Here is a 57,671-nt window from a genome sequence, read left to right on the forward strand (position 1 = left end):
AATAGAGGTTGGACCTTATACTTGACAGCGACAGCTCTCATTTCATACATACTTGAGCGGAAAATTTGCGTATAATTTGTGATGATATAATTCGCTTGTCTTCTAAGACCAAGCACGACAGAAATTAACCGCGAAATAACTAATCCCAAATAATCCATTTTTAAAACGCCAAAAAACAACATTAATGCATTGGAAATTGCAGATCGCTGCAAAGAAACAATACTCATCAATCGATACTGTCCAAAGCGATTGTTATAAGACTCAACGACATTTCCTAATCCATTTAGCAGCAATAAAGGTAATGATATGTATATCCAATAGCCAACTTCTTTAGTAGCGGATGGGTTCATTTGAATATAAATAATGAAACCGGCCATGGTAATTAAGCCCATAATCACTATAATGTAAAAGGTCAAAGCACATATTATATTCGCTTCATTATCTGTCTTTGCCGTAACAATTCCCAAATGATATTGTAGGGTTATAATAGGAGCAAGTATTGAAGCTATCGATACAATTGTTGAGACAACGCCAAAGGCTTCCGGGGAATATAATCTGGTAGCTATCGGTTGGCATACAAATGAAATAATTTGAGCTAAGAATATACCAGACGATAGAACAACTATATCCTTTAACCCGCTAAGTTTTAATGTTCTTTTTATTAAGTAAATGATATTTGTAACCCCTCATTCCAGTTGATTTAATGGGCATGGATCGAGCAATAATCCTCATATATAACCCGCAGGGTCAAATAAATGATAGAGCACACAGCATCCACTTTTACTTGGTGAAAGGTGTATGCTGTGTGCTCTCTTGACGATGATATTATTTAATATTTGGATCGTAATACCTGCACATTGTCGCTGTTGTTGTTTTCTATATTTTTATCAAAATGACCGTCACTTGCCATAGCAAGCATCCCAAAAGCAAGCCATGCATTATGAAATACGTATGATCTGAATGCAATAATAGCGATTAAGACATAGACTCCATATAAAATTATAAAATCTGAAAGAGGGGTATTCACTTTACGCCACTTTTTTAAAATTTTGAATAATGCAACGATATAAATAATTGAAAATCCCAGAAATGGGAAAAATCCATAGGCAATCCAAAAAGATAACCAGTTATGAATATAAGCTCCTTGACCCGTTACATTCATGCCACTTCCGAATTGTCCAAATAACCAAATGTTCTTCAAGTTATCAAGGTTCTCGTTTAGGATAACTTTTCTCGCTTCATAAGAACTGTCAAAAGCTGCTTCTCCACTGATGAGTTCAACAAAAATACCAGTAGCACGATTGTGTTCAAGTATTGATAATATATTAGCATCTAGTTTGATGAGTAAAATAATTGTCATAACCAGGATAAGACTCGTTAAGAACAATATAAGTTTTTTTCTGCTTAACTTTATTATAAAAAAAACAAATAACGCCCCGACAAATTCTACAAATGTTGCTCTTGAAAGAGAACTTGAAAGCAACAAAACCATAGGTATAGCAAATAAAATACGATTTCTTACTTTCCGAATTAGAGCTAAAATAAGCAGCATTGCTACTGCTACTGACTCAGTCAGCGTTATGTAGTTTATGTTTAAGGTGCCAGAGAACGTATCGTAGAATTGATAAAGTTGAAACTTACCTGTTCTTTGAAAACCATAATACGAAAACCTTATTACAATACAAATTAATAATAGAAACGCGATTGTTCCGACAGATCTAAAAAATTTTTTTTTTAAGAGTTCAAAAAAGTCGTTGATATAAAGTCCTAACATGAAAAAAAATGAAATAAAAGTTATATACCCTGTTAATGTAGATTGGTACAAAGAATCGGCTGAATAAACGAACCCCCAAGCTATTATGTCCATTATTACTATAAAAAATGTTCCCATCGCTAAAATGGTCAACTTCTTTTTGCTATTTCTAACAACTCCAAACACGCCCAAAAGAGCAAACAGTCCAAAAAAAATAAGCCAATAAACTGTAATACCTTTATAGAGGGAAAGTGTTATTCCATAAAGACGATTATTATTGCCATAATATGATGCTAAGTATCCAATTTGAGTTAGCACAAAACAAAATAATGCTATCACACCTAAAAACCATATATTCAGGCTCTTGAAAAGAAAATGTTTCATACTGCTTCTCCTATTAGATCTATTACTACTTCATTAAGTTCACCAAGCACCCTACTAAACTGTTTTTCCCATGTGAAATGTTCTGCAGCAAAGTTCCGCATTACTATAGCTACATTTTTATCAGTTCTAAGCGATTCATGAAACTTCAACAGCTTTTCCATATCAATGGGTTCCGCTGTATTTGGTAGTTTATTTGCAAAAAAGTAATTATTATCAACTAATAAGGTTTCTTCGTAGGCATAAATAAAAGGTAAGCCACGTGCACAATATTCTCTAATTTTTAATGAGGATCCAGAATTGCGGCCAAGCACGTAATAGCCCAGAGCCCCTAATCCTATGTCACAATAATTAAATACCTTGTCCAATTCTTCACCATGAAGTGTTCCATGAAACGTTACATACTCATTCAGTCTGTATTCTTCAACCAATGACTCCCATTTGCTGAGTGCATTACCTTCCCCAACTAGATGAAAGTATATACGGACCTTTGCATCTTTCTTACTATAATATTTCAGCATTCCTTCTATTACTCGATCAAATCCTTGCCAATCATACATTGTGGCAAGTCCTAATAGGTGTAACTCATTTTCTCTCTGAACGGGAGTCCTAATGTTTACAGAATCTAAATCAATTCCATTTTCTATTTGGATTGTGTTAACCCCAAATATCTTATCAAATGGCATAAATGTAGTTAAAAGTTCAACATAGCGCTTCAAAAAATGACTAAAAATTACATCAATAGCAACCTTGATTTTATTAATATCAAATAATTTCTTCTTAGATATCTTTTCTTGACGATATGGATATGTGGGAACTTCAACTACCAACCTTGCGCCACTTTTTTTAAGTTTTGCTAACATATAAATGTATAACGGATCACTATATGCGTATCTTATATAACAAAAACTTACTTTATTTTTTTCTATCCATTTTAGAATACTTCTTACTATTGTTTGTCGCGTTGAAAACATCTTAATTGTGATGTCTTCTTTTTGCTCATTATTGTATATGAATACCTTTTCACCTTCGAGGGCACAATGAAAAACGTTATATCCAAGATTTTTTAATGCTTTCGTTTGAAATTTAATTTTTTTTATTACCCCTGGATTTCCTTGTACATTCCTCATATCTACAAAGGCAATATATAAAATACTTTTCATAGTAGATCCCTCCGCTAACCACAAATTCAATTCTGCGGTTACGAGTTATGCAGATACTGGTTTCCATTTTTCGTTAGGTTTTTATACTCCCTTAGTCCACAATACATATGAGTTAATATCATTAGGAAAGAAATATTCTTAAACAGTTTATATTTTCGTATGGCAAATTGAAGAATAATTGGAATTGCCAGTTTGTTAAATAATGCTCCGAATATCGCTCCCCTGTTATGTAGGTACTTCTCATCATAACCTTTAAACCATGTCGATTCGCTATCTTCAATTTTGAGAATAGGAATTGGTATATATAGTACTTTTAATCCTTTTTTTATACATTGTTTGAGAAATATATTTTCTTCTCCAGCCTGATATCTAGCACCTGCCCCAAAAAGCGAATCAAACTTTATGCCGGTACCTTTAACCCTTTCTAATTTAAAGGATACTTCTGGAGACGTTATCTTCATTGACCTGAGCAATCCAATTTTACACTTTTTTTTCATATACTTTTTAGTTCTAACGTGACCTAAAGTTACCATTTTAAATGTAATAATATCAAAATCTGGGTGTTGTTTATGAGCATTTAAAATTGTGTTTTCATAATCTTCAAAGTATTGCACATCATCATCAGCAAATATGCATATATCTCCAGTAGCATGCTCAATTAACCTATTACGACTATTGCTCAATCCTCGTTCTTTTGATGTAATAAATAGAGTTCGTATCCCATTGTGAACTACACTTTCTATTGACTCACGTTCGGCTTGGTTCATTACTAGCGCGTCAGTAGTAAGATTCATATTATCAAGAAAATCAAGGTCACTTCTATTCATTGTTGATACCAAAACTTCAAGTTTCATATTTACCCCCATGCTACATTGATACCTCTTCAACTACTTCTCATCGTAAACTGCGATATGTCGGCGATTTCGGTAGCCCATTTTAGCGTTTGCCTTCCAATGCAGCAATATTCAACACCAGCAGCTTTCATCAGACTAATCTCGTAACAATTCCTGCCGTCAATCACGATGGCTGTCTTCATAAACTTTCGAAAATTAACTGCATCATAATTCTTCACATCATCCCACTCAGTTAAGATAAAACAAACATCAGTCCCTCTAATTGTCTCATCAATGCTTTCATAGTACTCAATGCGATTGATGCCGCTCACATCGCTTCGCTCCATCAGCCTTTTAAAATTTTCGATACCGACAGGATCAAAGGCCTTAACCCTTGCTCCTTCCTCCAATAAGATTGGAATGTTTACCAATGAAGGTGCTTCACGCAAATCATCAGTGCCGGGCTTAAATGTCAAACCAAGTATTGATACAGTCAATCCCTGGAAGGTGTCGTAGTATTTTCTTGCTTTTTTGATGAGTTTTAATTTTTGCTGTTCATTTACTTCGATAGCTGCTTTAACAGTTTTCAATTCATAATCGTTCATATTAGCAAGCCAATGAAGGGCTTTTGTATCTTTAGGGAAGCAACTTCCACCGTAGCCAATGCCGGCACTCAAAAACTTATTTCCAATTCGTGGATCAAAACCCATTCCCTTCGCTACATCCTGTACATCGGCACCGATAATCTCACAAAGGTTTGCTATCTCATTTATATAGGAAATCTTAAGAGCCAAAAAGTCATTCGAAGCATATTTCACCATCTCCGCACTTCTTCTATCTGTTACTAAAATTGGTGCATCGAACTCCTCAAAAATTGTGCGTATAACTTTTTCTGCAATTTCGTTTTGTACGCCGATGATAATTCGGCTGGGATTTAGTGTATCGGTCACCGCTGTACCCTGTGCCAAAAATTCAGGGTTTGAAGCTACATCGATTCTCACATCATGTCTCTTATTTTCATCAATAATCTTCTCTACCTTGTCTGAAGTGCCGATAGGAACAGTAGATTTTACTAAAACAACACATTCATTTTCCGCTGACTCCGCTATTTCCTTAGCCACGTTGTATACATATGTGAGGTTTGCTGATCCATCCTTTTTTTCGGGTGTTCCAACAGCGATTATAATAAGATTCGCGCTCTTATACGCATTCCGATAGTCTGTGGTATACGTTAGTCTCTCATCATTGCATACCATCATTTCTTGTAAATATCGTTCGTAAATTGGCGAAGCGCCTGCTTTAAGCATATTTATTTTATTCTCATCAACATCTACACATGTTACCTCATGGCCTTTTTCCGCCATACATACGGCCGTTACCAGTCCGACATAGCCTGTTCCCGCTACAGCTATTTTCATAGCGTTGCACCCCCACATACTAATTTATTCGCTAGTCTATCTCGTACTCTGTGCCTTCTCCCAGAACGGCGTTGTCTTTCCTAAGAAAATCTTATATATACCGACCCACTGTGCTGCTACTGTCACACAATAATAAAAAAATAAAACAAACGCTTTAATTTTTGTTTTAGCTATTACTTGAATGATAGCTAAAACGTAAAATGCTAATTGTCCAATAAATGCCATCGTATAAAACCACGATTGCTGTACTATGCATGCATTTGCGATAAAAACTGAAAGGTGTGAAATCCACAAAAGATACCTGCAGGTCCTATGTCCAAAATAAAAATATGAAAACCAGTTAAATTTAAAGAAATTGAAAATCCTAATATTAGGAAAAATATGTTTGAGAATAACACGATTCATACGCACTTTACGTCCAAATTCATCTTCGATGTTTTCTCCAGCTTTTTCATAAGCAATAGCATCATGATTGCATATCGCTCTCTTGCCCTGTAATGCGAAAAATAGCGGCATTGCACTGTCATGACATTGAATGGGATCAAAATCATAATAATCGTTTGTTCTACAAGCGTAGATAGCTCCGTTGCCCGCTGTTATCGTCTGTATTCTTCCTTCGAGTTCGCGGATTGCTAGGTCACTTTGCCAGTATCTCCCTTCGGAGCTACTGACATCGCTAGCATCCTGATTTACAATTGACAGCTTCCCAGTGACATATGCAATTTCTATAGAAGTGAATGCTGCCAGCAATTCTTTTACTGCTTTTTTATCCATCAGTGAATTGGCATCCGTCATAACCAAATACTCAGTTGTAACCGTCTTTTGTGCTTCATTCTGAGCGTTCGTTTTGCCTTTGCGTTCTTTCACTTCAAAAAGTCTTATTTTTTTGTTCTTATGTTCTTCAATAAACTGTCTTACAACCTCATTTGTTCTGTCAGTACTATTGTCGGACGAAACCAAGATTTCCATTTTCTCTTGCGGATAATCAAGCTGCAATAAATTGTTTAACTTTTCAAGAATCACTTTTTCTTCATTATGAGCAACAACCATTATCGTGACAGTTGGTTGGTGTGAATAATCTTTTATCAGTTGTCTTGTCTTATAAAATTTACCAATCAGTTTAAGGGAAATTGGATATCCTATCATAGCCCAAAAGATAATAAAGCAACTTATATAGAAAACAGTTATTATTAATGGTTCCATGTTCGCCTTCTCAGCTCTCTTATATCAAGTTATGATCCAAGGGTTTTCGTAAATCGGTGCAAGATTTTATCGTGTTTGTAACTTTTTCTTGTTGTGCTGTAGTCATTGCAACACCTGAAGGCAAACAGATTCCTTTAAGAAATAATTCTACGGATACATCTTGTTTATGGGAAAAATACTTACATCCTCGAAATACCGGCTGTATATGCATGGGTTTCCAAATCGGTCTGGATTCTATATCCTGTTGTTCCAGTGCCCTAATGAGTGTCTCAGGTATGAGATCAATATCTTCTCGGATTTTTATTACGGTCAACCAATAATTAGGCTCTCCATTCCTGGATATAGGCATCATGGTGATAGGTAGATCTCGTAGATATTGCGAATAGCTTTCATATATTGATTTCTTGGCGTGTATACGATCTTCTAACGAAACCAATTGACCTCTGCCTATACCAGCGCAAATGTTTGACAATCGATAATTGTAACCAATTTCCGTATGCTCATAATGTCTTACTTTTTCTCTGGATTGTGTGGACCAGAATTTCATTTTCTGAATTGCATTCTCATCGTTTGAAACAGCCATCCCACCACCTGATGTAGTAATAATTTTGTTTCCATTGAAAGAAAGGATGCCAATATCACCAAATGTTCCACATTTTTTGCCTTTATAGGTTGCCCCCAAAGCTTCAGCGGCATCTTCAATGACTGGAACGTCATATTTTCTACATATAGGAAGTAATTCATCATAATCAGCACTTTGACCATATAAATCTACGATAATAACAGCTTTAGGCATTTTATTTTCTTTCTTTGCCCATACGAATGCCTTTTCCAATGCAATCGGAGACATATTCCATGTGTCAGGTTCTGAATCAATAAATACAGGTATCGCATTTTGATAGATTATCGGATAACAACTCCCGGCAAACGTGAGAGAGGAACAAAATACATAGTCCCCTGTACCAACTCCCAAATACTTCAAGGCCAAATGTATTGCCGCGGTTCCAGACGTCAGAGCTAGTCCATAATTTACACCAACATAGTTAGAGATCTCTTGTTCAAATGCGTCTACATTTTGGCCTAGCGGGGCAACCCAATTGGTATCAAACGCTTCTTGAACAAATTTCATTTCATATCCGCTCATATAGGGCGGAGAGAGATATATTCTCGTGCTCAATATGATCACCTCCAAACCTTTTTTTTATTATGGCTGGTATTCCTGCTACCATTACGTCGTCAGGTACATCCTTGATTACGATTGATCCCGCCGCGACGATTACATTCTTTCCAACTTTCCGATTATTCCCTATACATGAGTTCATGCATAACCATGAACACCGTCCAATGCTAGCAGTACCGCCTACGTGAGAGCCAGGAGAGATATGTACTCCCTCCTGGACATAACAGTCATGATCTACACTTGAGCAGGTATTTATTATGCAACCTCTCTCGATTGTGGCATCTGTATTTACAACTGCCCCTGCCATGACAATACTCCCTGCAGCAATTTTACTTCGTTTACTTACTGAACTATGAGGATGAATAATAGACGGAACATTGAATCCAGCATGCTGCAAAACAATTATAAGTTTAAGCCTCAAATCATTATTTCCGATCGCTACAAAAGCTCCATCAAAATCATTAAGGAAACGTGGAAATAAATTAAATTGACCCAGAACAGGAAAGCCTGATACTTCTTCCAAATCCTCTTTATCATCGAGAAATGCGATTCTGTCCCAAATGCCAGTCATTAAAGCAGCATCGGCTACTGTTCTACCATGTCCTCCTGCGCCTAAAATAAGTAAACCAGACATTTTCCGAACCACCATTTTCAGTTGTAATTTATCGTTTCGGACTTCCCAGTAAAAACAGGCATAGTGTTTGCTTCGGAATTGTTAATTCCCTTTCTGGTAATAACATTCCACAAAGTAAGGAATAATATTTTTAAATCCAAGCCTAAACTGACATGATCCACGTACCAAACATCGAGTTTAAACTTTTCATCCCAACTTATATTGTTGCGACCATTTACCTGTGCCCACCCTGAAATGCCAGGGGTTACCTCATGGCGACGCATCTGTTCCGGCGTGTAAAGATGAATATACCGAGTCAATAATGGTCTTGGTCCGATAAAGCTCATTTCTCCACGAAGTATGTTATACAGCTGGGGAACTTCATCAATGCTAGTTTTTCGAAGAAAAGAACCTACTTTCGTCATTCTTTCCATGTCGGAAAGTGTGTGTCCATCCCTACTGGTTTCTACTTGCAAAGTACGAAATTTATAAATTGTAAATGTTTTGCACAACTTCCCCGTTCTCTGCTGTCTGAATAATATTGGACCTTTTGAACTACACTTGATTGCCACTCCAGCTATGAGCATGATAGGAAAAGAGATAATTAGCAGCATGGTAGAAAAAATAAAATCAAAAGTTCTTTTTATGTTTTGATATTTAATCACAACATTCCACCCGTGTATTGAAATATTTGTATCACCTTATACCTTCTAAATTTTGCTCCATGACTTCTGAAAAATACCTTAAAAGCTCCTGTCTTAATTCTGCCCGTTGTAAGGCAAATTCGATTGTAGTTTTAATGAAACCCAGTTTTTCGCCAACGTCATATCTAATGCCGTCAAAATTATAAGCATAAATAGCCTCACTTTGATTCAATTCAGCAATTGCATCAGTTAATTGTATTTCTCCACCGGCACCTGGTTTTTGATTTTCTAGTATTTCAAAAATTTTAGGACTCAATATATAGCGTCCCATAATTGCAATATTTGTCGGGGCTTCATTTTTGTTAGGCTTTTCCACTAAACTATGCACACTAAAGAGGCGGTTGTTGAATTCCATTCCATCCACAATTCCATATCTAGAAATTTGATCCTCAGCGACTCTCTGCACACCTATAATTGAAGACTTGTACCGATCATATTGATCAATTAGCTGCTTTAAGCAAGGCACGTCAGCTCTTACAATGTCATCTCCAAGCAATACTGCAAAAGGCTCATTACCAATAAAGTTTCGAGCGCACCAAACTGCATGACCGAGTCCTCTGGCTTCCTTTTGACGAATGTAATGAATATCAACGAGTCGAGAAGACTTCTGAACTTCATTCAGCAAATCGATTTTCCCTTTTTCAATTAGGTTTTGTTCAAGTTCAAAAGAATGGTCAAAATGATCTTCAATTGCCCTTTTACCTTTGCCAGTCACGATGATTATATCCTCAATCCCCGATTCCACTGCTTCTTCCACAATGTATTGAATCGTAGGTTTATCGACAATGGGCAGCATCTCTTTCGGCATCGCTTTTGTAGCGGGAAGAAATCTCGTACCGAGACCCGCTGCTGGAATAATTGCCTTTCGCACTTTCATTTATCTTATTCCTCCACTCGCAAGCATTAAGGAACCCCGACCAACCCATAACCGACTCTCCGATGCTCCGAAGGCACCATCTCGTCCAATATTCCCAGCACCGACTGATGCTCCTTAAACAGCAGCGTCTCCAACCGGCGAAACTCCAGCTCCAGCTCGAAACGATTGATCTCGTTCAGCTTTCCGATAAATATGCGGTCATGCTGAGTCGCCGCGACTTCTTCCTCAATGAACAGCAGCTCCTCGAACAGCTTTTCCCCTTGGCGAATGCCGGTGAATTCGATTGGAATATCGACGTGCGGTTCGAAGCCGGAGAGACGAATTAGATTCTCGGCAAGGTCAAGGATCCGGACAGGTTTACCCATATCGAGAACAAAGATTTCTCCACCATTCGAGATGGCGCCGGCTTGAATGACCAGCTGTACGGCCTCGGGAATGGTCATGAAATACCGGACCATATCGGGATGTGTAACTGTGATGGGACCACCTCTTGAAATCTGATCCTTGAACATTGGAATTACACTTCCGCGGCTGCCCAGCACATTGCCGAAACGGACCGCGGCATATTTTGTGTTGCTTAGACCGTTCAAGCTTTGTATGTACATCTCGGCGATTCGCTTAGTGGTCCCCATGACGCTGGAAGGGTTAACGGCTTTGTCGGTGGAGATCAGAACGAATCGATCCGAGCCGAATTTGCGCGCACAATCCGCCACGTTGCGGGTACCGAAGACGTTGTTCTTGACGGCTTCAGACGGGTTTCGCTCCATGAGAGGAACATGCTTGTGAGCGGCGGCATGGAACACAACATGCGGCCGATACTCCTTGAACACTTCCTCCATGCGGCTCAAATGTTGGATGTCGGCAATGATAGGTTCCAACTGCATCTCAGGATATTTACGTCGAAGTTCCATTTCGATGCTGTAAATGCTATTTTCGCCATGACCGAGAAGCAACAGCTTCTTGGGTGAGAAGGTTGCAATTTGGCGGCTCAACTCGGATCCGATGGAACCACCGGCGCCGGTCACCAAGACCACTTTGTCGAGCAAATACTCGGAGATTCCCTGCATATCCATCTGAATCGAATCGCGGCCGAGCAAATCTGCTACGTCCACATCCCGGATTGTCTGAACTGTGATCTTGCCGTCTATGAGGTCGATAATTCCTGGAATCATTCGGATTTTGACGCCTGTCGGTATACAAAGATTGATCAATTCTGAGAGGACTTTGCGTGGAGCCGATGGAATCGCGATAATAATTTCCTTGATATCGTGCATATCGACCAACTCTGAGATTTGCGAACGATCTCCTAACACGGGACAACCATGTATTTGAAGTCCTTGTTTGGTAAGATCGTCGTCAATAAAGCCGATAAGCTTTCGATCCAGGAGATTCGGACCCGATATTTCCTTGGCAATCAAGGCGCCGCAGTTTCCTGCCCCGAAGATGAGCGCGTTCGTTTTTTGATTGCCGCTCTTACTCGAATAACTGCGAAATGCCCTCCATGCAAAGCGAATTCCGCCCATTAGCAGCAGCATCATTTCCGTAGTGGCCAACGCGACAGAGAAGGGGATCCGTCTCTCCATCACAATAGAACTGATCAGATAGGAGGCACCACCGCCGATCATGACAGCTTTACCAATGGCGACAATTTCTCCAACGCTCGCGTACCTCCAGAGTCTGCGATACATCCCGAAGGCATTCATACTAACTCCGCAGATGACAATCGAAATCAAGCCGTATATCAACATTTGCGTCGTATAAGACGGCGGGATCTCCGCATCGAACCTGAGTATGTAAGACGTTGCAATACTCAATGAGACAATGGCCATATCGATGACAAACAGCAGCAACATCTTATACTTCATACTCATATACGATCCCACTCCATATCCATAACGATTTCAATTGAATTCAAAAAAGCAAATCCTCCTCTTGGCTAAGAGGAGGATTTGCTGCAAGGCTAATGACTATTTCTTGAAGTTCAAAATTTTATACAGTACCACTGCAGCTTGAGCGCGAGTCGCTTTGCCGTTCGGGTCAAACTTGCCGGCATAACCTACAACGAGTCCTTTGCTGGCTGCGAGAGCGACTGAAGCTTTCAAAGTAGAATTGATCTTGGAAGCATCAGAGAATACTTTAAGCACCGCGTTCATATCCGTGACATCGTTTTTCAAATTCTGTGTGACTTCAAGTGCGTGAACAATCATGGCGGTCATTTCGGCACGGGTAATAGAAGCTTGCGGAACGAATTGATCCGCGGACCGGCCATGAACAATTCCGAGTTTCACAGCAGCTGCGACGTAAGGAGCAAACCAATCGGTGTCGTTGACATCGGTAAAGTTCTCTGTCGCGGAGCCATCTTCCAAATCCAGTGCACTGATTAACATTTTGACGAATTCAGCACGCGTCACGTTGTCATTCGGTGCGAATACTCCTTCGGATTTGCCGACAATTGCGCCTTTCGCAGCCAGTACCTGGATCGAACGGCCTGCCCAAGCTTGTACGCTGGCAGTATCTTTGAAAGTGACTTTATTCTCTACAACGACATAGGGAGACAGCGTGTCGCGGGATTCCACCATCTCATTGCCTTCCAGGTGCCCGCCTACGAATACGAGCTTGCCATCCACGATTTTCGCTGTAGTAAGCAGTTCCTTATCCACGCCAGCCGGTGTTTGAACTGGAATACGAATCTGGATCGGTTGTTTGAAATTCGTGACCGCTTGCCCACCCACCGACAAGTTGAAATCGATGATGTCGGACACTTTCGTTTTATCGGTAATTGGCGAAGTAGTAACCTTCCGCAAGGAGATCGTTGTATCGGCGGAGAGCTGGCTGATCGGGATTATCATCGACGCCCCATTAACAACGACAGTAACACTTGCGAAACCGGCATTTTGAGCCTCAACCAAAATGTCTTTAGTAATGGTAACTTCTCCGGCTGAAGATGAAGTTTGGCCCAAATCAAGCTTCAGTGGAAGGGATATGCCAGCAGGATTCGCGCCCATGTCTTTCAACTTGGCTTTCAGTTGATCAGCAGCTTTCTTCAGTTCGGCAATGAGTCTCTTGGCCGAATCCTGATTCGGCTGTGCTACGGCTTTGTCTCCCTCGATTCTGAGAGACTTCGAAAGATCCAATTCCGCTTTATTCAACGCCTGCTGAACGATTTTTAACGCTTCTTCCAGAAGTCTGGCTCTTTCAGTATCGGAAGCTCCAACAAGCTTTTTGGCGATCTCCTCGAGAGCTTTCATCGTCTCTCCGAAGTCTGGCAATACCATTTGATCTATGACAGGTGGTGGTGAATAGGTCGATGCCGGTACGCGATAAGTCAACGTGACTTGCTGGGAATAAACAGATTGATTATTAAAGTTGGCTTTTAATGTCACGGTTGCGGTCCCTTCACCGCTAAACACCAGTTGGCCATTATCTATGGTGATTAAATTATTGGGCGATACTGTCCACGATAAGATCGGAGATCCGATTCTCAAACCGCTGAAGGTTAGGAACGGTGTGCGAACGCGAACATCGCCCGTCGGATCAAACTCCAATTTTGCTTCGAGACTGACTGCGGCAATCAGCAGGGATTTCAAACCGTCTTTATATCCCGGCATCTTACCAACTATACTGTCTACGATGTTATTTACACGTTTGTTAGTGATCGCAAGATTGTTGTACGCTTTAGCGAATTTTGTGGAATCTGCGGTCAAAACTCGATTCAACGAATCCTTGAGCAATTGTTTGTATTCGGCATCCTTCAGTAAGACGGTGAGATCTATATGACTTTTCAAATCAGCTTCTATCGCATTGGCGAACTCAACAAAGTCCTCAAATTGGACGTCTTGTACACCGCCTAATTTTCCGAATTCATTGACGGCTTTTACGTACATAGACTGCTTAAGAATATCCACATTGTTGTCCATTGCCAGGCTCAAACCAATTCCCAATCTGAACAGTCCGTCAAATGTGTCGCGGTCTAGCAAGTGGGTGTACTCGTTTTCATGACCGGCTGGCACTTGAGATTTTACATAGTTGTACAATTCGGTTACTGCCGCATCGGATGTGAAGTTAACGGCGGTGAGTTGGGATCGGGCCAAATCCACTTGTGTTATGTAACCCAATTCTTCCGCTTTCTCATACAGATCACGCAGTTTTTGTTGGAATGCTGCTGTCGTAGATGGTAATGTTGCCGCATAAGCCACACTCGAAAATCCCATCGCTTCCGCGAGACCCTTGTTGCTCAGAGGAATGCCTGCAAAAGTCCCCGCGACCAAACTGGCCGCCAGGGTGGAGACTGCCAACTTCCTTCTCAACTTCATTATGTACCGCACCTCAATCCTCATAATTTATCTTCAGCCCCAAAAGCCTGAACTTCAGCTCCCTGATCGACACCAGAGAGATGAAGGTCAACCTTTTCGATAACAGGGCATCAAACCCATCCTCACGTCACACCCTCGACGATGAACGTCTAAGGTTCGCAAACCCACAGCGTGACCGAGTGCCTCCAGTGATATAGGTGCAGGAGGCATTACCTGTGACGTTGTCACCATTCACTGAGTTTCTTCCGTACCGTAGTAACCGTAGTAATAACCATCTACTGTTTTGCGGTTGATGTTATTCAGAACCACGCCAAGAATGCGGGCTTCCACTCGCTCCAAGGCGCCTTTGGCCTTAAGGATCATTTCCCGTTTGATTTTGCCGGCATCGGCCATCAACAGCACACCGTCTGTAAGCCGCGAAACGATCAGGGGATCCGTGACGGCGAGGACCGGCGGCGTGTCGAGCACGATCAGGTCGTACTGCTGCTTGAGCTCGAGAATCAGAGTCTCCATGCGCTTGGAGCCGAGAAGCTCGGACGGATTCGGCGGAATCGGCCCGGAGGTGATGAGGCTTAGTCCTTCCACCGTTGTTTCGCGGGTGGCCTTCGACCATTCGCACTGATTGGTTAGCACCGTCGTCAGACCGACTCGATTGGATTGCTGGAAAATGTGATGCTGGGTCGGCTTGCGCAGATCGGCGTCGATCAGCAGCACTTTCTTTTCCGCTTGCGCATAAGTCACGGCCAGATTGGCACTCGTCGTGCTCTTGCCTTCTCCGACCCGGGAGGATGTGACCATCAAAATCCCGATCGGATCGTCGACATTCGAGTATTCGATATTGGTGCGAAGAACTTTATAGGCTTCCGAAATCGGAGACCTCGGATTCCATTCGGTAATAAGCGGCCACTTACGCGTCGAGCGTGCCATATGCTTCACTCCTTCTCAGTTTGACCGACGCGGCTTTACCGTGCGCCTTCAGATCCTGCTCATTCATTTTCGGAATCATCGACAAGGTGGGCAGATCGAGAAACTCGCGAACCTCTTGCTCCGTTTTCAACGTGTCGTCCAAATACTCGAGGAGAAAAATGATCCCCATGCCCAGCATCAGAGCCAATACGAAACTGATCGCCAAGTTCAACTTCAGATTCGGAGAGACCGGTGCCGGTGCGGCCTTCGTGTCGGCTTCATTCAGAATGGACACGTTATCGACCTTCATTAAGGTCGGGATTTCTTTCTGGAAAACGTGCGATACGGCATTGGTGATTTTGGCGGCTCTGGCATATGATTCATCCCGCGCGACGACGGTCATCACCTGCGTATCGTTGACGGAATTGACGCTGATCTTCTGGATGAGGTCGTCCGATGTCAGCTTCAGATCGGGGTAAGTGGAGATCACTTTGTTCATGATGCGGGGTGTCTTGATCACTTCTTTGTAAGTCTTGATGAGCTGGATATTGGAGTTGATCGTGCCGAGATCGATCTTGCCGAGATCCGCTGCGGAATCCGACTTGTTGACGATAAGCTTCGTCGACGCTTCATAAACCGGTTGAATCGCAAAATACGTATAGAAACCGGTGGTGAGACAGCTGATGAACACCAACAGAGCGGGCAGCCACCAACGTTTACGGATAATTTTCCAGTATTGAATAAGCTCCAATGCAATCCCTCACAAACTCTGCTTTTTTTTGAAGCCGAAAATCGATTTTCGATGATTCACAACAGGTTCCCACGGGTATATCCTCTCTGACACGCTTAGAGCCATGGCGTTTTCTTGAAAATGGCGCGCATAGGCTTCTCCGAATTGACTGCCGATGAAGCGGAACGCTTGCGGCAATTCCTCCAGTCTCTGCCCGGCCAGATGGGCATCGGAGGCAATGAAATGCGTCAAGCGCTGCTCGCACATGGCCAGCGCCGCTTTGTGCACCCGTCTGCCGAAGTGCCCCGTCAGCGAAGCCGCCGTCACTTGACTTAAAGCACCTCTCCGGATGAGTTCTAAAAGAAGGTCCGGCTTTCTCAAAATGGCGGGATTTCTTTCGGGATGCGCGATAATCGGAATAAGTCCGAGCAAGTCCAATTCGTAAAATGTCTCCTCCCATTCCTCCCATGTCCACACGGACGGCAGTTCCAGCAGAAAATAGGAGCTATTGTTCAGAAGCGCCACTTGAGCGTTAAGCAAATCCTCGATCAAATACCGGTGCAGCCTGACTTCTTGTCCAATCCGAACGTCGAGAGGGATACTTGCTTGAGATAGCTCGCGGTTGAATCGATTTACGGCTTCCCGAACCGTATCCGCCTCGTTAGTGAAATGTCCGTCCGCATGGTGAGGTGTGGCGTACATCGTCCGAATTCCCAGCTGGACTGCGGTCCTTGCCATATGGAGCGACGCTTCAAGCGAGCTTGGACCATCATCGGCTTCAGGCAGGATGTGACAATGAATATCGATCATGGCATCCTCACCAAGTTCTTTTTGGATACTTGTAGTAACATTTCGTATCTATATTGCCAAAGTTTAGGATACATATTGTATCTTTGTCAATACATTTTCACGTTTTCGAAATGATTCGAGATGGCGGCGTGATGGATGCCGGACTGATCGGTTACGTCCGGGTGCGGGTGGGTCTTCTCCTTGGCGCAGCTGACACAGATCCCCATTCGATATTCGATCCGGTAATACCCGGTCCGAAACAACGTCGATGCACGCTCCAGTTCCACCAAAGCCCCGCATTGCAGGCAATAAAATGATTCGAGGTTCACCCTCTCCCACCTCTCATTTTGTATACTCCATTTTTATATACTATATGTATCCTATTTCAATGTTATTGTTACAGTTTGTAACTATACTATTAAACTAGTATACCCTCGTCGATTTGTCAACGGACTTGCCGAAATTTCGAAGAAAAATGAAAGCCCGCCCCGGACTTGAACCGGCGGCGGGCGGCCCTTCTCCTAATGGTGTTGCCGGTCACTCTTCAAGGCTGAATCTGCCGTAGGCTTGATGCATGCGGGCGAGTTCCGGAGAACTCTTGATGATCCGACTGTTCAGCACTCTGGTGATCATCATTCGCATGAGCGGATTGACGTCCATTTCGACACCGTATTCCCGCCATTGTGGATCCGCGGTGCTATGACGAATCACGCCTCTCACTTCCAGACGAACCCCTTGCAGCATGAATTGTAATCCGACTAGCCATTCCACATCGTCAGCGAAACGCAACGGAGTCGCGAATCGCAAGCCTCCCGGACTGAGATCCAAAATGAGCGCTTTGGCCGCCCGGGAGTGAATCGGGTAATGACGAATGCCGAGCACACGAAGCTCTGCGGTTACGCCTTCGTACAGCGTAAGTCGAATGTGCCGGCGGCGGGAGCCGCCTTGCATGGGGATGGCCATAATGGCAACCTCCGCAATTCTACATAACGTATCTTGTGAATTTGGCATCAGATGATACACACTGTAAAGTAGAGAAGCTGATTAATACAGTCGAAAAATGGTTAAAGTAAGAAGAGCTAAATAAATAGCTCTGATTTTTTGCTTTTTTAGATACATAGTGTATAATAGATTCCGTCGGATTTTGGAAGATTTTGCGACATATCGTCTCTGGAGGGAAATTGATGAATATCGGCAGTCGCATCTCGCATTTACGGGACCAACGCGGTTGGACACAAGAGCAGTTGGCTTCTTCCCTCGGCATCTCCCGAGCAGCATTATCTCATTATGAGAAAAATCGGAGAGAACCGGACTCGGAGACGCTCACCAAGTTGGCCGATTTGTTCAAGGTAACGATCGATTATTTGGTCGGACGTACCGAAAACCCCCACATGGTGCTGGATTCGGATGTCAGTCAGTTTGTCGACAAGCTTGAGCTGTCCGATGATGAAATCTTGGCGAAATTCTCCCTTACGATCGACGGACGGGAGTTGACACCTGAGGAAGCCCGCCGTTTCATTGCGTTCGTCCGTGCGGAGCGGTCGATGGAAGCGTAATATTCGGCAGTCCCGCACAAATGAACAACTCGCGTTCCGATCCGCCGGATCATGACACGCGAGTTATCGGGGTCAAGGGAATAAGGTCAGTTGGGTGTGGAACGGTGCGCCGTGCTCCATTCGCCTGGCCAGCGTTTCGGGTCAATGCCCAGTTGAACGAGAATTTTTCGGATATCGATTTTCACTCGGTCGTGATCTTCAGGTGTCTTCACTCGCAGATCATGTTCCATCCGTGCCTCCAAATCCTCTCTCTCGTAATTGTCGCTTAATATTCCCCTTACAACCTTCTAATATATTGTAAAAGTTGCTGCTTGCGGAGACTGTCGAGCGATGGGTCTTAAACATATGTTTTTTCAAGGAAGTTTTGTCGAAGAGCAGGGTGTTTCCCACAAAGTGTACATAAAAAACCGGACGAGAGACCCAGATATGGGCCATTCGTCCGGTTTTTTCTTGAGCCGCCGATCAGTTGCCGCCGACTCGGGAAAGATCCCGCATGTTGGCTTCGAAAGCGGCAAGCAGCGCTTGTTCCCCGTTAAGTCCTTGAGCCTGAACTTTGGCGATTTGCTCCATCATCCGTTTGTAATCTTTCGGGATAACTTTCAGGAACTTCGGCAGGAACGAGTTCCAATCATCCAGAATGGTACGGGCGAGTTCGCTGTTGGTGTACGTGGCATGTTTCTCGATCATTCCCCGCACTTCTGCGATCTCGGATTCCTCTTCGAGATTTTCCACTCCGACCATCTCATAATTTAAACGCTGGACGAAGTTGCCTTCCCAATCGATGACGTACGCGATGCCTCCCGACATGCCGGCCGCGAAGTTGCGTCCTGTGCGTCCGAGCACAACCACACGTCCGCCCGTCATATATTCGCAGCCGTGATCTCCCACGCCTTCGACGACGACGTTCGCGCCGCTGTTACGCACCGCGAACCGTTCGCCCGCAACGCCGCGGATGTAGGCTTCGCCGCCGGTCGCGCCGTAGAACGCCGTGTTGCCGATGATGATATTCGTATCGGCTTTGAACGTCGCTTTGGGCGATGGATAAATCGCGAGCTTGCCGCCCGAGAGGCCTTTGCCGACGTAGTCGTTCGCATCGCCTTCGAGCGTCAGCGTCATGCCTTTCGGAATGAAGGCACCGAAGCTTTGGCCGGCGGTGCCGACAAAATGGAAGTTGATCGTATCTTCCGGCAACCCATCCTTGCCATAACGGCTCGTCAATTCATGACCCAAGATGGTACCGACGACACGGTTCGTATTTTTGATTGGGAACGTGCCTTCCACCCGCTCTTTGTGCTCCAACGCGGCGGCTGCCGCAGGTACGAGCGCTTGAACGTCGAGCGACTCTTCCAGACCGTGATTTTGTGTCTTCACGTTGTATCGTGCGGAGCCTTCCGGAAGCTCCGGCATATGCAGCAGCGGCGTCAAGTCGATGCCCTGCGTCTTGTAGTGGCCGATCGCTTTCTTCGTATCCAGACGGTCCACCCGGCCGACCATCTCTTGGACAGTGCGGAATCCGAGCTGGGCCATGATCTCCCGAAGCTCTTGCGCCACGAAGTACATGAAGTTCACGACGTGCTGCGGATCTCCCATATACTTCTTGCGCAGCTCCGGATTTTGCGTGGCGACGCCGACCGGACAAGTGTCCAATTGGCAGACGCGCATCATGATGCATCCGACGGAGACGAGCGGCGCGGTCGAGAAGCCGTACTCCTCGGCGCCGAGCAGCGCGGCGATCGCGAGGTCGCGGCCGGTCATCATTTTGCCGTCTGTTTCGACGACGACGCGGTCCCGCAGATTGTTCAAAATCAGCGTCTGATGCGTCTCGGCGAGACCGAGCTCCCATGGCAGGCCGGCGTGGCGGATCGAACCGATCGGCGAGGCGCCGGTGCCGCCGTCATAGCCGCTGACGAGAATCACGTCGGCGCGGCCTTTGGCCACACCCGCGGCAATGGTGCCGACGCCTACTTCGGAGACGAGCTTGACGTTGATGCGGGCGCGCGGGTTCGCGTTCTTCAGATCGTGGATCAGCTCCGCCAAATCCTCGATCGAATAAATATCGTGGTGAGGCGGGGGCGAGATCAGGCCGACACCCGGCGTGGATCCGCGTACTTCCGCGACCCACGGATATACTTTGCGGCCCGGCAGCTGTCCGCCTTCGCCCGGCTTCGCTCCTTGCGCCATCTTAATCTGGATTTCATCGGCATTCGTCAAATAATAGCTCGTCACGCCGAACCGGCCGGACGCGACCTGCTTGATCGCGCTGCGGCGGGAATCGCCGTTGGCGTCCGGGATGAAGCGGCGGAAATCTTCCCCGCCCTCGCCTGAGTTCGACTTGCCGCCAATACGGTTCATGGCGATTGCCAAGTCTTCGTGCGCTTCCTTGCTGATCGAGCCGAACGACATCGCGCCGGTTTTGAACCGTTTGACGATCGATTCCACGGACTCCACCTCTTCGATCGGCACAGGCGGCTGATCGAACTTGAAGTCGAGAAGTGAACGAAGCGTGCGGGTTTCCTCATATTCACCCTGTACGAGGGTGGAGTATTTCTTGTACGTGTCGTAATTGCCGGTACGGGTCGCCATCTGCAGCGTGTGAATCGTTTTCGGGTTAAAGAGATGCTCTTCCCCGTCTTTGCGCCATTGGTATTCGCCGCCGGAGTCGAGCTCCTTGTCCACGCCTTCCTGCTTGGCATAAGCACGGTTGTGAGCCGCAAGCGCCTCTTGCGCGATCACGTCCAGGCCAACGCCTCCGATGCGGGACGGCGTCCAAGTGAAGTATTGGTCGATGACGTCCTGGTTCAGGCCGATCGCTTCGAAAATTTGCGCGCCCCGGTAGGACTGAATCGTCGAAATCCCCATTTTGGACAGGATCTTCACGACGCCCTTGGTGGCGGCTTTGATGAAGTTCTTCACCGCTTTGTCGTGCGTGATATGGCGCAACATGCCCTGGCGGATTAAGTCGTCCAGCGTCTCGAACGCCAGGTACGGGTTCACCGCGCTGACGCCGTAGCCGATCAGCAGCGCAAAATGATGCACCTCGCGCGGCTCGCCGGATTCCAGCAAAATGCTGACCTTCGTCCGGGTGCCTTGGCGGATCAGGTGATGGTGCAGCGTCGATACCGCGAGAAGCGAAGGAATCGCCGCATTCTCGGCATCGATCCCACGGTCCGAAAGAATGAAAATGTTATGGCCGCGCTTAATCAAACGGTCTGCCGCATCGCACATAAGCTGCAGCGCATCGCGAAGACCTTGTTCGCCTTCGTTCGCGAGGAAGAGGATCGGCAGCGTGATCGATTTGAAGCCCGGACGGTGCACGTGCCGCAGCTTCGCGAAATCTTCGTTGGACAAAATCGGCGAATAAAGCCGAATATGACGGCAGCTCTCAGGCTCCGGATTCAGAAGATTGCGCTCGGGGCCAACGCTCGTGTAAGTCGAAGTGATGATTTCCTCGCGGATCGCGTCAATCGGCGGGTTCGTCACTTGCGCGAACAATTGCTTGAAGTAGTTGAACAGACGCTGCGGGCGCTCCGACAGAACGGCCAGCGGCGCGTCGTAACCCATGGATGCCAGCGGCTCGACGCCGGTCAGGGCCATCGGCTCCATTACTTTGCGGATGTCCTCGAACGAGTAGCCGAACGCCAGCTGGCGCTGCTGTACCGTCTCGTGGTTCGGCTCCGGCAGCTCCGGCGCGTCTTCCACCTCGTCGAGATCGACAAGATGGTCATTCAGCCATTCCCGGTACGGATGCTCCGTCACGATGGCACGCTTCACTTCTTCATCGGAAATGATGCGGCCTTCCTTCGTGTCCACGAGCAGCATACGTCCCGGACGAAGGCGGTCCTTCAGCAAAATATTTTCCGGCGGAATGTCGATGACGCCGGCTTCCGATGCCATGACGATTACATCGTCTTTGGTCACGTAGTAGCGTGCCGGACGCAGACCGTTGCGGTCCAGCATCGCGCCGATCTGTACGCCGTCGGTGAAGCCCATTGCGGCAGGACCGTCCCATGGCTCCATCAACGTGGCGTGATATTCGTAAAATGCTTTTTTGTCCGGATCCATATACTCGTCGTTCTGCCAAGGCTCCGGCACCATCATCATCGCGACGTGCGCGAGGGACCGGCCGGACAAGTACATGAACTCGAACGTATTGTCGAACATCGCGGTGTCGGAACCGTCCGGCGCGATGATCGGCTTGATTTTCTCCAGGTCGTCTCCGAACAGCTTCGAGGCGAACAACGTCTGGCGGGCGTGCATCCAGTTAATGTTGCCGCGCAGCGTGTTAATCTCGCCGTTATGGATCATATAATGGAACGGATGCGCGCGCTCCCAGCTCGGGAACGTGTTGGTGGAGAAGCGGGAGTGCACGAGCGCCATCGCCGTCTCCACGTCCGCGTCATGCAGCTCCGGATAGAAGCTTCCGACTTGTTCGGTCGTCAGCATGCCTTTGTATACGATTTTCTTGCTCGACAAGCTCGGGAAATAGAACGAGTCGCCGCCCTCCATGCCGGAGTAGCGGATCGCCAATTCCGCGCGCTTGCGGATCACGTACAGCTTGCGCTCGAACGCCATGTCTTCGATGACACTCTCGGCGCGCTGAAGGAACACCTGGCGGACGAAAGGCTTCACCCGCACGGCGGATTCTCCCAGCTTGCTGTCGTCGGTCGGCACCGTACGCCAGCCGATGACCGATTGGCCTTCTTCTGCGGCGATCGATTCGAACAGCTCTTCATGTTTGCGGCGGATGGCTTCATCCTGTGTCATGAACACCATGCCTACCGCGTAGCGGCCTTCTTCCGGCAGCGCGAAGCCGAGCTTCTGCGCTTCCTGGGCGAAGAATTTATGCGGAATCTGCAGCAAAATACCTGCTCCATCGCCGGAGTTCGGTTCGCTGCCCTGACCGCCGCGATGCTCCATATTAATCAGAAGGCTGAGTGCCTGTTCGACGATTTCATGATTTTTGCGGCCTTTGATATGTGCGACGAATCCCATCCCGCAAGCATCCCGCTCGTATTGGGGATCGTACATGCCCTGTTTGGGGGGCAGACCTTTTACGATCTCGTTCATAAAACGCAACCTTTCTATAAGCAGAATTTTTGATGATGGCAGCGTCACGACACTTCAAATCGAGGCCGAAATCGCCTACAATGAAAGAACATCATTTGGAATGAAATGACATATAAGTCAGCCGAATTTGCACCGAATATTCGGACAAATTCATATTTATTCATTTTGGTTATTATATTATTTTATCACCCCCGCGAGAGTAATGGCAATTTAATATTTTTATACTATTGATACATTTCTTTGTATTGACGGGCTTTCGCGGGCTCGGTAGGGGAGGAAGTAACGATCGGATGAAAAGGAAGAAGGCACGTTCGTTGTGCGCGTTGGTTGTGGGAATTGCGCTGCTGCTGAGCGGGATCTCGAGCGCGCTCGGAGCAAGCGCCGCGCCCCCGCATCCCTATCGGATCGTGGCGCTGGGCGATTCACTCACGTATGGGTACGAACCCGGCCAGACGGAGAAATCCGTTCCGTACGGGTACGCGGACCGGCTGTATGAGCAGGCGTTATTTCACGGCCGGGCCAAGCTGGACAATTACGGAATTTTGGGGCTTCGAACGGAAGGCTTAAGCAAGCTGCTGCAAGGAGCGGCGGACGGCATACCGCTCACCTCGGCGGATCTCCAGGATTTTTCCATGGTTGAAGACGCTCGTGTTACGAAGCAGGCGGACAGCGTCGCGGCCCGCACAGTCGAGTTGAAAGCTTCCCTGAGTGAAGCCGATCTCGTGGTGATGACCATTGGCGGCAATGATTTCGGCGATTTCTTGAAAAAGGTGCTGCAGCTCTCGAACGAAGACGCTTTGAATGCATTAGAGGATGAATTATCCGCGATAATGAATAAATATACAGAAAACGTTGAAAAAGCGATCCGGCAAACAAGCTCTCTCGCCCCTCACGCGCGCATCCTGCTGACCGATCAATATTTGCCTTTGCCGAAGCTTTTCAAACGGGAATTGTATGACGCATTATTTGAGAAGGCCGTCAACCCTCTGACCTCGGCCGTTGATGGATTGGCTGCTAAGCTTCGCGGCGAGGGGATCCAAGTGGAGTCCGTGCACATTGCGGAGGCGTTCAAAGGTCAAGAAGGGCTGATGACTTACATGAACCTGGGCATCACCGGCGGAAATTCGAAGCCGGACATTCATCCGAGACAGCCCGGCTATGAAGCCATCGCGAAGGCATTTTCGGCGGCGGTATGGAAGGAATACCGCCAGCCTGCGCCCAGAAAAACCGACGTACCGGTATCCCTCGTCATCGGAGGCAAGGAGCTCATCAGCGCGAATAAACCGGCGATGAAAAACAATATCACATATGCGGCGCTCGGCGACCTGCTGAAAGCAGTCGGTACGAAGTATCAATGGACGGCCAAGACGAAAACCGCGGTATTCCAGAAAGGTTCTTACAAAGTATCGGTTACAGTCGGCGTCAAGTCGGCCACCGTGAATGGTAAAAAAGTAACCTTGAGTGCAGCCCCTTATCTTCAAAAGGTCGGCAAAGAACAGCAAGTGTACGTCCCAGTAGAACTAATGGCCAAAGCGCTGCAATACAACATCGTTTACCGGTCCACGATCCAAACGGTCTTCATTAATCCATAATAGAAAGGAAAACGGGCTCCCTCAGGGGAACCCGTTTTTTTTATGTTCTATGGCTTACCGCTATTTGACTGTAATTCGGATCGTGATCGCTTTTCCTTGATATTCGGCTTTAATGGAAGCCGATCCTTTGCCGGCTGCTTTTACGACGCCGCCTTCCGCCGTCGCCACCTTGCGGTTGTTCGAAGTCCAGACAGCCGTTTTCGTAACATCGATCGTTTTGCCGTTTTCGTACACCGCTTCAATTTTAACCGTATCCGTCTCTCCGGCTTTGAGACTCAAGGAGGAATCGGAAGACTTCAACTTGACCAGCTTCGCCGTTACCGTGAAAGGAATCTCCAGGATCTTGCCCTGCACGGTGGCCGTGAGCTTGCCGCTGCCCTCCGCCAATCCTTTGACCGATGCCCCTTTCACTTGCACCTTGTTGCCCGCTGAAGCCGTCCAGTCGATGCGGCTGCTGAGGTTGACCTTCTTGCCGCTGACCGTTGTGGCGGTCACTTTGATCGGCTGGCTGCGGTTCAGTGTTAAGGCGATGGACCTCGGCACGATGTCGAACGATACGAATTTCTCCTCGACTTGAACCTTTACCGTCACCGTCTTTTTCAAATAAGTGCCGGTCAACGTCATGGCGCCAGGGAGAAGCCCTTTCATTTTGCCGGCTTTGATCAGCAGATTCGCGCTTGAAGATTTCCATTCGATCTTGTCGGAAATATCCGCTTCGTCGCCGTCCGTGTAGGTAAGCTTCACTTTCGGCAAATCGGTTTCGCTGCCGGTCACGATGCTCACATAGTCGTTGTCCGGGATCAGAGCGAGCACGTTTTTGTGGACTTCCACTTGAATCGTATCGGCTTTCTTCGGTTGGTTCGGTTCGTTCTCAACTTCTGCTGTCAATGTGACGGTACCCGTTTTGATGGCCTTTAACTTGCCGTCAGCCATCGAGACGATCGACTCATCGCTCGATTTCCACACCACGAGCTTAGAAATGTCCAAGGTGTCGCCCGCAATGTTCGTGCCTTTCACGATGGGAAGCGTCACGGTTTCCCCTTCGAACAGGTTCAGTCGGTCAGTCGGAATGTCAACGGTGGTGATGCTCGGGTATACGGTTACCGCAAGATCTTTGGACAGTCCTTTGTACGTGACGGTCACCTTGGTGGACCCGACGGATTTCGGCTTGACGAATACGCCGGAAGAGGAAACATCCACCACGGCGATCATCGGGTCGGCGACTTGCCAGACTGCGGTCGTGCTGACGTCGATCGGGGCTTCCGTGCCTTTGGCGACCGTTGCGTTCACTTGAATCGGCGCGCCGTAAAGGGTGAAGCTGAGCGTTCGGGCCGACGTCAGTTTGATCGCTTCATACGGGGTGCGGACATACACGGTGACCGCGTCGGACACTCCGTAACGTTTGGCGGTAACCACCGCGCTGCCCGCTCCGACCGTCGTCAGAACCCCCTTGTCCACCTTCAATACGGAGGCGTTGCTTGTGGTCCATACAGCCACATCGCTAACCGATGGGGCAGATGTGCCGTCTTGCCATGTGGCCGCGGCTTCCAGTTCCACATTGTCTCCGCCGACTTCCAGCTCGATCGGGGCAGACACCCGCGAGCCGCCGCGTTTAATATCCAGTGACTTATAAGGCGAAGTCACGGTGAGCACGACGGAGTCCGCACGCCCCTTATACTTGGCCGTAATTGTAACCGTGCCCGGATTGAGCAAGCTTATGACTCCTCTGGAGACGGTGGCGACGCTGCTGTTCGAAGTAACCCACTGAGCCGAATCTTTGACGGAAACGCCGGTCGAGCCGTCGTTTTCGATCCGGATCGCATCTAACGACAGGGTCGCATCCAGTTTGATATTCATTTGATCCGCCGCGTCTGCACCGGACGATTGCAGCTTCAACGCTCCGAACACGTAATCGGCATTTACCGTGGCGGTAGCGGTTTTCGTTTTATATTTCGCCGTAATCGTTACACCGGTCGCGGATCCGGTCGCCGTCAGCACCCCTCTGTCCACTTTCACTGCAGACGAAGAGGAGGTCCAGAGGGCATCCGCCGTTACGTTGCGTGCGACTGAAGAGCCGTCGATGTAAGCCCACACCGTTAAGTTGACGGCTGCGTCATCTACATATAATTGAATAGGGGACGACGGCGCTCCTTGCAATTCAATGGAGTTGACCGTCTCTTCCGCGGATACGAGCCCTGCCGCCGCATTGGCGACCAGCAATGCGATCAATAGTGCGCCGATCCAGCGTTTCACCGATTTCGTTCCATATCGTGTATTCATTATGTACTTTGTCCTCCGAAATGACGAGTTTTGGTTGCCTGTTGTCTATAACGGAAACAACATCCATTTTGTTGAGCATCGCACGCAAATTAGGCCCAAGTTCCCATAAATAACATAAGGCCAGCCAGTTGGCTGACCTGAATGAAGCGGATGTTTAGATGTAATACGGGATGTTGCCGATACGTGCCTGCGACAGCTGCTCGAAACGCTGAACTGCAGCATTGGCGACCTCGATATCCTGCGCACTGGATGCGCCGCTGACTCCAATGCCGCCGACCATCTTCCCGTCTTTGGTCAGCGGAATGCCGCCTCCCAAAATGACGATCCGCCCCTGATTGGTCGTATTGATGCCGTAAGTGGGATCATTAGGGAGAGACGATTGCGCGAGATTGGAAGTCGGTCTCTTCATGGCCACAGCAGTCCATGCTTTGTTGATCGCAATGTCGATCCCGGCAATTAGCGCTTCATCCATACGATGAAACGCGATTAAATTGCCTCCCTCGTCTACGATTGCGATATCCTGGGATAAACCGAGTTGCTTCGCGCGCTGCTCCGCCGCATGCAGCAGTACTTTGGCAATCTCGAGCGTTATTTTGAACATGTTGCCGCCGCTCCTTTAACACATTTAGCACAATATGCCCATATCCGAAGAAGGAACATTTCCACGGCAAAATTGACGCTGAATCGTCGCACTCTCCGCCACCCGCGCTCCATAGTCACTCTGGCTGACTTACAATCGTTAATTGAAAGCAAAAGGAGATTCCGTATGGAATCCCCTTTCGAATTTGATGTTGAATTACGGTGCGAGAACGGCTTTCTGATGACGGAATGCCAGTTGGAAATAGGCCAACGTCAACCCGATGAAGACGACGGCGTACAAAGCCAGTACGGACAGCGGAGCCAGAATGTCCGAAGCCGGCGCCCCCTTGATGACAAGGCGCAGCGCCTCAATCGTGTGGCTCATGGGCATCCAAGGATGGATCGCTTGCAGCCAGCCGGGCAGCAGCTCCACCGGATACGTGCCGGCGCTTGCCGCCAGCTGCAGCGTAAGCAGGATGACGGCGATGAAACGCCCGATCTGATCTGCCAATGAGACGAAAAATTGAATAATCGTCATGAACGCCAACGCGATAACTGCGGTTACTACATAAAAGGCCCATACGTGGGGAACTTTCAGCCCTAATCCGTAAAGCAGAACGGTGTCCGCCAATACGGTCTGCAGCAGCACCACCGGAGCAAAGATAAGTGCTTTGGACAAGTACCAGCGCAGGCCGCTCTTGTAGGTTCCCGCCGAATCGCGAAGCGGCAATATAACCGTGGACAACAGTACGCCGACATACAAGCCGAGCGACAGGAAGTATGGCGCCATGCCCGTACCGTAGTTGGGAACTTGCGTGAGCTTGTGTTCATCCACGGAAACCGGATCCGCGAACATGTCCGTCTGCTTGTCTCCATTTTTCACGGTGCCGGCGTCCTTCGTGGCGTCGCTGAGCTTACCCGACAGCTCTTGCGAGCCATCCGTCAGCTTGGCGAGTCCGCCCGCCAAATCTTGCGAGCCCCCGGCCAGTTTAGCGGTGCCGTCCTGCACAACCCGGAAGCCTTGACCGGCTGAGCCGATTCCGTCACGCAGCTTGTCCGCTCCAGCTGCCAGTTCACCTGCGCCCGTAGCTAGCTTGCTCGCGCCGGCGGATGCTTCAGACAGCTTGCCTCCGAATTGTTCCAGACCGCCGCCGAGAGTTTGCAGCCCTTGCTGCAGCTGATGCGCTCCATCCGCTGCCTGGCCCTGTGCGGCCGCCAGTTGCTTCGCACCCTCATCGAGCTGGCCGACGCCCTGCTGCAGCTTGCCGGTTCCGGCCGCAACCTGCTTGGCCGTCTCCAGCAGCTTTTGGAATGCGGCGTCGTCCTTCATGCCGCCATGCGCCTTCGCGTATTGTTCCAGCCCGGCCGCCAGTTGTTCCGAACCTGTTGCCGCAGCTTGGCTGCCCACATGAGCGTCGGCGGCACCTGCCGCCAGCGCCTCCGTGCCGGACCGCAGCCGGTCCGCACCGTCGGCAAGCGAGGTGGCGCCCGCCGCACTTTGCGACGCGCCATCAGCCAGCTTCTTCTGCGCATCTACCAATTGCTTCAGCCCGTCGGCCAGCGAAGCGCCGCCTGCCGCGGTGTCGTGTGCGCCGTCCGCAACCTTGACCGAGCCGTCTTTAAGCTTGTTCAGCCCTTGCTCGATACTCAGCGTACCGTCCGCAAGCTTAGCCATATTATCGTGCAGCCGCTGAGCGCCTTCGTTCGCGGTTTTGGCGCCGTCCGCGAGCTTGGCGGCTCCATCTCCCGCCTGCTTTAACCCGTCCACCGCTTGGCCGACCGAGTCAAGCACCGCTTGCGCATACGCCTTCGTAACCGATTTGGACACTTCTTCTTTCAGACGGTTGGCCGCTTCCGATCCGATTTTGGAATTCAAATAGTTCCATCCGTCATCTACATAATATTGAAGCTGCGCAGGTTCAGGCCGATCGCTTTGCAGTGTGGTCGTCCGCTCCGAGAAATCCTGCGGAATTACAAAAGCCAGAGCATAGCGATGATCATGCAGTCCTTGCATCGCTTCCTCGCGATTGGTGAACGCCCATTTGAAATTGTGCTCCTCCTGAAGCCGGTCGGTCAGCTCTTTGCCCGCCGCGACCGTTTTGCCGTCCATAACGGCACCGGCGTCTTGATTGACGACGGCCACCGGCAGCTCGTTCAGCTTCCCGTACGGGTCCCAAAACGCCCCGATCAACATCCCGCTGTACAGCAGAGGAATAAACAAGAGACCGGTGACGGACAGCATCGCCATCCGACTGCGTGACAACCTGCGGAATTCCGCGAAAATGCTCATGTTGTTTTCTCCCCCTTACCAAATTCACTCTCTAAACCGACTGACCATTTTCCCCATTCGGTCACTTTTGATCAAAAAAGAAAGCGTCAGCGCGACGCCAACCCTTCCATCCAATACGTGCGAAAATACGCCTGTACTTCTTCCTGATTCAGCGGCTTGTGCAGGTGATGGCTTTCCGCCGTCAACGCCAAGTACGTCTTCAGCATGACATAGGCGGTCAGCTCGGGATCGCAGCGTTTGATTTCTCCTTTGTCTGCCGCTTCCTTCACATGACGGGCGATGTAACCGACCACGGCCAGCTCCAGCTTATCCAGCCCCTCTCTTGCCATCGGGGTTCCGATATCGCGGACTTCCTGGGCCAGCTTCACGGCCAGCGCATGCTTCTCGCGATAGTCGTACAGCCGGTGCAGCACTTCCATCAGTTTATCCGTGAACGGAAGCTCCGGCCGCAGCGTCTTGTCCGCCATCTCCTTCAGTTCGGCGATCAGGCCGGACATGATTTCCTCGAACAGCTCCTCTTTGTTGGTGAAAAAAGTGTAGATCGTGCCTTTACCCACACCGGCAAGCTTTGCGATTTGATCCATAGTCGTCGCTTTGTAGCCGAACGTCTGAAATGATCGTGCTGCCGCTTCAATCACCTGCCTGCGCCGATCGACCGGTTTGCGTTCCATTGCCAATTCGTCGTTCCCCTCCGTGGATACCAAACTGACTAAAAAAACAATTTGGTCAATCCGTTCTGCATACCACTTTATCACAGCCATCGAACATTTTCAATCCGGTAAAAGGAACCTCACAATCCATAATCTTTGCGCACTTCCGCAAGCTGTTCGAGGCAGCGCTCCGCCCACCGCTTCATCCGGTCCATACGCTCCATCTCCGCGCCAAGCGCAATCCGAAGCGTGTCCTTATAAGGCGGAATGGCACCGTTGTAAAGCTCCGCGTCTTGCAGGGGAACCCAAACCTTCTCGGTATAAGCGGCCGCTTTGCGCTCGTGGAACAACGGCGTATCCGGATCATATGGGTGGTGCAGGTCGCCTTGCGTGGGATGAACGAGCACCGCCAGCACTTTCACCAACAGGCGTCTGCCATCGCTCTCCACCGTCTCTCCGATATACTCACCGGTTTTATAATGGATTTTTACAATGCTTCCGGGCTGCTCTTTGGCCATCTCTTATCCACCCTCCTGCGGGGTATTCGTTTAGCTCGATTTTACCCTAGCCCTAAGCCCAGGAAAAGCGCGGGAATATGCTGGACTTGTTACAAGTCCCGGTTACGCGTAATATGGAAGTAAGAAAACGGGGGACTGTTTGAAATGCGCAAAAAGAGGGTACTTCTGCTTTCCGAAGGATTCGGCACCGGACATACGCAAGCCGCCTACGCGCTCGCTGTGGGTCTTCGTCAGCTGACGCAAAAGATCCAGACGCGCGTCATTGAGCTGGGCACCTTTTTGAATCCTGTGATTGGCCCGCTCATTCTTGGCGCTTATCGTCAAACCGTTGCCAAGAAGCCTCAATTGGTCGGCAAAATGTATCGCGCCAACTACCATAAATCCCTCAACCGGATGACGCAGTTCGCGCTGCATCGTCTGTTTTACAACCAAGTATCCGATGTGATCAGCCAATTAAAACCCGACGTTATCGTCTGCACTCATCCGATTCCGAACGCGGTCGTGAGCCGGCTGAAGCGGCTCGGACTCGATATACCTCTATATACCTTGATTACCGACTATGATGCCCATGCGGCCTGGGCAAATCCGGAAGTCAACATGTATTTAGTCAGCACTTCCACGGTGAAGGGCAAGCTTATTGCGCAAGGCGTTCCGGAGGAGCGGATCGAAGTGACCGGCATTCCGGTGCATCCGAACTTCTGGCATCCCCACGACCGGGCGGAAATTTTGAAGCAATTTGATTTGAAGGACATGCCTACCGCGCTGATCATGGGCGGCGGCTGGGGGCTGCTGTACGGGGAACTGCTCGTGGAGTACATGACCTCGTACGCGGACAATGTCCAGCTCATCCTGTGTATGGGCAATAACGATAAAGCGCGGGAAAAGCTGCTGAGCGATCCGCGATTCCAGCATCCGAACGTGAAAGTCATAGGCTTCACCAAAGAAGTCAGCAAGCTGATGGACGTGTCGGACCTGCTGATCACGAAGCCGGGCGGCATGACTTGTACCGAAGGAATGTCCAAGGGCATCCCGATGCTGTTCTACGAACCGATTCCCGGACAAGAGGAAGAGAACGCGGAATATTTCGTCACGCACGGTTTCGGCGAGCTGATGACCTCGACCGAGACGATAGACCGTTGGTTCCGGCTGATTCAGGAACCGTATGCGGCCGACCAGCATCGAGGCACGCTGCTTGCGCTGCGCAACGCCGAATATCATCCGGCCAAATGCTCGGAAGCTGTGCTGGCTCTCATGGAGCGGGGCGGCCTCATGCAGGAAGAGCGTGTTGTCGCGGATGAATGATTTTACGCAGAGAACGATTGAGGTCATTCGCGACATTCCCGCCGGCCGGGTCATGACGTATGGCCAAATCGCGGCCTGTGCCGGGAGTCCCCGCGGAGCCCGCCAGGTTGTGCGCATCCTGCACGCCATGAGCGGCAAGCACGGTTTGCCTTGGCACCGGGTCATCAATGCCAAAGGTGAAATCGGGCTGAGCGAGCCTTACTATCGCGAACTCCAGATTCAAGGGCTCGAGGACGAAGGTGTAGAAGTGTCTTCCCGGGGTCGCATCGATTTGGATCGTTACCGTTATGAGCCGGAAATATAAAGGGCTAATCTTCTTAGGCGGATTGGCCTTTTTGTTTGGATAAGCAGCTTCCAATTGCGCCATCATATGCCTATTGATGCTTCTTCGTGGAGGCGATATTGGTGATTGTGACGAAAGTTCGATACGAGATCGGGGATATCCACCTGCGGGCCAATAACATGTCGCCGAAGGACGCCGACAGTTATGTTTTGATCAAAGCGACCGATGATTTCGGCAACGAGATTGCGTTTGCCCTGTCGGATGTCGAAGCGGATCATCTGGAGATGGAGCTCTCCGAGGCGAACCGCCGCCGCAGACTTGCCGCCTCCGTTCATCACCGGACACAAACAGAGCCGGATGTCACCATCGCTCCTCAAGCTTTCGGGGACGATGATCAATTGAGCCTTGAACGAACTTAGCACTACTCTGAACGAATCCAAGCCGTTTCCGGTCATACATTGGAAACGGCTTTTTTGCGTTATTCTAAAAAGTTGTTGATCGATTTACTGTTACGGTATACGTCTTCTGTGTCGTTCCATCTTGTGCCGTCACGAGCACGGTAATGATGTTCGTTCCTCTCTTCAACGCTACCGTTACCGCGGATCCGCTTGTTGCCGCGATTCCGTTCACCTTTATGGCGGCCGTGCTGTCTGCCGCCGTAGGCGTAATATTGATGTTGCGGAGGTCACTGTCGATGCTTACTGAATAGTTGAGTGTTCCGGGTGCGAATACCGGATTTAGCACTCCGTGGCTAATCGTAAGCGTGCTCAAATCGGCGTTGGTGGAAGGTGCTCGAGTCACCGTTACGGTGTAGGTCTTCTGTGTCGTTCCATTTTGCGCGGTAACTAAGACGGTGATCGTATTCGATCCCACACTCAAAGGTACAGTCACTGCGGTTCCGCTTGCGGTCGCATTACCGTTCACTTTAATGGAAGCCGTACTATCTGCAACAGTCGGCGTGATAGCGATAGTACCCACGCTGTTGGCTACAGAAGCCGTGTAGCTGGTCGTACCGGATGCAAATACCGGACTTAACGTACCGGCACTCAGCGTAAGATTGCTCAAATCCGCATTCGTGGATGCAGCACGGGTGACGATCACGGTGTACGTCTTCTGTGTCGTTCCATCTTGTGCCGTCACCAGAACATCAATCGGATTTGGTCCGACGCTCAGAGGTATAGATGCGGGACTGCCGCTCGAAGTCGTTACATCTTTGACCTTGATAGAGACATTGATGTCCTCCGCAATTGGTGTAACGGTTATGCTGTTCACCTCATATCCTACGCTTGCTGTATAGCTTGTTGTTCCTGATGAAAATGCGGGACTTAATAAGCCTTGGCTGATCGTGAGGCCGCTTAGATTGGCATTGCTGCTGCCGGCTAACGTGATCGTAAAGCTGTCCGATGCGGTGTCGCCCCCGGCGGTAACCGTTACAGTAATCGTCGCAGTCCCCCCGGATGCCCCAATAATCTGCAGCACGGGATTGTAGGTGTTACCGTTCACGATTGTAATTTTATTATCCGGAATCACAGCTTGGTTGCTGGATGTCGTGCTAATGTTCACCCCCGCGGATGCGTCACCCACATAGAAGGGCACCAGCACAAGAGTTCCCGCGACACCGCCTTGGTTACTAATATCGGACACCGTGGGATGCGCCTCCACTGCACCGATGTCGACTCGGGCCACTGAGTCGCTGTCCGCCGAATCCAAGATACGGAGATTGCCGCGCTGATCCCTCCCCACGGGAGCCGCTATATTGTCTCCCGCCTCAATCGCCGGGCTCCCCGGCAGTAACTTGTGAGTCTGAGTCGGGCCTCCCCAGTTTCCGAGAATCGAGAGGAGCGGGTCGACCCCGACCTTGTTTCCATTGACGTCATTATAAATACCTGTGGCTCCCGCGGTATTCCCGACGATGTTGTATGTGGCCGTATCAAAAGTTCCCTGAACATCCGGGTTGGTCGCAATCGCCGTGTTGCCGTACACAATGCTGTTTCGAAGCGTGACCATGCCGGCGGCGCCGCCTTCCGTCACGCCCCCGCCTGTTAGCGCTTGATTCTTGGTGATCGTCGCGTTGGCTATCATCAAGTTGTTCGAGGGGCTGTTCCACCAAATGCCGCCGCCATCACTGCCGGCAACGTTACCGCTAATCGTTGTGTTCTCTATTGTGACCGGCTGGTCCACGACGTAGATGCCGCCGCCTCTGCTGTCACCTTGCGCACTGTTATTGCTGATGGTGGTTCTCTGAATGGTCAGTTTACCCTTACTGCCGTGCGCATAGATGCCGCCGCCGGGTGAACTCCGACTGCCGCTGCTTCTGGCTTGGTTGTTCGAAATGGTGGAGTCCCTGATCTCCAACGGCATACCGGCGTTTCCGATTCCGCCGCCATACCACTGAGTGGTATAGTTGCCGGTTATGACAGACTTTTCTATCATGGCCAATGCATCCACCCTGTTGTCATAGTTACCCAGAAAGATGCCGCCGCCGATACCAAAAACATTAGTCGTCCGATTATTGGTAATCACGCAGTTGTAAATCGTCAAATGGCCGGCGGGAGAATTTTTACCGTCTGTTGCCTCATAATAAATGCCGCCACCACCCGCATTGTCGAAGGTTTCCATATCGTTTCCATTCTGAATGGTCAGCGCCTTGAAGGAAGCGTTGATAATTTTGTCCCAAGGCTCCGGATTGATCTCAAAGACGCGGTCGATCCCGCCGGCATCGATTACTGTCGCGGACGCGGGGCTGTCAGGGTTGCCGTTAGAACCAATGATGTTTACGCTCTCTAAAATATCCAGGTCACCGGCAGCAGACGCTTCTTCGCCTATGCCCGACAGCGCCAAGAGATACGTACCGGGAGGCAGTATAATCGTGTCCTCACCTGACCTGTTGTTCGCGGTCTGGATGGCGGCGCGAAGGGTACACCCAACGGCCGTGCTGCAAATACCATCGCTTGGATTCGAATCCGGCAGGTCGATCCTTGACGTCACCACGATATCTCCCGCTGCCGCCGCGGACGGTTCAGGCGCAAAGATAGCCGCTATGCCCACAACGCCGGTTGTGACGAGAGTTTGTACAATTTTTAAGAACTTCAGTAGATAGGAAGCCCCACTCTTTCTTACTCCCATGTGTTCATTTCCTCCATTAAACAATCTTAAAACTACCAACCAAAACCAAAGCAAAGAGCAGCAGGAAAATCCTTGCTGCTCTTTGCTGTGCGATTACCTTGATCCAGAGTCAATGCGGTCAATTGTGCGGTTTTCTAAAGAGTTGTTGATCGGTTTACTGTTACGGTGTACGTCTTCTGTGTCGTTCCATCTTGTGCCGTCATGAGCACGGTGATGATGTTCGTTCCTCTCTTCAACGCTACCGTTACCGCGGATCCGCTAGTTGCCGTGATTCCGTTCACCTTTATTGCGGCCGTGCTGTCTGCCGCCGTTGGCGTAATATTGATATTGCGAAGGTCACTGTCGATGCTTACTGAATAGCTGAATGTTCCGGGTGCGAATACCGGACTCAGCACTCCGTGGCTAATCGTAAGCGTGCTCAAATCGGCGTTGGTGGAAGGTGCTCGAGTCACCGTTACAGTGTAGGTCTTCTGTGTCGTTCCATTTTGTGCCGTAACCAAGACGGCGATCGTATTGGGTCCCACATTCAAAGGTACGGTCACCGCCGTTCCGCTTGCGGTCGCATTACCGTTCACTTTAATGGAAGCCGTACTATCCGCCACGGTGGGGGTGAAGTCGATACTGCTCACGCTATTGGCAACGGAAGCCGTGTAACTCGTGGTTCCCGAGGCAAAGGCCGGAGTTAACGTACCCGAGCTGATCGTAAGACTTTTTAGATTTGCATTTGAAGACGCTGCTCGGTTGACGGTTACAGTATAGGTCTTCTGTGTCGTTCCATCTTGGGCTGTAACGAGGACGGTGATGGTGTTCGCACCCACTGCCAGCGGTACAGTCACCGCAGACCCGCTTGTCGCCGCATTTCCGTTCACTTTCACGGAAGCGGTGCTATCTGCCACTGTCGGCGTGATGGCGATACTGCTGACGCTGTTGGCAACAGACGCCGTGTAGCTGGTTGTGCCCGAGGCGAAAGCAGGACTTAATGTTCCGACACTGATCGTAAGATTGCTCAAATTGGCATTTGAAGACGCTGCTCGGGTGACGGTTACGGTATAGGTCTTCTGTGTCGTTCCGTCTTGGGCTGTAACGAGGACCGTGATCGTGTTCGCACCCACTTCCAGCGGAACAGTCACCGCAGACCCGCTCGTCGCAGTATTTCCGTTTACTTTCACGGAAGCCGCGCTATCTGCCACTGTCGGCGTGACGGTGATACTGCTGACGCTGTTGGCAACAGACGCCGTGTAGCTTGTCGTACCGGAGGCGAAAGCAGGACTCAGCGTACCGGTACTGAGTGTAAGATTGCTCAGGTCTGCATTGGATGATAAAGCCCGGATGACCGTTACGGTGTATGTCTTCTGTGTCATTCCATCTTGTGCGGTCACCGTAACCGTGATCGTATTCGATCCCACGTTCAACGGTACAGTCACTGCCGAGCCGCCAGCCGCCGCACTTCCATTTACTTTCACCGAAGCTGTGTTATCCGCGACACTCGGCGTAACTGCAATACTGCTGACATTATTGCCGACAGACGTCGTGTAGCTGGTCGTAAACGGGGAGAAAGCCGGACTTAACGTACCGGAACTAAGCGCAAGATTGCTCAGATTGGCATTGGAAGAGGGTGCCCGGTTGACGGTTATGTTGTAGTTCTTTTGTGTCGTACCATCTTGGGCAGTCACCGTAACCGTGATCGTATTCGATCCCACGTTCAGCGGCACGTTCACCGCATACCCGCTTGGCGTCGGACTTCCGTTCACTTTAACGGAAGCTGTGCTATCCGCCATAGTCGGCGTGACGAAGATGCTGAAGACGCTATAATCAACAGATGCCGTGTAGCTGGTCGTAAACGGGGAGAAAGCCGGACTTAACGTGCCGGCACTGATCGTAAGATTGCTCAGGTCCGCATTGGAGGATGGCAGCCGGGTGACCATAACGAAGTACGTTTTCTTTGTTGTTCCATCCTCTGCAGTGACATCAACGGTAATCGTATTCGGACCTGTATTCAAAGAGATCGGAACCGGCGTTCCGGAGGCTGTTGATGCCCCATTCACTTTGACCGTTGCCGTGTTGTCCGCGACAATCGGGATCACATTCACGCTTGCAACTGCGCTGTTTACCGTGGCGGTGTAGCTTGTGGTTCCTGGAGCAAACGCAGGCGAGAGTGTTCCGCTCGACAGACTTAAGCCGTTAAGATCGGCATTGTTGCTCTTGGTTGTATAGGTCATCGTTATTTTCGGGTGATTGGCAAATCCATATATATTGCTTTGACTGTCTGTAGATTCCTTGGAGTTGAAAACAAATGAGGCATCACCCGAGGGATCGCCGGTTAATACAAAACTGACTTTTTTGTCGTTCGGCGCCATCTGATTTTGAACAAAGCCCGTTACATCAAGCGTAATCCATCTTCCTTGACTGAGACTCGTCGTATTAAACGGTCCATTATAAATTTGAAGCAATTGATCTTTCGATATCATGGTGGGCTGACTATCATTCCAAGCGTCATTACTCGAACCCCATAGTTTATATACAGTCGGGTTTCCCAAAACACTATTCACATAAATGGAGAATTCCGCTTTGGAAACCGTCACCGTGCCCGGAATGGAGGAAAGATCGAATTTCACGGCAGATTGCGCCTCGCCATAGGCGGGATCTGCCGCGCTCCCTACCCAGTTTCCGGACTTCGGGTTATAGGGATCCCCGTTAGGGTAATTGCCGGAATTATCGACAAAGAAATCATTAACGGCTTCAAAATCCCGCGTTGTCGGCCCGCTTGCGGCGTTGCTCACCCCGATTGCCATAAATCCGTTGAAGATCAAGGAAAGGATGATGAATGCGGCAAAGGACTTCCTTGCCTTTAATTTAACTTTCAAACAGTACTCACTCCATTCTTCTTCAAAATGCATTCACTCCTTGAATCAACTTATGATGGGCGGGGCGGAAACACGCCTTGTAAAGCGATAATGTAATTCAGCACGAGATAAGGCTGCATATTGTTATGCGGTGCCCCTCCACCCGTCGCGCCAATGGCTTGCGGACTCATCGGGGTATCGAATTTGGATGAATACAGGGATGGCGATTGGCGTCCCGCTGTCGCATTTCCCCATTCCGCTCCTGCGGGGCTCATTTGGTCGGAGGCTCCAGCGACACAATTCGGCACATGATTATGGGAGGGCATCTGCTGAACCGTCAATTGCACGCTGGCACTGCCTCCACTCTCACCTAGACTTCGCGGAGTCAGGCCTTGACCCGTTCCAAAATGCATGGGAGCACGCCCTCTAAGATCGGGAAGGGCAAAATTCGTCTTGCCGTTCCCCCCGTATGTCGTCCCTAGAAGAGAAAATAATGCGGTATTGGTCTGAATCGATAACAGCGAGCCATCACACAACGCCCAGCCCTTCGGCGCAAAATTCCCTGCGAATATACGGATTTCTCCAACATACGGATCCATGTCCTCTCTCACCCTCCCTTAATTTCGTGGCGGATAAATGCCGCTAATCGCAATACAAAATTGAAGAACAAGGTAAGGCTGCTTGTTCCCATGCGGTTGGCCGCCGACAGCTGCCAGCGCGTCCTGCTTCATCGCGGCACCGCCCGCGGCAGCATAGTTATTCACGAACGATGTTCCCCAACTCCTTCCCGCTGGAGAAGATCCGCCGACCTCGTCCACATCGGAGCCTGCAAGGACTTGGTGAGTATGAGGCGGTATTTCGTTTGCTTGCAAAACATGGACTTCCTCTCCACTCGCTTGACCGAGCGGCATAACCGGACTGACATGAACGGCAGCTCTTCCCTGCAAGTTGGGCAAGGCAAAGTTGTTCGTTCCATTTCCGCCGTATGTAGTCCCTAAGATAGAAAATAAAGCCTGATTTTGATTAATGGGCAACAGACGTCCGTCACAAGGCATCCAACCCCGCGGGATCACGTTAAAAGCAAATGTTCGAATTTCTCCGATAAACGGCTCCGCCATTTTTCATCCTCCTATTTTCTCTTAAGATTGCGTCGGAAATAATCCGTTGGTGGCAATAATGAAAGAAACCGCCAAGTAGGGCATCATGTTGTCATGAGGGCCGTTGCCTCCGGTGAATGAGACGGTTTGACCGGCCATATTCGCATTAGGCGTACCCGTGGAATATTGATTCACCGTACTGCCGGCCCATACCGCATTCGCGGGACTGGCCGCTTCTCCATTGCCGGGTGACACCATCACGGCATGGGTATGCTGTGCGATTTGATTCGGCGTTAAAGTAACGTTTTCCGTACCGCCCATTTGCCCCAGTGAGTATGGCGTACCGGAACTGCCGGTACCCCTATTCATCGGAATGCGTCCTCTTAAATCAGGAAGTGCGAAGGTGTTTACTCCGTCGCCGCCATAAGTCGTTCCGATGACCGTGAAAAGCACTTCATACTGACTGATGTTCAGCTGTTGGCCGTTACAAAACAGCCAGCCGTCCGGGGCGAAGTTGCCTCCGAACATGCGAATTTCCCCCACATACTGGTCCATCTTCCAAACCTCCCATTTTCGATGCGTTCATGAATGAGGCTGCCACTCCATGCGAACATAAGGCGTTTCGCTTCTCGTGATTCGAAAGCCAAGCCGGAGATATAGATTCTGAGCCGAATTCGTCTCGAACACATGAAGCGTCACGTTCCTTCCGGTTGTGACTGCCGCTTGTTGTAATCCTTCAAGCAAGGATGCTCCGAATCCGCGGTTCCGGCACTTTCCGGACAACGTTAGATCAAGAATATGTATGGAAGAATCGGTTATGTCCGTGATCAAACGGCCTATGCGATTCTGGCGGTAAATAATAATCTCGTGGGCGGCCGATGGATTTTGCAGCTGATAGGAACGTTTTTGAGCTTCAAACTGCATGTGGAGAAAGGAGCTCATCTGCTCTTCCGGCCAACCTGTGTTCAGGAATTCTTGCTTTCTGGACTCTTCGAACAACTGGAACAAAAAAGGTTCATCTTCCGACAGAGCAGGTCTAATGGATAACATGGATCCCTCCCGAATCATCAAGTTTTCATAGGACATTCGCATGAAGTCTTGTAATCGTAACACGATATTTTTGCAATTGTTGTCAAATTCTGGTCAATATTTAACAAAAGAGCCGCTCCAGCAATTGCAGGAACGGCTTCTACAAATCACGTTCACTTACCCACCCGGACTTGTCCCCAACTGCTGCATATCTTCTTCAATCCGCTGTTGGATCGTCGGATGTGTCCCATAAAACAACCGGCTCAGCCAAGGCTCCGATACGACGGCTTTATCGTACTTTGCCAGCTTCTGATGAAGAGTGATGCTCGCTGCGGGATTATGCACCAGGCTGGCCGCATAATCGTCCGCTTCTTTTTCGATGCCGTAAGAAAGCCTGCTGGTGAATGGATTAGACAAAAACAATAACAGGAGCAGAATCGCCAAAAGCGCCGCAAAATCGTCAGGACCGTCTTCAGTTTTTCTTTTTCGATAAACCCTCCACACCCAGGCGGTAACCGCAAAAAACGCGAATGCCCCCAACACGGCGTAGACGGTTCCTCTCATGACGTGGTGCAACTGATAATGGCCCATCTCATGGGCAACAATGGCGATGATCTCATCGTCGTTCAGCTTCTTCAGCGTCGTATCCCAAAGGACAATGCGCAGTGACGACCCGATCCCCGTTACATACGCGTTGATCGTCGTCGTTTGCTTGGAGACATCCGCTTCATAGACGTCTTGGGCAGGAACACCGGCTGTTTGGGCAAAACGGAGAATTTTAGCCTTCAGCGCTTGATTCTGGATGGGCGTATACTGGTTGTAAAGCGGATCGATCAGCACCGGTTTGACATAGACGAAAAGGAAAATGACCGGAATGCTTACGCACCACAAAAAGATCCACCAACGCTGCTTGAATCGCCGAATAAACGACCAGATCACTAGCACAACGAGAAACTCGGTGAAAACACCGACCCCGATATCCAAGAGACGATCGGACAGCCAAGACAAGAACGGCTGCTCCGTTAATCCGAGATGCGACCGGTAGAGGTAATAGCAGAAGCGAACGGGCAGCAACAAAATCTTATAGAGCAAGTAAGCCGAGAGAAAGGAGACGAACCGAACCGCATTTTTGCTTTTATGTACTTTCGACAGCTTTTCGGTTAACTTATGGATCATACCGGATTGATAAATTAGGATGAGCAAAAGGCATTGAAGCGCCGGATAGATAAAAGCGTACGACTCCCGGATCCATAAGCTATGCTGGGCTTCATCCAGTTCCTGCGGTGTCAGAAAAGTGCGGGGATCGGCGGGTGTTCCGATTAAATGTGCGGGGACATCATATGGCTGCAATGCGAAATACACCGTGATCAATACAGCGTAAATGAAAAACGCAACGTACGCCTTTCGGGTCGTGTTCATGTACATGAGCTCCTCACTGGATCTTCCAATTGCATCGTATCACAAATGGACCGGAGGTGAACTGGTTAACACCCGTGTTTGTGGCGTGCTGGAGCTGTAGTTGCAAATTGCCAAATTAGAGAGGTCATGTGGGGGATCGAATGTGCTGCAATTTCATTTGGCCAACTTACAGCAGCCATTCTGACGAATTCGTACGGGAAAAGGCTCTCCAATTTGGCAAAGTATAATTACAGAGAGGTAAAATGCGAAACCAGCGATTTAATTTTGCAAAATGCAGTTGCAGATCCGATCCGAGTTAAAGCGACCTATGCGCAACACTTTTGGGCTGACCAGAACGGCCGCCCGTTTTTCATTCCCGGTAATAACCCCTGTACCAATCCACGAACCGCTCCAAGCCTTCACGCAGCGAGGTAGATGGCCGGTAATCGATCGCCTTCTGCAGCTTGCTGATGTCGGCATACGTCGCCAACATTTCACCTTGCTGCATCGGCAAATATTCGAGCTCAGCCATTCTGCCGAGCAGCTCTTCGAGCGTGCGGATGAGCGTCATCAATTCCTCGGGACGGCCGCTGCCGATGTTGTAAATCTGGTACGGCGCGCCGCTGGAGCCTGAATCCGGCGGCAGATGCAGCAACCTCGCGATCCCTTCCACAATGTCATCGATATACGTGAAGTCTCGTTTCATTTTTCCGTGGTTGTACACTTGCAGGGTCCGGTTCTCCAGGATGCTTTTCGTGAATTTAAAGTACGCCATATCCGGTCTGCCCCATGGTCCATACACGGTGAAAAACCGCAAACCCGTGCACGGCAGCCCGTGAAGGTGGCTGTAGCTGTGCGCGAGCAGCTCGTTCGCCTTTTTGGTGGCGGCGTACAAATTCACCGGATGATCGGCAGCATCTTCTTCGGCGTAAGGCATTTTGGCGTTCGCGCCGTATACGGAGCTGGAAGAGGCATAGAGAAGGTGCCGAATCCGATGCTGGACGCAGGCTTCCAACACGTTGGTGAAGGCGACGATATTCGATTGAATGTACGCATGCGGGTGGGTCACGCTATGTCGGACACCCGCTTGAGCGGCAAGGTGGATGACGACTTCGACCTCTCCGTCCCGAAACAAGCCGGCGACATCCTCTGTACGCTCAAGCGCCGCTTGATGAAAATGGAACCGGTCGTATGCGGACAGTGCGTGGAGCCGGGATTGTTTGAGCTCCACATCGTAATAATCGTTCAGGCTATCCGCTCCGACGACGGTATGGCCGTCCTCCAGCAAGCGCCGGGCCGTGTGAAACCCGATAAAGCCCGCCGCTCCTGTGACAAGTATGCGCATGTTCGTTCCTTTCCGCGAAAAAGCCGCCCCCCTATTCGGGCGGGCGGCCGGTTGCATGAATTACGCCGACAGCAAGCGGGCGCGCAGCTGCTGCACTTCCGGATGCTCCAGATACTCTTCGTAAGTCATCAGGCGATCGATGATGCCGTTCGGTGTAATTTCGATGATGCGGTTGGCGATCGTTTCGACGAATTGATGGTCATGCGACGTGAATATGATTGGGCCGTCAAAGTCGATCATTCCGTTGTTCAGTGCCGTGATCGACTCCAGATCCAAGTGGTTGGTCGGCTCGTCGAGCAGCAGCACGTTGCCGCCGGTCAGCATCATTCTGGACAGCATGCAGCGAACTTTCTCTCCCCCGGACAATACCGACCCTTTTTTGAGCGCTTCGTCACCTGAGAAGAGCATGCGGCCCAGGAAGCCGCGGATGAAAGATTCGTCCTGATCTTTGGAATACTGGCGAAGCCATTCTACCAAGTTCAGCTCCACGCCTTCGAAATAGGCGGAGTTGTCTTTCGGGAAATACGCCGGCGTGGCCGTAACGCCCCATGTGACGCTGCCTTCGTCCGGCTGCCGCTCTCCGACGAGAATTTGGAACAGGACGGTTTTGGCCAGGCCGTTCGGACCGACCAGCGCGATTTTGTCGCCTTTATTCAGTACGAACGAAATCGAATCGAGCACTTTCTCCCCGTCCACCGTCGCCGAAACATTTTCCACCGACACGACTTGCTTGCCGACTTCGCGCTCCGGCTTGAAGTTGATGAACGGATATTTACGGTTGGAAGGCTTGATGTCGTCGAGCGAGATTTTATCGAGCAGCTTGCGGCGGCTTGTCGCCTGCTTCGCTTTGGATTTGTTGGCCGAGAAGCGCTGAATGAACGCCTGCAGCTCTTTGATCTTGTCTTCTTTTTTCTTATTCTGGTCGCGCATCAGCGTCAAAGCCAATTGGCTCGACTCGTACCAGAAGTCGTAGTTACCCACGTACATCTGGATTTTGCCGAAATCGATGTCGGCGATATGCGTACATACTTGGTTCAAGAAATGGCGGTCGTGGGATACGACGATGACGGTGCCTTCGTACCGCGACAGGAAGTCTTCCAGCCATCTGACGGACTCAATGTCCAAATGGTTGGTAGGCTCGTCAAGCAGCAAAATGTTCGGATTGCCGAACAACGCCTGCGCGAGCAGCACGCGCACTTTCTCGTTGCCGCCGAGCTCCGCCATCTTTTTGTCGTGCAGATCCGTCGTGATGCCGAGGCCGTTCAGCAAGCCTGCAGCTTCGCTCTCGGCTTCCCAGCCGTTCATCTCAGCGAACTCGGACTCGAGCTCTCCCGCGCGCATGCCGTCTTCATCGGTGAACGGATCCTTGGCGTAAATCGCGTCCTTCTCTTTCATGACGGAATAGAGGCGCTCGTGGCCCATAATGACCGTCTCGAGGACCGGGTACTCGTCGTACTCGAAGTGGTTCTGCTTCAGCACCGCCAGACGCTCGCCCGGCGTAATGTGCACCTCGCCGCTCGTCTGCTCGACTTCGCCCGAAAGAATTTTCAGGAATGTCGATTTCCCCGCACCGTTCGCTCCGATCAGACCGTAGCAGTTGCCGGGGGTGAATTTGATGTTAACATCTTCAAAAAGAGGGCGCTTGCCGTAACGCAGGCTCACGCCGTTGACCGTAATCATGAGTCGTCTCCATCCTTTTCTTCATTTACTGATTGTGCTGACCTATCGTCATTGTGGCTATGAAAACGCATCGTCTCTCCGTGCTGCAAGAGAAACAGCTGTTCTTCCGGGATTTCGAGTTGGATTCTCGCGGCCTCGAGCCGCTCCAGCGCTTCCTTGGGCGTGTCGTCCGCCAGCTTAAAGGCACCGTAATGCATGGGGATGAAATATTTCGCCCTTACATCGAGAAACGCCTGAAGCGCTTCTTCGGGGCTGACATGCTGCGGCGACATGAACCATTCGGGATCGTAGGCTCCGATCGGAAGCAGCGCCACATCGATGTCGAACTTCTGGCCGATGTCGCTGAAGCCGCGGAAATATCCGCTGTCTCCCGCAAAATAGATCGTCGGTCCGTTGTCCGCCTCGATCACCCATCCGCCCCAATGGGAGCGGTTCATGTCCCACGGATTTCGCCGGGTCCAGTGCTGAGCCGGGACGAAGGTGAACTTCACGTTGTGGTGCGTCGTGTTTTCCCACCAATGAAGCTCATGCGTGTCTCGAAATCCTCGCAAAAACATTTTCGAACGAAGTCCTGCCGGAACGAGCAGCTTCTTCTGTCCGCGCAATCTGCGAAGCGACGACATATGCAAATGATCGTAGTGGGAATGCGAGACGAGGACGACATCTACGGCAGGCATGTCCGACAATTCTACGCCGGGCGGGGCGAGACGTTTTTGAAACGCCATCCGGCGGGCCCATACGGGGTCGGTGACAATGTTCAAGCCGCCCAGTTGAATCAGGAAAGTAGAATGCCCGATCCAGGTGATAGACGGTTCGGTACGATTGTGCTGCAGAAAAACGGTATCGGGTTTAACGTTAGGTACGCAGTGGCTGTAATCCCGGCTTGAGCGAATCCGGTTCAGCCGCTCCTGACTCCATCGCCCGATGGATTCGATGGGAGCACTGTTCGCATGGGCGGAGTCCAGGTTGGCGAAGCGCTGCCGAACGCGTGGCTTACGCATGTAATCCCTCCGATGTTGTGCTCATTCATACTATAGCAGGAAATGATGAAATGTACCAAGCATGACGCAAAATACGCGCGCATCATTTGCGTTCGTTTTTATCGGGTGTAACGCGGTTTGCGATGAGGTTCGTTGATGTTTTTCCTATGGAATTTACCACTTCCAGTTTGCCCTGAACCTCGATCGGCAAGCCATGCTTTGGCAATCGGAACCGGGTTGGGGTATTGTAAGGAGTAAGAAGGTTATCGAAAAGCGAGGTCATTCGAAAATGAAGCTGTTGTCTATTGAGCCGACACCGAGTCCGAATTCGATGAAGCTCAATCTCGACGAGCGGCTGCCTGCGGGTGTCCGCTTGTCGTATACGGCGGAGCACACCGAATCGGCGCCGCCGCTCATTGCCCGGCTGCTGCGCATTCCGGGCGTGAAGGGTGTGTTTCATACCGCGGATTTCATCGCGGTGGACCGCAAGGGCGGCGCCGACTGGGCCGTGATTTTGCAGGAGGTGCGCGAAGCGTTCGGCGCCGAGGGCGAAGGATCCGCGGTGGCGGCGGCTGCACCTGAGGCGGGAGGATTCGGCGAAGCGCACGTGCTCGTGCAAATGTTCCGCGGCATCCCGATCCAGCTGCGTGTCCGCCACGGCGGGCAAGAGTCGCGTGCGGCGATGCCGGAGCGGTTTACGAAGGCGGTGACGGAAGCCGCCGGGGCGACGATGATTCGCGAGCGTAAACTCGAGGAGCTCGGGGTGCGTTACGGTGAGCCGCAGGACATTCTCGACGAGGTCGTGCGCGAGTTGGACGCCGCCTATCCCGATGAGCGGCTTCGCGATCTCGTCGAGCAGGCGCAGGCAGCTGGACCGGAGGCCCCGCCGCCTGCGCCGCCCGCGCCATTGAGCGGCGAGGAAGTGCGAAGCGTATTCGGCTCGGAGGATTGGCGCGTACGATACGCGGCTTTCGAGCGGTTGAAGCCCGAGCCGCAAGATGTGGATCTCCTCGCGCTCGCATTGCGCGACCCGCAAATGTCCATCCGCCGGCTCGCGGTCGTCTACTTGGGCGACCTTCGTACGCCGGAAGTAATGCCGCATCTGTTCGCGGCTCTGAAGGATTCTTCCGCGCCCGTGCGGCGGACGGCCGGCGACACGTTGTCCGATCTCGGCGATCCCGCCGCCACCGGACCGATGACGGAAGCGCTCGGCGATGCCAATAAGCTCGTCCGTTGGCGCGCCGCCCGTTTCCTCTACGAAGCCGGCGACGAGACGGCGCTCGAGGCGCTGCGCCGGGTCGCGGCCAGTGAGCCGGAGTTCGAGGTCAAGCTGCAGGCGGAGATGGCCGTCGCCCGCATCGAACGCGGCGAAGAAGCCGCCGGCTCGGTGTGGCAGCAAATGACCCGCATGCGGGAGCAAGAGAAGGAATAGCAGGGGTTCAACTCGCCTTTGTCCCAAATCTAAAAAGAGGTATCTCGGTAATAGGTCGAGATACCTCTTTGCTCGCATAGAATAGCGAATTTTATGCGAGACCGCCGCCAATCGGGCAAACTTACATGCTATTTTTGTATTCATGCGGCGTGATTCCGAAATGAGTTTTGAACAACTTAATAAAATATTGAGGTTTTTGATAGCCAATCTCGAGAGCGATTTGATTGATTTTCATATCTTTGGTTTTCAATAAATAGAGGGCGCTTTCCATTCGTTGCCGAAGAACGTAGCCCGAAAAATTCTCTCCGGACTCGGATTTGAAAAGGTTGGAGACATAGACAGGATGCAAATGGACGTGATCGGCCACGGACTGCAAGGTGACGTCTTTCAGATGATGACGGACGAATTCGTAAATTTGCTCCATCAAATTGCTGCGAAAATGATCGGATTGCTTATCGCTGTATGCCTTCAGTTCGCTCAAGCGCCGGTAGCTCCAATCCCGAAGCGCCGCCACACTCCAGCCCGCCTCCATCCGCATCGACATCTTCGCGTTTTGTCCGAATACTTCCGGAAGACACCTTCCTTTTTTATGAACGAAATAGGAGTAAGCCTGCAACAATGAGGCATATGTTTCGTAAACATACTCCCTGGATTTGATCCCGTGCGAATCTAACTCTTCAAATATGCGGTTCAATTTCTGCTCGAAAGCATTCCATTGCTCGATTTCAATAAGCTGCAGCAGTGTTGGAGGAGCATACAATTCCGTCAAAGGACGAATCTCTTGAAGGTACGTTTCCTGAACCGCGTACAAGAAGCTGTCGGTTTGATCGCCGATCACATCCGTATATGCCGCGATCGTGGATTGATGTAGAGCCGGCAGCGCCGCGGGGAACTCCCCCCAGTCGCTCAACACCGCGGATACCTTGATTTTCAGAAACCGGTTGATGTGTTGCTGAATCATCCGGACATGATGCTCCACCGCGTCGCGCGGCTCTTTTTCTTCCGACGCAGCCGGCAGAGGCCGGACGAGAAATATGAGATAATCGTGTCGGTCTTTTCCGTGCCAAACGGCAAACTCTCCGGCTAACACTTCATCCGCGATATTTGCGACGGCATACTCCATCAAAGAAGACGCGTAGACGTCCCGACTCTCGTCTTTCTCCTCCAGCCTTAGGCTGATCAATGCGATCGGATAACCCCATGGGAACGGAAGCTCGTACAACCGTGTTTTTTCCTCCACAACCGTTCTCGGTATGCGGGTTCCCACCAACAAGTCCCGAAGCAGACCCTCACGGAGTTTCGGAAGACCTTCCTTAAACAGGCGAAACAATTTCTGTTCGCCCACCATCCGCTCGCCGTGCGCTTGAATATCGGCTATGAGCTTCCGGAGCGTCCGCTCCAACTCCTCATTCGCGACCGGCTTGAGCAGGTAGTCGAAAACGCCCTGTCGAAGCGCTTGCTTGGCATATTGGAATTCATCGTATCCAGTCAGAATGACCGACCGGATATTGCTCCATTTGGCGTTCACTTCCGAGACGAGCTCCAGTCCGGTCATGCCCTGCATTTGAATATCCGTGACGAGAATGTCGACCTGACGATATTGAAGCAGCTCCAGCGCCTCTTCGGCGGAATACGCCTTATGCACGGCCGATATGCCCATATCGTCCCAAGGCAATCCGATGGCCAGACTGTCGACCAGATGGGTATGGTCATCTACGATCATGATTTCATACAACCCGCAATTCCCCCTTACCGTCTTCCGTCAGGCTTCCGTTGCCCTCCGGGACCGTCCACCGCAATTCCGCCGCCACGCCTCCCGAATCGGAAGGCATGATGCGAAGTCCCGCGTCATCTCCGAATAAAAGCTGCATTCTCCGGTGCACGTTGAGCAATCCCGACTCGATTTCCTCGTTTTTCACGCTGCGAAAGGCGGTTTGCAAAGCGTCCAGATCGGGAAGGGGCATGCCCGGCCCGTTATCTTCCACGGAGAGACGGGCAGCATCTCCGTCCATTCTGCCGACGATACGCACGATTCCATATTCATCGTTGTTTTTAAAGGCATGCAAGACGACATTTTCCACGAGCGGTTGCAGAATGAGGCGCGGTACTTCCAGGTCGAGAAGCCTGTCATCCATTTCGAATTCGAATTCAAAGGAATCCGTAAGACTGCGATGGATTTGGAGATAATGGGAAACCAATTCCAACTCCTCCCTTACCGTCGCCAGCTTTTTTCCCGATTTGGTGGTATATCGGTAATATTTGCTCAGGCTCATCGTCATGGCGATGGCCGCTTCTTTCTCGCCCAATTCGATCATGCTCTTGATGTATGCCAGCGTATTGTACAGAAAATGGGGGTTGATTTGGGACTGGAGGTGTTTGAGATTGGCTTCCTTGCTTTGGATCTGTTCCTTGAGCACGACCTCGATCAAATCCTCGATTCTTTCAGCCATGGCATTGAACCGGTCGTAAAGGATCCGGAATTCTCCCGGCGGTCGGTCCCTCATCCGGCTCGAATAGATCCCCTTCTCGATCAGATTCATACTCTGAAGCAGCTTGCGAAAAGGAATGCGTATGTTCCGGTACAACAGGAACGAGAGACAAACGGCCATGAACAGCATCATGCCGCTGATCGAATAAAACATCGTCCTGTCTCGATTGATCGGTTTCATGATGCGGCTGATCGGAATGTAGTCGACTAAGTACCAACCCAAGGACTCGATTTTTTGAAAATGGATCTGATAGGTATTCCCATCGGCGTCCGCGTTCAAGAACGTCTGCTCACCGTCCGGGAGATTCCGGATGAATTGCAGCGCAGGCCTCAGCCCGCGGATCAGCCCTCGGTTGGCCGAATAGTTGTAGATCGGATCCGCATCGGGCAGGAACAGAATAGGATCCGAAAAACCTCCCGACTTGAGCTCCGTCAGCTGGCTCATGATTTCGGTTTCGTCCACCTTGACGACCACCCGTATGTCCGGCTGCTCCGTGTTTGACCATTGATCCGGATAAGAGAACGTATCGATGAAATAGGAACCGCGGTCGTCCCTTCGGTAATCCCAATAGGCGTCATGGTCCGGGAGCAATTCGGGCAGCGCGTTGAGATTGGAATTACTTCGGATGACCATTCCGGTTTTCGGATAGACGACGGCAATGACGGCCTTCCAGTTTCCATATCCGGCAAGCCTGTTGATTTCTTCCGAAACGGTCCGCAGCGTATGATACTGGAGGAGATCGTCACCCAGCAAGTCCGGGTATGCGAGGTTGCGAACGTCGGTGCTCTCGTAAAGCATTTTCTTGTATGAGTCGAACTGGGCAAACAATTGGTTCAACTGTCCGGCGGACGATTCGATCTGATTCCGTTTCACTTTCATGATTTCCTGGGTTAACACCGTCGTGCTGGTGCGGTTGGATATCGCATACAGGACCAGGATCGGAGTCAGAAGAATCATTAACATAATCATCATTTTGGCGAATATTCCGAATCGCTTCAAAAACTTCGCCTCCGGTTGTCGAATGGAATTCATTTAGGGACGTCCGGCATTAAATTCGTTGAACTGCTTCTTCAGTTCGGCAAACACCTTGTCGTAACCCGCTTTCTTGAGAGCGGTCATGGCGCTTGAAAAACCGGAATTGTATCCGACTAGACCGGAGTTGATGAGATCGAACTTTTCCTTGTAAACTGTCAGCACTTGCGCCATTTCCTTCTTCACCGGTTCTTCGTTGAAGTGGAACCCGAATAGCCTGGATATTTTGGCGTTGTCGTCGTTGTGGAGCATGTCGCGAACGACGTCGTCCGGCACGTTCGTCGGCGCGGTGAAATAGTTTTTATTCCGCCACATCCATTCGTACATCAACTGGTCGTTCGTTAGAAGCTTGATTTTGCCGTTTTCGATCCGATAATATTTGCCCTCGACGCCGAAGATGATGAAATTGTAATTATCCTTGCTTTTCAGAATCCAATTCATGAACATCATGGCCCGTTCCGCGTGCTTGGCTGCCGCCGGAATCATGTATGCCTCGTTGCTGGGAGCAACGATATATCTCGGTTTGTCCGGAGCGAGGAAATATTCGCGAAGCTTGGCTCCGGAATCCGCTTTCTGTGCGGTTTGCAGGTTCTCCATCGCTCTGGAGACGGCGCCGACGCGGAACAGCAGCTTTCCAGCGTTCTCCTGATCGATCTTCGACTGCGGATTACCGACCAGGTTTTTGTCGATAATCCCTTTTTTGACCCAATCTTCGCGTAAATGCGCCACCTTTTTGTAAAGATCGGATTCAACATAATTCACCAACTCACCCGTATCCTCGTTGACCGCGAACAGATTCCGTTCGTCGAACGCGGTCAGGTTCTCTCCGGACAATTCGCGCCAGAGGACTTCGTGGCCCCGATCCGTTTCCAGGTAGCCGTAATAACTGGGGTCTATGGCGTGCATTTTCCGATAGAAGGCTTCCAGATCCGCAATCGTTCGGATCTCCGTCATGCCGACCGACTCCAGCAAATCCTGCCGGACCATGACGGAGGTGAATTTGCCTGCCGACGTGAAAGCCTGGGAAGGAATCGCCCACTGTTTGCCGTCAATCTGGTCGAGTTTGAAGTTCTCCGCCGGAATATTCTTGATCAGATTCTGACCGTATTTCTGCAGCAGTTCGTCAAGCGGCTGGATGTACCCTTTCGATTTATAACCAGAGACGAAGGGCGTTCCATGCCAGAAAAGATCATAGTCTTCGCCCGTGGAGAGCGACAGTTCCAACTTTTGCTGGTAGCTTCCCCACGGGATGTAGGTCAATTCGAGTTTCATGTTCAAATCATTCTTAAGCCGGTCGTTCAACTCATTGTCCACGAACTCCCGCATTCGGGCGGATTCGTCGCCCGGCATGATCATCTTGAGGGTGACGAAATCATCCGGTTTGCCGCCGTCTGTCTCTTTCCCCGAAGTTTCCGTATTTTCGTTATCTCCGTTGCATGCGACTACGATTGCGGATGCCAGGATTAGAGTCAGAATCGAGAGAAGCCAGCGGCTGGGCATTTTTTCCACCCCCTATTTATTAAACCATGAGTCCTACGCTTTGTCATGAATCTCCGGCAATCGAGTAAAAAGCGGACGAAACAGGAACCTGTTCGTCCGCTCATGAGTCATTTCATCAAACCACCCCGTCGACTCGAACAGCATGCTATGGATGCCGTTATGACCCATCAACCTTTATGCGCGCTGAATGCAACGCCTTCGATAAAACGTTTTTGGAAAATAAAGAAAAGCAGAATCATCGGAATGACAGCCATAAAAGCGCCCGCTGTGAGAACAGGGTATTTCGAGTAAAATGCGGAAGCGAGCGTGGCGAGCCCCGCCGACAAAGTCAGCTTCTCGGGCGAGCTGTTGATGATCAGCGGCCACTGAAGATCATTCCAGGTCCAGAGCAACTGAATGATGACAATGGCGACCAGCGCTGATTTGACGAGCGGCAGCATGATGAAGCGATAAATTTGAAACGGATTACAGCCGTCCAAAATCGCGGCTTCCTCCAATTCCTTGGATATGCTGAGGAAATACTGTCTGAGAAGGAAAGTGGCGAAGGGACTGATGAGCGAGCAGATCCAAAGCGCCGTTACCGTGTTGACCAATCCAAGCTTGCTCATAATGATATATTGCGGCGTGTAAAAAACGGCGTTGGGAACCATCATGACGGAAATGATCAGGAAAAAGCACAGTGTTTTCCCCGGGAACTGGATTCTGGCGAAGGCATAAGCCGCCATCGAACTGAAAATGACGGGAAACACCGTCTTCATCAAAGCAGAAAACGCGGTGTTGAGATAGTAATGCGGAAAATCCGACTTTTCGATCACTTCCGCATATGCCGCGAATGATGGATGGCGGGGGAAAAAGACAATCGGAATTTGTGTCGCTTCGGTCGTCGTCTTAAATGAAGTCAGAATCATCCACAAGAAAGGAACGATCATGACGACGGCGCCGACAATCAAGATCAAGTGAATGGCAAAATGGGTCTTGCGGACCGCGGTCGTTCGATTGCCGCTCATGTCACCCCTCCTCATTCGTAGAAGACCCATTTCTTTTGCAGCATGAACTGGAATCCGGTCAAAATCAGGTTGATGAGCAGAAGGATGTTCACCATGACCGCGCCGTAGTTTTGATCGTAATAGACGAAGGCGTTTTGGTAATAGGCATATACCAGCGAACGGACGGAAGGAAGTGCGACGTTCGTTTTCCCGATGATCAAATAGATCGAGTCAAAAATTTGTGTGGCTCCGATCATCAAGATGACTGTCGTGAAGAACAATGTCGGAGTGAGCAATGGAAGCGTTATGTGGCGGAATTTACGGAAACCGACGGCCCCCTCGAGCTCTCCCGCCTCGTACAGAGTTCGCGGGATGTTCTGCAAGCCGGCCAGAATGAGAAGCATGTTAAAACCAATTCCGCCCCAAACGCCAACCAGGACAAGCGCATACATGGCGAACCGCGGATCGGAAATCCAGGCGATATGCGTTCCCAAGAAATAATTTAACAGCCCGAAATCCTGCGCAAATAAAACGATCCAAACCAGGGCAACGGCTGCGGGCATCGTAACTTGCGGCAGAAAAAAGATGACCCGGTAAACGGAAGCGCCCTTGATCCTGGTATTCATCAGCACGGCGAAAAACGTGGAAAACACGAGTGTGAGCGGCACAACCAGCACCACATAATAGAGCGTATTTCGCAGATTGCGCCAAAACTCCTCATCCCTGAACAATTTATGATAATTGTCCAGCCCGACCCAGTGATTGATCAGTCCGAAGTTTTCGGATTTCATGAAGCCCAAATAAAGGGAATAGATGGCCGGACTACCCCAAAAGACCAAGGTTCCGATTAATGTTGGCGCGATCATGATATATGCCCACGCATATTTGCTTCGAGAATTCATGTCCATCGCCCCTGCCTGTTCATCGGGGGCGTTCCGGTTTCCGGAACGCCCCCGACTCTGCTTTTATCGGCCGGTTCTACTTGTTGTCCGCAATCGCCTGGTTCATCATGTTAGCCACTTTCTTGGCGCCCTCTTCGATGGAAATCGCTCCGCCCCAAGCTTGGGACATGATTTCGCCTTCTTTCGGGAACCAGACCGGATACGACTTCATGCCGGCCGGATACGGCACCGCTTCGGACGCCTGGTCAATGAATACTTGCAGGTTCAAATGAGGTTTCGATTTAACCCACGCGCCTTGCGTGTCTTTGAATGCCGGAATGGCCGCGCCCATCTCCGCCGTAATTTCGGCTGCCCGCTTCGAACCGAGGAATTCAAGGAACAGACCCGCCTCCTCTTTGTGCTTGCCGGCGGCCGACATGGCGTTGCCGAGACCGTTGATGATGTTACCGCGTTTGACCTTTCCTTTCGGAAGCGGCGCCCAATTCCACTTTCCTGTGATGTTATCGCTGCCGTCGATATCGTTGGTCCGCCAGTCGCCTTCAAAGATCATGGCCACTTTGCCGGATTTGAACATCTCGGTGGCGTCCGTATCCGTCATTTGCTGGTGGGTCGGGGAAGCTTTGTCGAGAATGAGCTGGTACCGGGCCTTTAGCGCTTCGATCGAAGCCTGTTCGTCGTAACCAGATTTGGACATGTCATCGGTGACGATGTGTCCCCCATTGGCCAGCATGTCATTCCAATAGCCGGTTTGCGTATCCATTTTGGCTGCGAAACCGTAAATGCCTTTGTCGGGCTGGCTCAGCTTCTTGGCAACCTCCGCCAGCTTAGCATAATCCCAAGTATCGTCCGGATATGGAATGCCGGCATTATCGAACAATTCTTTGTTATAGGCAAGGCCGATCGTGTCGAAGTCTTTGGGAAGGGCATAGTTTTGTCCGTTCAGCGTATAGATCGAGCCGAGATTGGCTTCATAATTGTTCAAATCGATTTTGCCGGTGCTGACCCTGTCCGTGATCGGCTCGAGGAAGTTGCCGGACACGAATTTGGTGAATTGACCGGAGTGCATCCAGAACACATCAGGCAGCGTTCCGGCCGGTGCCGCCGCGGACATCTTCGTCCAGTAATCGTTCCAGGGAATGACTTCGACTTTGACCTTGATATTCGGATATTGAGCCGTGAATTCCTTGCCGATGGCTTCCATGGCAGGCTGCTGGAGCTGATCCCATATGGTGTACGTAATCGTGACGTCCTTCTTCGGCGAGTCGCTCGCTTTCTCGCTCGCTTGCCCGCTTGAAGCCGGACTGTTTTCGGCGGACGGGCTGTTCGACGATTCGCTCTTGGATTTGCCGCAACCCGCCAACATCAAAGCTGCGGACAGGATGATACTGACGATCACAAACCATGACTTCTTTCGGTTCAACATTCCATTTCCCCCTTACAGTGTTCTTGCTCAGCTCTCCTGGGAAACTTTCCGGAAAAATCTGCGCATATTTTTCCGTTTTTCAAGGTAACGAGCGCTTGTCGTTTTCATCGTAATAGAAGACATTCCTTGTTGGAATGCCAATTATTTAAGATTGCTGCCCCATTTTTAAGATTGACTTTGCAACAGCAATCTCTATAACCATAATGAATATCAAGATCAATGGCATCATGCGTCAATTCCTGGCCGATTTGCGGGATGAAACACCCGACATGCTCCGTTAAATAAGGGTTGGACTGAGCTATTAAAAGAAACCGCGGCAGTTTAGGACAGGAAAGTATAGTCCTAGACTGCCGCGGTTTTATGGAACTAACGTTGGATAAACACGCGTCCGTATCCCGCCATTACAACCGCCATTTTGTAATCGAACTGTAACATCACGTTCATATTGTCACAACAAAGGGGGGGTACAATATAAACATGACCCCCCTTTTCAATATATTTCTCTTGACGGGCTTGCGGCCGATGCCGCGAGCCTATTTTCTTTGTTCATACCGAGATGGGTTTGGAAGAAGCCAAGAACAGCCGGCCAAAATGCGGGATCCTGCTCGGACGAGCTGTGTCCGCTGACGTCGACGTACAAGTGAGGAAGCTGCGGATTGTTTAACAGCACGTGGTCCAACTCGGTGGAAGGAATGTAACCGTCCCCGCGTGAGTGCACCAGCAGCACCGGAATGTTGCGGCCTTTCAAGTTGTCCGCCAGTATCTTCGCCGGGTCGGCTTTTTTCATGATTGAACGGGATATGCCGCTGCGCATCGCCATGATGCGCGGAATGACATGAGCCAATGGATATCGCGGCAGCTTGCGTCTGCTCAGCTCGGCTCCGATCATCGTATCGAACTTGACCGGCATGGAATCCGTAACGAGCGCCGCGATCGGTGCCCCTTCGGCCAACGCGAGCACCGCGCCGAAGCCGCCGAGCGAATGTCCGAGTACCCCGACCCGACCGGTGTCGATGTCCGCGCGGTTTCGCAGCCACTCGAGTGCTGCCAGCAGATCGTCGCGGAACATCAGTCCGGTTGGAGCCGGATGCTTCTCGCTCTCCCCGTGGCTTCTCGCATCGTACATCAGCACGGCGAACCCCGCTTCATGGAGCGGAATCGCAAACCTCAGCACACGTGCCCGATTCGAGCCCCAGCCATGTGCGACCAGCACCGCCGGTGATTTCCCAGCGCCTGGCTGCGGCAGCATCCATCCGCGAACTTTGCCTCCCCCGCTTGTCCATTCCACATATTCAAAGGGTACAGTCGGCTCCATCGAATTCGGGATAGGCCGAGGCTGCTGTGCTTTGGCCGTCATCCCGAATATCGTCAGCACACTTGCCCCTACCAGACATCCCACCGCGCCTAGTCCCGCTGCAACCCCAATCAT

Annotated in this window: 47 protein-coding genes (1 of these 47 running past the window's edge); 6 read left to right on the top strand and 41 right to left on the bottom strand. The window is 50.3% G+C overall.

Features of this window, described 5'->3' with window-relative positions:
- The 17 genes from E5161_RS07900 to E5161_RS07980 form a co-directional block, all read right to left on the bottom strand.
- On the bottom strand, positions 1 to 674 hold the 5' portion of the coding sequence (locus E5161_RS07900; RefSeq protein ID WP_136777174.1) for a lipopolysaccharide biosynthesis protein. It extends 643 nt beyond the left edge of the window; only the first 674 of its 1,317 coding nucleotides appear in the window; it begins with the start codon at positions 672 to 674; its stop codon lies off the left edge, out of view.
- 155 nt (positions 675 to 829) lie between these two features.
- Positions 830 to 2,137: a hypothetical protein gene (locus E5161_RS07905; RefSeq protein ID WP_136777175.1), complete on the bottom strand. Its 1,308-nt coding sequence runs from the start codon at positions 2,135 to 2,137 to the stop codon at positions 830 to 832.
- The gene (locus E5161_RS07910) at positions 2,134 to 3,297 is read right to left on the bottom strand and encodes a glycosyltransferase family protein (RefSeq protein ID WP_136777176.1); all 1,164 of its coding nucleotides are present in this window, start codon (positions 3,295 to 3,297) and stop codon (positions 2,134 to 2,136) included. The genes E5161_RS07905 and E5161_RS07910 overlap by 4 nt, the downstream gene beginning before the upstream one ends.
- Positions 3,298 to 3,335: 38 nt before the next feature.
- Positions 3,336 to 4,151 (bottom strand): glycosyltransferase family A protein, encoded by an 816-nt coding sequence (locus E5161_RS07915; RefSeq protein ID WP_169306621.1) that lies wholly within the window; start codon positions 4,149 to 4,151, stop codon positions 3,336 to 3,338.
- A 29-nt stretch (positions 4,152 to 4,180) separates the two neighbouring features.
- Entirely contained in the window at positions 4,181 to 5,548 is a 1,368-nt protein-coding gene (locus E5161_RS07920) for a UDP-glucose dehydrogenase family protein (RefSeq protein ID WP_136777178.1), read from the bottom strand.
- Positions 5,549 to 5,584: 36 nt separating this feature from the next.
- Complete coding sequence (locus E5161_RS07925; protein WP_136777179.1) at positions 5,585 to 6,751, bottom strand: glycosyltransferase family 2 protein; 1,167 nt, start codon at positions 6,749 to 6,751, stop codon at positions 5,585 to 5,587.
- A 19-nt stretch (positions 6,752 to 6,770) separates the two neighbouring features.
- Positions 6,771 to 7,880: a DegT/DnrJ/EryC1/StrS family aminotransferase gene (locus E5161_RS07930; RefSeq protein ID WP_281279862.1), complete on the bottom strand. Its 1,110-nt coding sequence runs from the start codon at positions 7,878 to 7,880 to the stop codon at positions 6,771 to 6,773.
- 1 nt (position 7,881) lies between these two features.
- Positions 7,882 to 8,565 carry an acetyltransferase gene (locus E5161_RS07935; protein WP_169306622.1) on the bottom strand — a complete coding sequence of 228 codons (684 nt, stop codon included), beginning with the start codon at positions 8,563 to 8,565 and terminating at the stop codon, positions 7,882 to 7,884.
- A gap of 17 nt (positions 8,566 to 8,582) precedes the next feature.
- Complete coding sequence (locus E5161_RS07940) at positions 8,583 to 9,191, bottom strand: sugar transferase (RefSeq protein WP_211246718.1); 609 nt, start codon at positions 9,189 to 9,191, stop codon at positions 8,583 to 8,585.
- 49 nt (positions 9,192 to 9,240) lie between these two features.
- Complete coding sequence (gene galU / locus E5161_RS07945; protein ID WP_136777183.1) at positions 9,241 to 10,125, bottom strand: UTP--glucose-1-phosphate uridylyltransferase GalU; 885 nt, start codon at positions 10,123 to 10,125, stop codon at positions 9,241 to 9,243.
- A 26-nt stretch (positions 10,126 to 10,151) separates the two neighbouring features.
- On the bottom strand, positions 10,152 to 11,996 hold the full coding sequence (locus E5161_RS07950; protein ID WP_136777184.1) for a polysaccharide biosynthesis protein: 1,845 nt from the start codon (positions 11,994 to 11,996) through the stop codon (positions 10,152 to 10,154).
- Positions 11,997 to 12,092: 96 nt separating this feature from the next.
- Positions 12,093 to 14,438, bottom strand: a complete 2,346-nt coding sequence (locus tag E5161_RS07955; RefSeq protein WP_169306623.1) for an S-layer homology domain-containing protein — start codon at positions 14,436 to 14,438, stop codon at positions 12,093 to 12,095.
- 231 nt (positions 14,439 to 14,669) lie between these two features.
- Complete coding sequence (locus E5161_RS07960) at positions 14,670 to 15,365, bottom strand: CpsD/CapB family tyrosine-protein kinase (RefSeq protein ID WP_136777186.1); 696 nt, start codon at positions 15,363 to 15,365, stop codon at positions 14,670 to 14,672.
- On the bottom strand, positions 15,346 to 16,095 hold the full coding sequence (locus tag E5161_RS07965; protein ID WP_136777187.1) for a YveK family protein: 750 nt from the start codon (positions 16,093 to 16,095) through the stop codon (positions 15,346 to 15,348). Before E5161_RS07965 ends, E5161_RS07960 begins: the two co-directional genes overlap by 20 nt.
- A 9-nt stretch (positions 16,096 to 16,104) precedes the next feature.
- Positions 16,105 to 16,884, bottom strand: a complete 780-nt coding sequence (locus tag E5161_RS07970; protein WP_136777188.1) for a tyrosine-protein phosphatase — start codon at positions 16,882 to 16,884, stop codon at positions 16,105 to 16,107.
- 86 nt (positions 16,885 to 16,970) lie between these two features.
- The gene (locus E5161_RS07975; RefSeq protein ID WP_136777189.1) at positions 16,971 to 17,192 is read right to left on the bottom strand and encodes a hypothetical protein; all 222 of its coding nucleotides are present in this window, start codon (positions 17,190 to 17,192) and stop codon (positions 16,971 to 16,973) included.
- Positions 17,193 to 17,400: 208 nt separating this feature from the next.
- Entirely contained in the window at positions 17,401 to 17,826 is a 426-nt protein-coding gene (locus tag E5161_RS07980; RefSeq protein WP_169306624.1) for a PilZ domain-containing protein, read from the bottom strand.
- A gap of 221 nt (positions 17,827 to 18,047) precedes the next feature.
- Here E5161_RS07980 and E5161_RS07985 point away from each other — a divergent pair, with 221 nt between their 5' ends.
- Positions 18,048 to 18,419 (top strand): helix-turn-helix domain-containing protein, encoded by a 372-nt coding sequence (locus E5161_RS07985; protein WP_136777191.1) that lies wholly within the window; start codon positions 18,048 to 18,050, stop codon positions 18,417 to 18,419.
- Between the two features lie 86 nt (positions 18,420 to 18,505).
- Here E5161_RS07985 and E5161_RS20730 read toward each other — a convergent pair whose 3' ends face one another.
- Together E5161_RS20730 and gltB are read right to left on the bottom strand one after the other, a co-directional pair.
- A complete protein-coding gene (locus tag E5161_RS20730; RefSeq protein WP_169306625.1) occupies positions 18,506 to 18,649 on the bottom strand; it encodes a hypothetical protein in 144 nt (47 codons plus the stop codon).
- Between the two features lie 232 nt (positions 18,650 to 18,881).
- Positions 18,882 to 23,486: a glutamate synthase large subunit gene (gene gltB / locus E5161_RS07990; protein ID WP_136777192.1), complete on the bottom strand. Its 4,605-nt coding sequence runs from the start codon at positions 23,484 to 23,486 to the stop codon at positions 18,882 to 18,884.
- A gap of 290 nt (positions 23,487 to 23,776) precedes the next feature.
- Between gltB and E5161_RS07995 the strand changes: the two genes are divergently transcribed.
- A complete protein-coding gene (locus E5161_RS07995; protein ID WP_136777193.1) occupies positions 23,777 to 25,078 on the top strand; it encodes a stalk domain-containing protein in 1,302 nt (433 codons plus the stop codon).
- 60 nt (positions 25,079 to 25,138) lie between these two features.
- Here E5161_RS07995 and E5161_RS08000 read toward each other — a convergent pair whose 3' ends face one another.
- The 5 genes from E5161_RS08000 to kapB all read right to left on the bottom strand — a co-directional run bounded on the left by E5161_RS08000 (position 25,139) and on the right by kapB (position 31,395).
- Entirely contained in the window at positions 25,139 to 27,358 is a 2,220-nt protein-coding gene (locus E5161_RS08000) for a hypothetical protein (protein WP_136777194.1), read from the bottom strand.
- A 154-nt stretch (positions 27,359 to 27,512) separates the two neighbouring features.
- A complete protein-coding gene (locus tag E5161_RS08005) occupies positions 27,513 to 27,959 on the bottom strand; it encodes a GlcG/HbpS family heme-binding protein (RefSeq protein ID WP_136777195.1) in 447 nt (148 codons plus the stop codon).
- Between the two features lie 195 nt (positions 27,960 to 28,154).
- Complete coding sequence (locus E5161_RS08010) at positions 28,155 to 30,227, bottom strand: YhgE/Pip domain-containing protein (protein WP_136777196.1); 2,073 nt, start codon at positions 30,225 to 30,227, stop codon at positions 28,155 to 28,157.
- Positions 30,228 to 30,313: 86 nt separating this feature from the next.
- Positions 30,314 to 30,898: a TetR/AcrR family transcriptional regulator gene (locus E5161_RS08015; RefSeq protein WP_136777364.1), complete on the bottom strand. Its 585-nt coding sequence runs from the start codon at positions 30,896 to 30,898 to the stop codon at positions 30,314 to 30,316.
- Between the two features lie 119 nt (positions 30,899 to 31,017).
- Positions 31,018 to 31,395, bottom strand: a complete 378-nt coding sequence (gene kapB / locus E5161_RS08020; RefSeq protein WP_136777197.1) for a sporulation phosphorelay system protein KapB — start codon at positions 31,393 to 31,395, stop codon at positions 31,018 to 31,020.
- Positions 31,396 to 31,539: 144 nt separating this feature from the next.
- Between kapB and E5161_RS08025 the strand changes: the two genes are divergently transcribed.
- The 3 genes from E5161_RS08025 (at position 31,540) to E5161_RS08035 (ending at position 33,399) form a co-directional block, all read left to right on the top strand.
- The gene (locus E5161_RS08025; protein ID WP_136777198.1) at positions 31,540 to 32,697 is read left to right on the top strand and encodes an MGDG synthase family glycosyltransferase; all 1,158 of its coding nucleotides are present in this window, start codon (positions 31,540 to 31,542) and stop codon (positions 32,695 to 32,697) included.
- A complete protein-coding gene (locus E5161_RS08030; protein ID WP_136777199.1) occupies positions 32,690 to 33,001 on the top strand; it encodes an MGMT family protein in 312 nt (103 codons plus the stop codon). The genes E5161_RS08025 and E5161_RS08030 overlap by 8 nt, the downstream gene beginning before the upstream one ends.
- Before the next feature lie 101 nt (positions 33,002 to 33,102).
- The gene (locus E5161_RS08035; protein WP_136777200.1) at positions 33,103 to 33,399 is read left to right on the top strand and encodes a hypothetical protein; all 297 of its coding nucleotides are present in this window, start codon (positions 33,103 to 33,105) and stop codon (positions 33,397 to 33,399) included.
- A 64-nt stretch (positions 33,400 to 33,463) separates the two neighbouring features.
- On the opposite strand, the gene E5161_RS08040 is transcribed toward E5161_RS08035, so the two are convergent.
- From E5161_RS08040 to E5161_RS08085, 10 genes are all read right to left on the bottom strand, one after another.
- On the bottom strand, positions 33,464 to 36,106 hold the full coding sequence (locus E5161_RS08040; protein WP_136777201.1) for a cadherin-like beta sandwich domain-containing protein: 2,643 nt from the start codon (positions 36,104 to 36,106) through the stop codon (positions 33,464 to 33,466).
- Between the two features lie 134 nt (positions 36,107 to 36,240).
- A complete protein-coding gene (locus tag E5161_RS08045) occupies positions 36,241 to 38,970 on the bottom strand; it encodes a cadherin-like beta sandwich domain-containing protein (protein ID WP_169306626.1) in 2,730 nt (909 codons plus the stop codon).
- A 50-nt stretch (positions 38,971 to 39,020) separates the two neighbouring features.
- Complete coding sequence (locus E5161_RS08050; protein WP_136777203.1) at positions 39,021 to 39,548, bottom strand: phage tail protein; 528 nt, start codon at positions 39,546 to 39,548, stop codon at positions 39,021 to 39,023.
- 18 nt (positions 39,549 to 39,566) lie between these two features.
- The gene (locus E5161_RS08055) at positions 39,567 to 40,067 is read right to left on the bottom strand and encodes a phage tail protein (RefSeq protein ID WP_136777204.1); all 501 of its coding nucleotides are present in this window, start codon (positions 40,065 to 40,067) and stop codon (positions 39,567 to 39,569) included.
- 21 nt (positions 40,068 to 40,088) lie between these two features.
- Positions 40,089 to 40,601 (bottom strand): phage tail protein, encoded by a 513-nt coding sequence (locus tag E5161_RS08060; protein WP_136777205.1) that lies wholly within the window; start codon positions 40,599 to 40,601, stop codon positions 40,089 to 40,091.
- A gap of 27 nt (positions 40,602 to 40,628) precedes the next feature.
- Positions 40,629 to 41,096 (bottom strand): GNAT family N-acetyltransferase, encoded by a 468-nt coding sequence (locus tag E5161_RS08065; RefSeq protein WP_169306627.1) that lies wholly within the window; start codon positions 41,094 to 41,096, stop codon positions 40,629 to 40,631.
- Positions 41,097 to 41,252: 156 nt separating this feature from the next.
- Positions 41,253 to 42,494: a M48 family metallopeptidase gene (locus E5161_RS08070; protein WP_169306628.1), complete on the bottom strand. Its 1,242-nt coding sequence runs from the start codon at positions 42,492 to 42,494 to the stop codon at positions 41,253 to 41,255.
- 349 nt (positions 42,495 to 42,843) lie between these two features.
- Positions 42,844 to 43,818 carry an NAD-dependent epimerase gene (locus E5161_RS08075; RefSeq protein ID WP_136777208.1) on the bottom strand — a complete coding sequence of 325 codons (975 nt, stop codon included), beginning with the start codon at positions 43,816 to 43,818 and terminating at the stop codon, positions 42,844 to 42,846.
- Between the two features lie 60 nt (positions 43,819 to 43,878).
- The gene (locus E5161_RS08080; RefSeq protein WP_136777209.1) at positions 43,879 to 45,498 is read right to left on the bottom strand and encodes an ABC-F family ATP-binding cassette domain-containing protein; all 1,620 of its coding nucleotides are present in this window, start codon (positions 45,496 to 45,498) and stop codon (positions 43,879 to 43,881) included.
- Complete coding sequence (locus E5161_RS08085; protein ID WP_136777210.1) at positions 45,495 to 46,499, bottom strand: MBL fold metallo-hydrolase; 1,005 nt, start codon at positions 46,497 to 46,499, stop codon at positions 45,495 to 45,497. The genes E5161_RS08080 and E5161_RS08085 overlap by 4 nt, the downstream gene beginning before the upstream one ends.
- A 268-nt stretch (positions 46,500 to 46,767) precedes the next feature.
- Between E5161_RS08085 and E5161_RS08090 the strand changes: the two genes are divergently transcribed.
- Positions 46,768 to 47,910 (top strand): conserved virulence factor C family protein, encoded by a 1,143-nt coding sequence (locus tag E5161_RS08090; RefSeq protein ID WP_136777211.1) that lies wholly within the window; start codon positions 46,768 to 46,770, stop codon positions 47,908 to 47,910.
- A 121-nt stretch (positions 47,911 to 48,031) separates the two neighbouring features.
- Here E5161_RS08090 and E5161_RS08095 read toward each other — a convergent pair whose 3' ends face one another.
- From E5161_RS08095 to E5161_RS08125, 7 genes are all read right to left on the bottom strand, one after another.
- A complete protein-coding gene (locus E5161_RS08095) occupies positions 48,032 to 49,645 on the bottom strand; it encodes a response regulator transcription factor (RefSeq protein WP_136777212.1) in 1,614 nt (537 codons plus the stop codon).
- Positions 49,638 to 51,398, bottom strand: a complete 1,761-nt coding sequence (locus E5161_RS08100; RefSeq protein WP_169306629.1) for a sensor histidine kinase — start codon at positions 51,396 to 51,398, stop codon at positions 49,638 to 49,640. Before E5161_RS08100 ends, E5161_RS08095 begins: the two co-directional genes overlap by 8 nt.
- A gap of 33 nt (positions 51,399 to 51,431) precedes the next feature.
- Positions 51,432 to 52,931 carry an extracellular solute-binding protein gene (locus E5161_RS08105; RefSeq protein WP_136777214.1) on the bottom strand — a complete coding sequence of 500 codons (1,500 nt, stop codon included), beginning with the start codon at positions 52,929 to 52,931 and terminating at the stop codon, positions 51,432 to 51,434.
- Between the two features lie 167 nt (positions 52,932 to 53,098).
- A complete protein-coding gene (locus E5161_RS08110) occupies positions 53,099 to 53,938 on the bottom strand; it encodes a carbohydrate ABC transporter permease (RefSeq protein WP_211246710.1) in 840 nt (279 codons plus the stop codon).
- An 11-nt stretch (positions 53,939 to 53,949) separates the two neighbouring features.
- The gene (locus E5161_RS08115; protein ID WP_136777216.1) at positions 53,950 to 54,819 is read right to left on the bottom strand and encodes a carbohydrate ABC transporter permease; all 870 of its coding nucleotides are present in this window, start codon (positions 54,817 to 54,819) and stop codon (positions 53,950 to 53,952) included.
- 76 nt (positions 54,820 to 54,895) lie between these two features.
- Positions 54,896 to 56,242: an ABC transporter substrate-binding protein gene (locus tag E5161_RS08120; RefSeq protein WP_136777217.1), complete on the bottom strand. Its 1,347-nt coding sequence runs from the start codon at positions 56,240 to 56,242 to the stop codon at positions 54,896 to 54,898.
- A gap of 490 nt (positions 56,243 to 56,732) precedes the next feature.
- Positions 56,733 to 57,671: an alpha/beta hydrolase gene (locus E5161_RS08125; RefSeq protein WP_136777218.1), complete on the bottom strand. Its 939-nt coding sequence runs from the start codon at positions 57,669 to 57,671 to the stop codon at positions 56,733 to 56,735.

The sequence above is a fragment of the Cohnella pontilimi genome (assembly GCF_005049045.1).
GTDB classification, from domain to species: domain Bacteria; phylum Bacillota; class Bacilli; order Paenibacillales; family Paenibacillaceae; genus Cohnella; species Cohnella pontilimi.

Excerpts from the sequence above, each read along its gene's own strand:
- E5161_RS07905 (WP_136777175.1), bottom strand. The coding sequence starts at position 2,137 with ATGAAACATTTTCTTTTCAAGAGCCTGAATATATGGTTTTTAGGTGTG.
- E5161_RS07910 (WP_136777176.1), bottom strand. The coding sequence starts at position 3,297 with ATGAAAAGTATTTTATATATTGCCTTTGTAGATATGAGGAATGTACAA.
- E5161_RS07915 (WP_169306621.1), bottom strand. The coding sequence starts at position 4,151 with ATGAAACTTGAAGTTTTGGTATCAACAATGAATAGAAGTGACCTTGAT.
- E5161_RS07920 (WP_136777178.1), bottom strand. The coding sequence starts at position 5,548 with ATGAAAATAGCTGTAGCGGGAACAGGCTATGTCGGACTGGTAACGGCC.
- E5161_RS07925 (WP_136777179.1), bottom strand. The coding sequence starts at position 6,751 with ATGGAACCATTAATAATAACTGTTTTCTATATAAGTTGCTTTATTATC.
- E5161_RS07930 (WP_281279862.1), bottom strand. The coding sequence starts at position 7,880 with ATGAAATTTGTTCAAGAAGCGTTTGATACCAATTGGGTTGCCCCGCTA.
- E5161_RS07935 (WP_169306622.1), bottom strand. The coding sequence starts at position 8,565 with ATGTCTGGTTTACTTATTTTAGGCGCAGGAGGACATGGTAGAACAGTA.
- galU (WP_136777183.1), bottom strand. The coding sequence starts at position 10,125 with ATGAAAGTGCGAAAGGCAATTATTCCAGCAGCGGGTCTCGGTACGAGA.
- E5161_RS07950 (WP_136777184.1), bottom strand. The coding sequence starts at position 11,996 with ATGAGTATGAAGTATAAGATGTTGCTGCTGTTTGTCATCGATATGGCC.
- E5161_RS07955 (WP_169306623.1), bottom strand. The coding sequence starts at position 14,438 with ATGAAGTTGAGAAGGAAGTTGGCAGTCTCCACCCTGGCGGCCAGTTTG.
- E5161_RS07960 (WP_136777186.1), bottom strand. The coding sequence starts at position 15,365 with ATGGCACGCTCGACGCGTAAGTGGCCGCTTATTACCGAATGGAATCCG.
- E5161_RS07970 (WP_136777188.1), bottom strand. The coding sequence starts at position 16,884 with ATGATCGATATTCATTGTCACATCCTGCCTGAAGCCGATGATGGTCCA.
- E5161_RS07980 (WP_169306624.1), bottom strand. The coding sequence starts at position 17,826 with ATGGCCATCCCCATGCAAGGCGGCTCCCGCCGCCGGCACATTCGACTT.
- E5161_RS07985 (WP_136777191.1), top strand. The coding sequence starts at position 18,048 with ATGAATATCGGCAGTCGCATCTCGCATTTACGGGACCAACGCGGTTGG.
- E5161_RS20730 (WP_169306625.1), bottom strand. The coding sequence starts at position 18,649 with ATGGAACATGATCTGCGAGTGAAGACACCTGAAGATCACGACCGAGTG.
- gltB (WP_136777192.1), bottom strand. The coding sequence starts at position 23,486 with ATGAACGAGATCGTAAAAGGTCTGCCCCCCAAACAGGGCATGTACGAT.
- E5161_RS07995 (WP_136777193.1), top strand. The coding sequence starts at position 23,777 with ATGAAAAGGAAGAAGGCACGTTCGTTGTGCGCGTTGGTTGTGGGAATT.
- E5161_RS08000 (WP_136777194.1), bottom strand. The coding sequence starts at position 27,358 with ATGAATACACGATATGGAACGAAATCGGTGAAACGCTGGATCGGCGCA.
- E5161_RS08005 (WP_136777195.1), bottom strand. The coding sequence starts at position 27,959 with ATGTTCAAAATAACGCTCGAGATTGCCAAAGTACTGCTGCATGCGGCG.
- E5161_RS08010 (WP_136777196.1), bottom strand. The coding sequence starts at position 30,227 with ATGAGCATTTTCGCGGAATTCCGCAGGTTGTCACGCAGTCGGATGGCG.
- E5161_RS08015 (WP_136777364.1), bottom strand. The coding sequence starts at position 30,898 with ATGGAACGCAAACCGGTCGATCGGCGCAGGCAGGTGATTGAAGCGGCA.
- kapB (WP_136777197.1), bottom strand. The coding sequence starts at position 31,395 with ATGGCCAAAGAGCAGCCCGGAAGCATTGTAAAAATCCATTATAAAACC.
- E5161_RS08025 (WP_136777198.1), top strand. The coding sequence starts at position 31,540 with ATGCGCAAAAAGAGGGTACTTCTGCTTTCCGAAGGATTCGGCACCGGA.
- E5161_RS08030 (WP_136777199.1), top strand. The coding sequence starts at position 32,690 with ATGAATGATTTTACGCAGAGAACGATTGAGGTCATTCGCGACATTCCC.
- E5161_RS08040 (WP_136777201.1), bottom strand. The coding sequence starts at position 36,106 with ATGGGAGTAAGAAAGAGTGGGGCTTCCTATCTACTGAAGTTCTTAAAA.
- E5161_RS08050 (WP_136777203.1), bottom strand. The coding sequence starts at position 39,548 with ATGGATCCGTATGTTGGAGAAATCCGTATATTCGCAGGGAATTTTGCG.
- E5161_RS08055 (WP_136777204.1), bottom strand. The coding sequence starts at position 40,067 with ATGGCGGAGCCGTTTATCGGAGAAATTCGAACATTTGCTTTTAACGTG.
- E5161_RS08060 (WP_136777205.1), bottom strand. The coding sequence starts at position 40,601 with ATGGACCAGTATGTGGGGGAAATTCGCATGTTCGGAGGCAACTTCGCC.
- E5161_RS08065 (WP_169306627.1), bottom strand. The coding sequence starts at position 41,096 with ATGTTATCCATTAGACCTGCTCTGTCGGAAGATGAACCTTTTTTGTTC.
- E5161_RS08070 (WP_169306628.1), bottom strand. The coding sequence starts at position 42,494 with ATGAACACGACCCGAAAGGCGTACGTTGCGTTTTTCATTTACGCTGTA.
- E5161_RS08075 (WP_136777208.1), bottom strand. The coding sequence starts at position 43,818 with ATGCGCATACTTGTCACAGGAGCGGCGGGCTTTATCGGGTTTCACACG.
- E5161_RS08080 (WP_136777209.1), bottom strand. The coding sequence starts at position 45,498 with ATGATTACGGTCAACGGCGTGAGCCTGCGTTACGGCAAGCGCCCTCTT.
- E5161_RS08085 (WP_136777210.1), bottom strand. The coding sequence starts at position 46,499 with ATGCGTAAGCCACGCGTTCGGCAGCGCTTCGCCAACCTGGACTCCGCC.
- E5161_RS08090 (WP_136777211.1), top strand. The coding sequence starts at position 46,768 with ATGAAGCTGTTGTCTATTGAGCCGACACCGAGTCCGAATTCGATGAAG.
- E5161_RS08105 (WP_136777214.1), bottom strand. The coding sequence starts at position 52,931 with ATGCCCAGCCGCTGGCTTCTCTCGATTCTGACTCTAATCCTGGCATCC.
- E5161_RS08110 (WP_211246710.1), bottom strand. The coding sequence starts at position 53,938 with ATGAGCGGCAATCGAACGACCGCGGTCCGCAAGACCCATTTTGCCATT.
- E5161_RS08115 (WP_136777216.1), bottom strand. The coding sequence starts at position 54,819 with ATGAATTCTCGAAGCAAATATGCGTGGGCATATATCATGATCGCGCCA.
- E5161_RS08120 (WP_136777217.1), bottom strand. The coding sequence starts at position 56,242 with ATGTTGAACCGAAAGAAGTCATGGTTTGTGATCGTCAGTATCATCCTG.
- E5161_RS08125 (WP_136777218.1), bottom strand. The coding sequence starts at position 57,671 with ATGATTGGGGTTGCAGCGGGACTAGGCGCGGTGGGATGTCTGGTAGGG.